This window comes from Fulvivirga sp., assembly GCF_040218215.1.
Classification (GTDB): domain Bacteria; phylum Bacteroidota; class Bacteroidia; order Cytophagales; family Cyclobacteriaceae; genus Fulvivirga.
Map to the genome: position 1 here is coordinate 1 of NZ_JAVJQL010000003.1, position 57671 is coordinate 57671.

The following is a 57671-nucleotide window of genomic DNA, read 5'->3' on the forward strand; positions in this document are numbered from 1 at the left end:
ATTGTGAACCACTATGAAAATAAACTTTATTATCAGAGGACTGATATACAACCATACCCGCCTCAGGATTGGACACTTGATTAACCGCATCTACTATAGGTATGATAAATGCCTGGGAGCCATTCCCCTTCAAATACAGTATCGCACTGGACTTTAACTCATCTGTTCCTATGGAAACTGTATTCTGAGCATATAGTTCTGATGAAATAAACAGAACAAATAAAATAATTAAGTGTCTTATTTTAAAGACTGATTGAGCATGCATAACCTTAAATTAAAGTGTAGTCCCACTTAATAATTTATGTATGCACCATGTAAGTTTTGATGGAATAATTGTTAAATAAACATCAAAGAGGCGGCCAAGTACAGACAATAAATTATTATAATCCATTAAATAACAACCTTCTCTGTTAATTTCCTAGTATTTTTTATTGCCAATAACATTATTTCAGTGTGGAAATGAATACTTTTCCTTTTAGTCTCGAGTATTTAATGGCATAACAGCAAATGGAGTATTTTAAGTGGATTACATGCGTAAGAAAATGCAGCAATTTGTTTTTTTTCTCACCTTTCTTGTTGCACTTGAGCATTCAAATTAACTGACTCCACACACTGGTATTTTGGGAATCATATTATTAAAATTGTCAGCTATTATATTCTGATATTAATTTTTCTACTATTTCATTGACAGGCTGCACCTTCTTTACATACTCAATGGACGGTCCTGCACACCAGACAGTTTTATAAGTGGCACCAAAAGCTGCCTTCTCCAATGATTTCATGCCTTTATAAAAAGTGAGCATTTTAGCATACTTCTTTAATGTTTTGTTTTTATTCAACAATCTCTCAAGCCAGGTTTGCTTTGTCCCTATCTCCTGAACATATGGCGTATTGATAACAGTACATGGCGTTCCTGACAGCTTTGTGGTCATGACTATATCTTTAGCACCGTAGTCCACAATGGCCTGCTTATAATCATCAGAAACCCCTGCCTCATTAGTGGCAATAAACGGACTGCCCATAGAAATGCCACATGCACCTAGCTCCAGCTTTTCTTTTAACTGTTTGCCCGTACCTACACCACCAGCAGAAATTATAGGTATTAAACACTTTTCTACCAGCAAAGGGATCAACTCTTTATAAGACATTGGTCCAGCATGACCACCTGCCTCTGAGTTTACCGCAATAATAGCATCAGCTCCAAGTTCCTGAACTTTAATGGCATACTCAACATCTACAACATCACAAAAAACCTTAATTCCTTTGGGCTTACAGGCTTCTATAACCAACCTAGGGCTACCCAACGAGGTGATGATAAAATCAACACCCAACTCAACACAAGTATTGAGTTGCTCTTTCATTCTCACATTAGACTTATTTACAATCAAGTTGATCCCGAAAGGGCCTTTGGCTTTGTCCTTGATTTCCTTTATTGCTGCCCTTAGATCCTTATCAGTTCTGTAGTTTAAGGCAGGGATGGCTCCGGTAATACCTGATTTAATAGCCGCAATAGTCATGGCTGCATTCGACACCAAAAACATTGGAGCCATTATGATGGGATATTTTATCCCAAGTATCTTAGTTAATTCGGTTTCTATGGGTTGGCTCACTTTACTCCGTATTTATCCATCATATAAACTAAGGCTGTCATTCCTGCCGCTCCAAGATGAAGTTCTCTTTTATTTACCTTATCAAAGGTGTCATTATCTGTATGATGGTAATCAAAGTAACGCTGAGAATCGGGCATCAACCCTATAATTAATGTGCCCTGACTCTTATTAAGTGGGCCAATGTCAGCACCCCCTCCAGGTAAGCCAAACTCATAAATACCATAAGGCTCAAAAATTGGGCGCCATGATGACAAAAGTTTTATTGAGTTCTCATCACCAGTCATTCTAAAACCTCTTGGCGAAAAACCCCCACTGTCGGACTCAAGTGCAGAGATGTGATTCTCTCCCTTTTCCTTAGCTATTTCTGCATATATTGTACCACCTCTCAATCCATTCTCCTCATTCATAAACATTACTGCTCTCAATGTTCTTTTAGGCTTATATCCAATCTCCTTCAGTGTTCTCAAAACTTCAATCGACTGAACACAACCAGATCCATCGTCATGAGCACCAGTACCCAGATCCCAGGAGTCTAAATGACCTCCTACCACAATTATTTCGTCCGGTTTTTCTGTTCCAGTCATTTCTGCAATTACGTTGTATGAAAGGACATCTGGTAGCATCTCGCAATAGGTTTCAAAATAGAATTTCAATCCCGGGCTGCTTTTCAGGGCTTTAGCAAGCACATCTGCATCGTTAGTGCTAATGGCCACTGCAGGTATTTTTGGCAGATCATCCTTATACCTTAAAGAACCAGTATGAGGAAAATCATCTGAGACGGTAGCCACAGATCTAACTACAACACCAATTGCTCCATATTTAGCAGCTTCAGATGGACCACTTCCGCGCTGATCTACAGCGCCTCCGTATGCAGAAAATGTTGCTATTTGAGTCTGATCCATCGGACGATTAAAGAATACAATTTTGCCTTCAATATTTTTCTTTCCTAAATTTTCAAGCTCATCTAAGCCCATAACTTCTACAACCTCAGCTAAAACACCTTTAGACCCTGTACCAACACTGTTGCCTAATGCTCTGACATTGACTTCACGGGTTCCCAGTTTATCAGAATTCACGATACGGGCCTTTTCCCTTGTACCCCTTACCCAATGCGGCACCATTACTTCTTGCAGATAAACTTTGTCAAACCCGTAAGACTCCATCAGCTGCTTGCTCCACTCTACAGCAGCAGCAGCCTGAGGTGAACCACTTAATCGAGCTCCAATTTTATTGGTCAGATAATCCAAATTATCATAGGCCTGACCATCGGTAAGGGTCTTATCGAAAATGGCCTTTATCATTTTCTCATCTTCTGTCTGCGCAAGTGCCTGATAACTAAGAAGAAATAAAAACAGTACTGGGAGTGCGTTTTTCATAATCAAAATGCTAATATTTTGTTAACCTACGATTAAATAAATGTTCATTCTATGTGTCCTATTTTCACACATTAACCACGCTTATCAAAATGATAAAGCTTTTTTTGTAGTACAATGAAAGTTAAAATTAATTCAATAAAGAACAGAATTCTCTCTGGGTTTTTAATCATTATTTTAATCATGATATCAATCTGTTCTGTTTGCTTCTATTATTTAAAGAAAATTGAGTCTGTAAGAACATTAAATCAGAATATTTCGAACATTGAAGTTCTTACACTAAACCTAATAAAGGTAGACAATGACTTTCTGGATATTGAATCTGTCAATGCTAATTTTTTCATTACCGGACAAAGCAGTTTCATTCTCAAAAGAGATAGTATAAAATCTATTTTGGCCATTTATCAAGCTAACCTTCCAAAGTTAGTCTCTGACTATTATGATATTCAGCCAAACTTATCCAAAGTTTCAGACTTGTTGGAGAAGTATGACCATGCTTTTGAACAATTGAAAAGTAAGGTATATAAGAGGGGCTTTAAGGATTATGGATTTGAAGGAGAAATGAGGAAATATGCTCATGAGCTAGAGCATGAAATTGAGTTATCAAGTATATTGACGCTAAGAAGGCATGAAAAGGATTTCATTCTTAGAAGTGACCTCAAATACCTGGATGAACACAACATCGAAACCCAAAAAATCATTGATCACTTAAAATCAAATAATATTGATGAACAGGTAGTGAATAAGGTGCTTAAGTATTCTGCGTTATTTAATCAACTAACAGAGGTTGAAAAAGAAATAGGATTAACCAGCAATGAAGGGCTCAGGAATGATTTGAACAATCTGACTTTTAAAATAAATCAGGAATTCAAATTATTATCTAACAAGACTCAAACTCAAGGTGAAAAGTTGATTCACACGGCATTTACTTTTTTTACCATTATTGTAATTCTTTGCATCGGGCTTTCAATGGTGCTCAGCTATTTTTTATCTAAAAAGCTATCACGACCTGTAAAAAACTGTCGGCCTTGATGAATAAGTTTTTGGACGAAAAATCAAATTATGATTTAAAAGTTGATCTGATAAACCCAACCAGTGAAATTGAAAATTTGTCAAAGGCCTTTTTTTCTTTGATGAAACAAACAAAGCTTCAGCTAGAAGAAATTAAGTCACAGTCATCTGAGATGAAAAAAAACAATAAGGAGCTAAAGAAAGTAAATGAAGAACTAGACAAATTCATTTATAGTACTGCACATGATTTAAGATCTCCACTTACTTCAATTCTTGGACTAATTAACTTAGCTGATCGTGATCAGGATGAAGACCAAAGAAAAAACTATCTATCATTAATGAAAGCCAGTGTTTATAAAATGGAGGCCTTTATCAAAGAAATAGTGGACTATTCCAAAAACAAAAAACTTGAGGTAGATTTAGTTGAAATTGATTTGAAAGAATTGATTTATGATGTTTTTGAAGATCATAGATTCATTCCTGCTTGTGAGAAAATTGAACTAAGTGTTAGTTCTGAAGGAAGAGAAGTTATTTTTAGTGATGTCACAAGACTAAGGATAATACTTACCAACCTGATTTCTAACGCCATACGCTATTCTGATCCCGCTAAAGATCATCCGTTTATAAAGGTGCTCATTCAAAATAAAAAGAACCAGTTCATAATACAATTCTCTGACAATGGTCTGGGCATAGAAAAAAGTCATCTCAACAGTATTTTTGACATGTTCTACAGAGCTAACGAAGCAAGTGCTGGCTCGGGCCTTGGACTCTTTATTTTAAAAGAAACAATCGAAACACTTAAAGGGCATGTTGAAGTTACCTCTCAACTAGGTGTAGGAACAAGCTATATTATTTCAATGCCTAATAAAAAGAGTAATTATAATATCAAAGCTCAAAAATTGGTGTTTAGCGACTAACATCTACCGATCATTGCCTTATAATCATTGCCTATCTTCTTTTCTTTTTTGCATTCCTATTTGGTCTGCTTTGTTTATTTGATCGATATTTATTCGGTTTATCAACATCCTTTTTAAACACTCGTGCCTTTTTATCATGAAAAGCCCCTTTGAAATCTGGATTTTCCTTTCTTTTAAAGGCATCAATGTCCATCTCCATCTGCTGACCCTCTTCAAAACCTGTCTTTTCTATGTTCACCTCCTGGGGCAGCTTCTTTCTAGGTATAGGTTGATTGATCAGTTTTTCAATTTTACTTATATGCAATAGCTCTGCTTTATTAGCAAAAGTGATTGCTATTCCTGCATTATTAGCTCTACCAGTCCTCCCTATTCTATGTACATAGTCCTCATAAATAATGGGGACATCAAAATTGACCACATGCGAAACCATACTTACATCTATACCCCTTGCAGAAATATCCGTTGAAACAAGGATTCTAAGATCACCCTCTTTAAATTCATTCATGGCATTGATTCTGCTATTCTGCCCTTTATTAGAATGAATTACTCTCACTGAGCCCAGCTTTCTCCTTTCTAAATATTTCGAGATATTATCCGCAGTGATTTTGGTTTTTGCAAAGACTATGACTCTTGACATAGACTCATCTTGCAATAAATGCTCTAAAAAGTTAATCTTAGTTTTAAGGTTAGGCACCTCATATAACACCTGATCTATAGTATCTATGGTCGGTTTTTCTGGCGCCACTTCAATAATCTCTGGAAACTCCAAAAACTCCTCGCTTAACTTCTTAACAAATGGAGACATGGTAGCACTGAACAGTAGGTTTTGTCTCTTGACAGGGATAACCTCCAAAATACGTTTAAGCTGGGGCATAAAGCCCATGTCCATCATCTTATCCGCTTCATCAATAATCAGCGTTTTGATCATTTTTGTCACAAGCTCTCCCTTAAGATAGATGTCAAGAAACCTGCCTGGAGTAGCTATTATAATATCAGTTCCATTCTGGACATTCTCAATTTGGGTTTTAGGACCAATACCTCCATAAAGGGATACAAATCTTAAATCTGTATATACCGAAAGGCCTTTAATGTTTTCTTCTATTTGAAGAATAAGTTCTCTGGTAGGAGCAAGAATTAATGCCCGCGGATGTTCGCCCTGAGAATACTTAATTTTCATTAATAGTGGCAGTAGATATGCCGCGGTTTTGCCCGTTCCTGTCTGTGCGATGCCTATCACATCATGACCAGCACTAGCCAACGGAATAGCCTTTATTTGTATTGGTGTAGGCTCCTTAAAACCAAGCTCATCAACTGCATTTAGAAGCTGCTTATTGAGTTTAAAATCATCAAAAGATGAAATGTTGTTTGCCATAATTAAAAAATCCTTTGCACCTCGCTGGCTTTGCCTGTAAATTGCGTTGAAATATAGTTAAAACCAAAATTATTGGATAATGGCATCAATTTTAATCACCAACGCAAGAGTAGTAAATGAAGGCAAAATAAGGGAAGTTGACGTATTGGTCAAAAACGAATTTATCGCTAAAATAGATGCCGTAATTTCTGGTAATGATGTCGATAAAATTATTGATGCCAAAGGCCAATACTTATTGCCAGGCTTGATTGATGACCAGGTACATTTTCGTGAGCCAGGACTAACACACAAGGCAGAAATTTACACCGAGGCAAGAGCCGCTGTTGCTGGTGGTGTAACCAGTTTTATGGAAATGCCCAATACAGTTCCTAACACGCTATCTCAGGAATTGCTGCAAGATAAATATGACATAGCAGCGCATCGCTCATTGGCTAACTACTCCTTTTTCATGGGAGCAGGTAACGATAACATAGAAGAGGTTTTGAAAACAGATCCCAAATCTGTTTGTGGTATAAAAGTGTTTATGGGCTCCTCCACCGGAAATATGTTGGTTGATAATCCTGATACACTGGAAAACCTTTTTAGCAAGGCACCTTTACTTATAGCAACGCACTGCGAAGATGAGGCGACTATCAGACACAACACGGAAATCTATAAGGAAAAGTATGGTGAAGATGTGCCTATAGAATGCCACCCTTTAATTAGGAGTGAAGAAGCATGCTACACATCGTCTTCCATGGCCGTTGCGCTTGCGAAAAAACACGGTACACGGCTTCATATCCTTCATATTTCAACGGCAAAGGAACTTGAACTATTTGATAATTCGATTCCATTAAGCCAGAAAAAAATTACCGCTGAAGCTTGTATTCATCATCTATGGTTTAATGATGCCGATTATAAGTCAAAAGGCAGTTTTATTAAATGGAATCCTGCAGTAAAAACCAAAAATGATCAGGAGGCCATTTTGAAAGCTGTTTTGGACAATACAATAGATGTTATTGCTACAGATCATGCGCCACATACTTTAGAAGAAAAGAGCAATTCCTACTTTAATGCCCCATCAGGTGGCCCCCTGGTACAGCATAGTTTGGTTGCTTTACTTCAAATGCATCATCAAGGAAAAATTTCTTTAGAGCAAATAGTTGATAAGGCCAGTCATTGCCCTGCCATTCTCTTTGAAATTGAAAAAAGAGGCTATATCCGAGAAGGTTATTTTGCTGATTTAGTATTGGTGGATACCAATGACCCATGGACGGTCGACAAGACAAACATTCTTTCCAAATGTAAATGGTCGCCTTTTGAAGGAACTACTTTTAAATCTAAAGTTACTCACACCTTAGTTTCAGGGCACCTGGCCTATGAAAATGGCATCTTAAATGAATCTCAACAAGGTAAGCGCCTTACTTTCAACAGACCCTAATATAAAATCTATTTGTAAGTATTTGTAATATCATTTGTAGTATCTACATTTGCAGTCCCTTACGGGTAAATGGTGATTGTAGTTCAGTTGGTTAGAACGCCTGATTGTGGTTCAGGAGGTCGCGGGTTCGAGTCCCGTCTTTCACCCTTATAAAGCTCATCCGATTAGATGAGCTTTTTTTAATTATGTACTTTGTCTACATACTATATTCTCCTAAACTAAGGAAGTTTTATAAAGGCCAAACTTCCAACCTTGAATCAAGGTTGGAAAGGCACAATAGTGGTTATGAAAAATATACTTCCAATGGTGTGCCTTGGTTGCTCCTATGGAGTACAGTCAAAGAGACCCGTAGTCAAGCTACTATACTTGAATCCAAACTTAAAAACCTATATAAAGAAAGGCTCATCAAGTTCATGATTAAATATGAAAAAGAAATAGTTGAAAAAAACTTAGCCTATTTTAAAAGGTTGAGTCGTGACGCTAAAGGTCACGATGTTGACAATCAGACATAGTCTGATTCGTCATACATCCCGTCTTTCACCCTTATAAAGCTCATCCGATTAGATGAGCTTTTTCTTTTCACACCCATAGATTTTAATTCATCAAATTAATTCTTAAGTTGAGAATATGATCTGGAAAGACTTTAAACAACTTAATATTAAAGATAAGATAAGTGTGCTCTATGAGTCTGGCACTTTCATAGTCGCCATAAGGTACTATAAGTACAAGGTGAACCTTTATCTAATGGACAATTATTTTGTTGAGGTATTCTTCAATCATAAACTTGATATGATTGAAAAGATCGAGATAATGGATCGCAACACCACTCGATTAAAATTTTACACAGATCAAATAAAACTGACAAGCTTATAAAAAAATAAGGGTTCCTGAATCAGGAACCCTTATTTTTTAAAATTTGTATAGGAATTAAGCGGTAGCGCCTTCTTCAGCTGCTACATCGCGAAGCATTGCAATCTTAAAGTTCTTTTTAGACTTGTGACCACAATATCCACACTCAAAATGCTTCAATAGTTCACCTTCTTCAGTATGTGACGGAGATTTCATAATCTCTTCCTTAGTCACTCTGAAAGTCTGATAATTACACTCAGGACACTGCAATGCATGTAAGTGACCAGAATATTTTTCGATTTTAGTGTAACCTGTTTCTTCATCTACCCAAACATCATAGTCAATAGAAAAGATATCTTCTTCAGCCTGCATACCTTCATCAAGGTAAACATCTTCTTCCTCCTCACTAAGTAATTTCATTGCTTTACCAGTTTTCGGAGAAATTCTCGGCTTGTATCTAAGCTTCTTAAGTCTCTTTTCAATGTAGAATGGGTAATAAAATTTAAGTAGGTTTTGAACAATTACTCCGATAATTAGCCCCATTGATACAGTAACGAATAATCGTACAAACAACCATAAAATGCTAAGTTCTGCTATATACGAATTAGCATAGAATCCGCCTCCAACGATAAGGAGCACACTGCATGTCATGAGTATGTTTATCTCAGCGCGATTAATGTAATCGTATTTAGTCTTTGAGTCACTTGTAGCTCCCAGTTTTAAAATGTGACCCAATAAAATGAGCACAGATAATCCTGCAAGACCGTAGGCAATATACTGTGCCCACATGTTCCAAGCTTCAAAGGATTGTGTCGAGGTTTCTTCCATGGCCTAAAGTTTGTTTATGTAAGTTTTGATGGACAAATAAAGTTATTTGAAGACCAATTTAAAAATAAGTCGTCAATTTTAATATTGTTTTGATAAAAATTAAAAAAGTAATATACAATACTAAGTGATAATGTTACAAATTTTTGCATCACATTTTCGCTTAATTCGGTAAAATAATATAATGAAAACTTATTATTATCTAATTATCAAAAAAAAAGGGAGCTAAAAGCTCCCTTTTTATCATTTCTATAAACTTCTAAAGTGTACGTTTTCTTTCGCGCTCTTCGTAACTCTCCACCACGTCACCAACTTTTATATCATTAAAGTTTTTGATACTCAATCCGCATTCGTAGCCATTTTTAACCTCAGCAACATCGTCTTTGAACCTCTTCAACTGACCCATTTCACCAGAATAGATAACTATACCTTCTCTAATTAAACGGATAGGGTTATTTCTCTTAACATATCCCTCAGTTACCATACAACCTGCTACTGTTCCTACCTTAGTGATCTTAAATACATCTCTAACTTCAACATTACCAACTATTACCTCTTCAACTTCTGGATCAAGCATACCTTCCATGGCATCTTTAACATCATTGATGGCATCGTAAATAATGGAGTAAAGTCTAATTTCAATCTCTTCGTTCTCTGCAATCTTCTTAGCTGATCCTGATGGCCTTACCTGAAAACCAACTATCACGGCATCTGAAGCAGACGCTAGCAAGACATCAGACTCAGAAATCTGTCCCACACCTTTGTGTATGATATTAACCTGTACTTCTTCTGTACTTAATTTCAATAATGAATCAGAAAGAGCTTCTATTGAACCATCTACGTCACCTTTAATGATAACATTAAGTTCTTTAAATGAACCAATGGCCAATCTACGTCCAATCTCGTCAAGCGTAATGTGCTTCTTAGTTCTGATGCTTTGCTCACGCAGGATCTGCTCCCTCTTGGTTGCAATTTCCCTGGCTTCGCGATCAGAGTCCATAACGTTGAACTTATCACCAGCCTGAGGGGCTCCATCCAAACCTAAAACAAGGACTGGTGTTGATGGTTCAACATCCTTTTTAGGTTTACCTATATGGTCGAACATAGCTTTCACCCTACCATGATAAGCACCAGCCAAAATAATGTCTCCTACTTTAAGTGTTCCGCTCTGAACAAGTAGTGTAGCTACATATCCACGGCCTTTATCCAGAGAGGCCTCCACTACAGTTCCCGAAGCTTTCTTATTATAGTTGGCTTTCAATTCTAAAAGCTCTGCCTCTAGTAATACCTTCTCCAACAGCTCATCAATACCCTCACCTGTCTTAGCAGAAACTGCCTGACATTGGTATTTACCGCCCCAGTCCTCAACCAAGATATTAATAGCTGAAAGTGACTCTTTCACCTTATCTGGGTTAGCACCTGGTTTGTCAATTTTATTAATTGCTATTACAATAGGCACACCAGCTACTTGGGCGTGATTAATAGCCTCCTTGGTTTGTGGCATAACATCGTCATCTGCTGCTACCACAATAATCACAATATCCGTAACCTTAGCTCCACGAGCACGCATCGCTGTAAAGGCTTCGTGACCCGGTGTATCCAAAAATGCTACCTTCTGACCGCTTTCAGTCATTACATCATAGGCACCAATGTGCTGTGTAATACCTCCAGCCTCTCCAGCGGTCACTTTAGAATTTCTAATGTAATCGAGCAAAGATGTTTTACCATGGTCAACGTGACCCATGATAGTAACAATTGGAGCTCTGTCTTTTAAGTTTTCTGCTGTATCCTCTTCTTCAACTACATCCGTTTCATCATCTGCCGTTGTAAACTCGACATTATAATCAAATTCATCGGCTATAACGGTAATGGATTCTGCATCAAGTCTCTGATTGATTGAAACAAACATGCCAAGACTTAAACATGTTGAGATTACCTCATTTACAGACACATTCATTAGCGAGGCTAAATCATTGGCAGAAATAAATTCTGTTACTTTCAGGGTTTTAGAATCCTCCGCCTCCTGAAGCATTTGCTCCTCTTTAGCATCAGCTATTGCAGATCGTTTTTCACGTCTATATTTTGCACCGCCTTTTTTCTTGTTGCCGCTTAATTTGGCAAGGGTAGCTTTAATTTGATCCTGAATTTCCTTTTCAGAAGGTTCTTCCTTTTCAACACGCTTTCTGGTATCCTGAGGTTTTCTTCTGTCAGCTCCTCCCTGATTTCTTGAATCTGGTCTAGAAGTCTGAACTCTTTTACGAGGTCTTTTTTTCTTCTCAGCCTTTCTGTCATCAGAGGATGCTACAGGCTTGCTCCTTTTGTCCCTTTCTTTTGGCAGCTCAATTTTACCTACCACTTTTAGACCTTGAAGTTTATCAGCTCTTGCCTCAATAACTTTTCCTGCCTCTTCCTTAACCTCTGGGGGTTCAACTTTAGGCGGAGCAACAGGAGCTGGAGGAGTTGCTTTCGGTTCTTCCTTCTTTTCTACTTTCTCGTCCGTCTTTACTTCAGATTTAGGAGCTACTGGCTCCTCTTTTTTCTTTTCCTCAGCTTTGGGGGCTACTGGCTCTTCCTTCTTTTCTTCAGCTTTAGGGGCTACAGGTTCTTCTTTCTTTTCTGGTTTTTTACCCAAATCAATTTTACCAAGAACCTTAATTCCCTGAAGTTTTGGTTTCTCACTTTCAACCCGTTCAGGTTTCTGTTCAGCCTTTTCTTCAGTCTTAACTTTATCGGCAGATAAATTTTTAATTAAAACTTCCTCATCTTCTTCCTTCTTAGGTGTTTTGGCAGGCTCAGGTTCTTGTGTAGCCTCAACATGCTTAATACCTATAGAAAGACCAGAAGCTTCTTTTTTCTCTGAAGCAGAGTCAGCAAACTCCTTGGAGAGCATACTAAACTGTTCTCCGGTAATTTTACCGTTAGGACTGCTCTCAACTTCAAAGCCTTTTTCGGCTAAAAAATCAACAATAGTAGATAGACCAACATTGAGTTTTCTTGCCACCTGGCTAAGCCTCATGGTTTTTTCATCTGCCATATTCAAATATCTCGTTTTTTTGTTAGTTTAAAAAATAAGCCTATTCGAACTCCTGTTTCAATATTCTTAAAACATTATCGATAGTCTCTTCTTCTAAATCTGTTCTTCTTTCTAATTCTTCTTTTGTAAGTGCCAATACACTCTTAGCGGTATCAAGACCAATTCTCTTCAATTCGTCTATCACCCAGCTTTCAATTTCGTCTCCAAACTCGTCAAGATCCACATCCTCCTCGTCATATTCTCCAAGCTCTCTGAACACGTCAATCTCTTTACCAACCAATCTGCTTGCAAGTTTGATATTCTGACCTCCTTTACCAATAGCAAGCGACACCTGATCAGGCTTTAAGAAAACAGAAACTCTGTCTTCATCCTCAGCAATTTTAATGCTGCTGATCTTAGCAGGGCTCAATGCTCTGGTAATATATAAGTCCATGTTATCAGTAAAGTTGATAACATCTATGTTCTCATTTTGAAGCTCACGTACGATACTGTGGATTCTAGACCCTTTCATACCAACACATGCACCTACAGGATCAATTCTATCATCGTAAGATTCAACAGCTACTTTTGCTCTTTCGCCAGGCTCTCTTACTACCTTTTTAATTGTGATTAAACCGTCATAAACTTCCGGAACTTCACTTTCAAAAAGTCGCTCCAAGAATATAGGGCTGGTTCTTGAAAGGATGATCTTCGGGCTACCATTGTACATGTCAACACGGTCAACAATCGCTCTTACCTGATCGCCCTTTCTGAATCTATCCTTATGGATTTGCTCATTTTTAGGAATTGAAATTTCATTTCCTTCAGCATCGATCAAAAGAACCTCTCTGCTCAATATCTGATAAACTTCGCCTGTGATAATTTCACCAACCAAATCCTTATATTTTTCGAATAAAATATCTTTTTCAAGATCCTTTACTCTTTGAATCAACGTCTGACGGGCCGTCATAACAGCTCTTCTTCCAAAATCTTCTAAAGTAATCTCTTCAGCAACCTCTTCACCAATTTCAAAATCTGGTTCAATTTTCTGTGCTTCAGAAAGGCTTATCTTGTCATGATCCCATATATCTTCAGAATTGTCATCAACAATTTCCCTAAACCTCCAAATCTCAAGGTCACCCTTATCGGCATTGATAATGATGTCGAAATTCTCATCAGTCTCAAACTTTCTCTTGATCATTGTTCTGAAAACATCTTCCAGAATTCTGATCATCGTTGGTCTGTCAATGTTTTTCTGTTTCGCAAAATCTGCAAAAGACTCGATTAATACAGAAGCATTCATTTTATATTTATTAGTTAATTATTTAAATGAAACCTGAACAATAGTTTTTTTAACATCCTCTAAAGACAGCTCCATTGGCTCAAAAGTGATCTTTTTACCTTTCTTCACCTCTTTATCCAACAAAAGCATCGTCTCAGATATTTCTTTGAGCACTCCTTTAATTTCCTCTCCTTCATTGGTATAAACCTTAACACTTCTTCCAATATTTTTTAGGTATTGTCGGTGTGATGAAAGTGGAAAATCGACCCCTGGAGAAGAAACCTCAAGAGTATATTTATCCTCCATTATTTCATTTTCTTCCAGTTCATGACCTATGGCTCTGCTCAAAGACACGCAATCATCAATGGTTACACCATTGTCCCCGTCAAGCAATACCAAAATTTTTGAAGGCCCTTTTTCTGAAGATATTATCACATCAACAATAAAGTGTTCACTGTTAGTGAGAAAGCCCTCCGCCATTTGCCTTATGCCTGACTGTAAATTTTTCAAATTCTTAATATAAAAAGAGGGGACTCGGTGTCCCCTCAGAAACTTATTATATTTACGGTGCAAATCTAAATCAATTTTATTTGCTTTACAAACAATGTATTACGATAACATGGCCTAGAGCCGCAAAATCACAACTTTTAACACCAAAAGATGACCAAACAACTAATAATAGGGTTAACTGTCTTATCTATTTTAGCTATATCATGCGATAGTAGTAAGAAAACTACAACAGAAGATAAAGTATCTAAAAATGTAAAGATTGTAAAAGCGCCAAGCTTTAATGCTGATTCGGCCTATTCATTTGTAAAAAAGCAGGTTGATTTTGGCCCCAGGGTGCCAAGTACCAGACCGCACATAGAGGCAGGAGATTATCTTGTTGCAAAGCTCAAGTCTTACCATTGGGAAGTGACAGAACAAACATTTGATGCAACATCATTTGACTACAAGCCCATGGCGCTAAGAAATATTATTGCAAGTTATAATCCAGAAATCAAGACAAAGCGGATATTGCTGGCTGCCCACTGGGACAGCCGCCCGTTTGCTGACAAGGACACAGAAAGAAAAGATGAAGCTATACTTGGGGCCAATGATGGAGCAAGTGGAGTTGGTGTATTATTAGAAATAGCCAGACTTCTTTCTCAAAGTGATTCATTAGCAATTGGAGTAGACATTATATTTTTTGATGGTGAAGATTGGGGCAACGACAGCTCACATCAAAGGTACACACCTGTAAGGGATGGATGGGAGGACTGGTGGTGCCTGGGCTCTCAATATTGGTCAAAAAACAAGCATAAAAGGGGCTATTCTGCCTATTATGGAATTCTGCTGGATATGGTAGGAGGTAAAAATGCTAAATTCTATGTTGAAGGCCATTCTAATTTTTATGCCCCATCCATTGTAGATAAGGTTTGGGGACAAGCTTCTAAATTGGGCTATGACAGATACTTTATTAGAAAAGAAGGAGGCGCCATAACTGACGACCATTATTTTGTCAACGAATATGCCAAGATTCCAATGATTGATATTATTCCTACCGACCCTGTCAGCAATTCATTTGGTGACTTTCATCATACCCACAAAGACAATATGGATATTATAAGCAAAGAAACACTACAAGCTGTTGGGCAGACAGTAATTACAGTACTTTATAATGAATAATTATATTATTCTGTAATGCAGAGGCAACAAGTTCACGAAATTTCAAACTTCTGACACAACCGCTGCTCAAAGGCATTAAAAAAGGGAGTCTCAATTGAGACTCCCTTTTGTTTATTTTGGACGGGTCAATTGTTTGCAGGATCTACTGCTTTACAATTTTATTAATCACTTTATTCTGCTCATCATAAACTTCAATATAATAGAACCCAGCTTTTAGAGCACTAATATTAATGGAGTTTTGATTTCCTGAAAAAGCTCCTTCTTGCCACACCTGTCCGGTAGCACTGATAATTTGGTATTTAGAGGCTCCCATTTTTCCAGTGAAAATGTTTAGTATATCGGTTGATGGGTTTGGATAAACACTAAAGCCATCAGGTCTAATACCTTCCTGAATTGATGTACCAAGGGTTGCATAGCCACTAAATGATGATGCTCCAAGGCAAAAATTGGTGCTTTCACTGCTCGCAAATGAACCTCCAGAGGCTAATACAGTGCTTCCCGCTGATAACGAGTAAGAACCATTGCCATATGAACAACATATACCATCGCCATAAGCATCTGATATTATGAAATCGTAACAGCCATCTGGTAAAGTAACATCTACATTTAAAGTTGAGCCATCTGCCTGTGATCCATAGGTTCCTCCAGATGCAACAACTGTACTTCCACTTCTAATCTGCCAGCTTGTTTCTTCAGGATAGTTATCAAAGACTAATGTTAATGCAACATCAGTTGAGCCTGTTCCTCCAACACTCATAGCTAGATCGTCAATTGCCATATCTCCTGTGTAGTTTGTGCCCGTTGTTGCTACGAATCTCAACTTTACAATATCCCCTGAATAAGAAGACATATCTACATCCGCTGTCAACCAGGAGTTACCCTGATTACCTGACCTGCTCCAAACACTTGTCCAGTTACTGTCGTCAGTACTAGCCTGCAAATTCAAAGAGCCCATAGCTGCACCATACATATGATACTTAAAACCAAAATTCACTGTTGATTCTCCCGAAAGGTCAAAACAAGGACTTTCTATAATTGTAGTTTTGCTTGGGTAGTTTGGTGATGACGCTTCTACGTATAAGTAAAATGATCCTTCTGAAGCAGATGATGGCCCTGTGCTTCCAGATGGCGTAGATCCGCTTCTTCTGGCCCAATCAAAGTCATCACTACCAGCTTGTGTCCAACTACCAAAGCCGGATTCGAAACCTTGAGCATAAGGCAAATTGACGGTTGAAGAACAAGTAATGCCTGTACTTTGAGTTGTAACATTTACTGAAGCAGCAGATGATTGGTTTCCAGCAGCATCCTTAGCTCTTACATTAAATGTATAACTCGTTCCTGCAGTTAGCCCGGTTATATTAGAACTGGTACCAGCTACTGATCCTAAAAGTGTCGCACCATTATAAACATCATAACCAGTCACACCAACATTATCAGTTGAAGTATTCCAAGACAACGTTAAGGTGGTTTCCTGCACATTAGAAGCTGTTAAGTTGCCAGGTGTGGTTGGAGCCTCTGTATCCGGTGGACTTTGAGTAGTCACGTTAACAGTTGCTGCCGTGGACTGATTTCCCGCTGCGTCTTTAGCTCTCACACTAAAAGTATAGGCCGTTGATGCTGTCAGTCCAGTAATGTTGGCTGTTGTTGCTGTTACATTTCCCAGCAAACTAGCACCCTGATAAACATCGTAGCCTGTTACACCAACATTGTCTGTAGAAGCATTCCATGTTAATGTTAGCGTTGTTTGTTGCACATTTGAAGTTGCAAGTGAGGTTGGTACAGTGGGTGCCTCAGTATCAGCCGTTGATCCACCGATGTTTACCGTATAGTCTTCCACCTCTCCATAATTAAATGATCCACAAGAAGTAGGAGCAGCATTATATCTCATAATCACTCGCATTCTAGTGCTACCTTCACCAGCACCCGTTGGTATTGTAAAGCTGCCAGTTACAGGTGAGCTTTGTGTAGGAGCTTGTGACCATACTTGTTCTCCCGCATCTCCAAAATCACCATCCTTATTGTAATCTATCCAGACTGCGTAAGCTTCATTGTATTGAGAACCTGTCCATGTTGGAGTAACTGTCACCGTATATGACTGCCCCTTTTCAACAGTTGTTGAAACTGATGTAAAATCCTGATATCCTCCAGAACCTGCTCCTGAGGAATTATTTATCGTGCCTATTTGAACTCGACTTATATATTCATCAGCAACACTATTACCATTAGCAGTACAGTAATTCAGCTGTATTTCTGTAGTTGTAAAATTGAATATTGATGAATAGGAAGAGGTGGTACCGTCAGAACACCTACTTCTTACCTGAACATCATATTGTGTTTGTGGCGATAATCCGGAAAAATTATAGCTTGCCACTGCTGAAGCTATTGTTGTCCATGTTGATGTGCCATTTACTCTATACCTCAAGTCATATGAAGCACCAGCTACAGCGCCCCAATTGGCCGCGGCTGTTGAAGACCCCACATTGGTTACATCCAGACCTATAGGTGTAGTAGCGTTACACACTACAGGTGCTCCTGTTATTCCTGTTACAATTAAAGTATAATCCTGACTTCCACCAGCAAGTGAACCTTTGTGAGTAACAGTAATTGTATAGGTTCCTGTAGCGCCATTCACATCTACCCTTTCATACGGATCTACATTGTTATCCGATTTTGAATTAGTAGTAGCCCCTGTTAGTTTGTAAGGGAAATAAGTTGTACCTGATTTTGATACCCTGATATCCAAATCATTTACCAAAACAGGAGTAGTAAGATTGACTGTGCCTGAATTAGCAGTACCAGGAAGGTCAGTCCATGAAATAGAGGCCAATAGTGGGCTTATTCCATCAGCCTCAACAGTAATAGTGTATGACTGCCCTGAGGAAAGTGATAATTCTTCAACTCTGGCACTGTTTCCTGCTTCTGTTATGGTTTCTGCTGCTCTTTTTGCATTAAGCAACCCCCAGCCAAAAACAGCATCCGGCCCCGATACTCCGGCATCGTCTGCGGTGTGCATTGCTAGACCTTTTAATGTAGCAGATCTCATATAAGTGCCGTTCACGTTATTGTAATGCTGCTGAAGTAAAAGCAAAGTTCCTGCTACGTTTGGCGAGGCCATTGATGTTCCTGTTATAGAATTATAGGCTGAGTTACTGCTTTCATATGAAGAGTAAACGCCTGTGCCATTTCCAGTAATGTCCGGTTTAATTCTAAAGTCATCGGTTGGCCCTTCACTACTACTGCTGTTGATGGCTACAGAAATTAAATTACCATTAGTGTCAACATTAGCATCCTGTGCATTAGCAACAACAAGATTGTTCTTAGCAGTAGAATGTCCTGTTAATTTATCAAAACCTGAGCCACCTGTTGGGTTGGTGTTAGCAGTATTATCGTTTCCATCATTACCAGCAGCCACAACCATCAAATAATACGGTGCATCATATAAAATTTGATCCCAATCTCTTGACTCATCTATATATCCACCAAAGAAATACTGTGGAAGCTGTACCTGTCCATTTTGATTTCTAGTTGCATAACCATAGGAGTGGTTTGATACTAGCATACCAGCTGCCGATGCTGTTGTAGCTTCGGCTTTATCGCTATTCCAATCGTAACCAACAGCGTATGCATGTGGTGCCATGCCCTTAGCTGCAGGTTGAAAACCTGAGGCCATAATGGTACCAGTAACATGTGCGGAATGATAGTTTAAAGTGGTTGATCCATCGCCAATTGAAAAACGATTAGTGCCTCCAGCACCATCATACTCTTGATGAGAACTCCTGGCCAATCCACCATCCCATACGTGGGCTGTCATGTTTTGGCCCATTAGTGAAAGTCCCAAGGAACCACCAATATTTAGGTGATTTGTTCTTGTAGAGAGGGCTGCATCAACATTAAATGTTGTAAAGTAGATAGGTTGTCCATCAACAACTCTCTGAATTTCAATTAATCGGCCATCAGGTAAAGTTCTCCGAGTGGGCCAACCATTCTGCTCTGCTTTTTGAATTGCAGCTCGTTTCTCATTTTCAGCTTTTTGCCTCAATTGATCTTCAAGCTGATTCAATTTTGAAAGATTGTATTTTTTTTTGATTTGCTCCTTTTGAGCTGGGGTTTGTGCCATGAGACCCATGGACACAAAAAGTAAGGGCAATAGAATGCCCGAACGAGTAAAACGTTTCATAATATTTGGTTTAAGTTGAAGGACGCAATTAAACCTTATATTATTTGGCAAACAAGTTATTTAACCCACCAAAAAGTACATGCATTTATTTTGAGTCAAAATATATTACTGATTATTGGAATCATTCTATTAGACTCTACAAAATCATCTGTTTGAAAATACCAACAAAAAAGGCCGCTCAAGAGCGGCCTTTTTTGTTGGTATTTTCAAATCACTTAGGCCTCTATCGGCTCTGTGTCTTGAGTATACTCTTCCATGGGTAAACAGCTACAAACCAAGTTTCTGTCACCATAAGCACTATCAATTCTTCCTACAGTAGGCCAGAACTTGTTAGAAGCTATATATGACAATGGGTAAGCTGCCTTTTCTCTGCTGTAAGGCTTGTTCCACTCAGTAGCAGTAATAACAGCTGCTGTATGTGGAGCATTTTTTAATACATTGTTTTCCTTATCAGCTAATCCTGATTCCACTTCTTTGATCTCATTTCTGATCTCAATCATGGCAGAACAGAATCTATCCAGTTCGTGAATATTTTCACTCTCCGTAGGCTCTATCATCATGGTGCCAGCTACAGGAAATGATACAGTTGGAGCATGGAAGCCATAGTCCATTAACCTCTTAGCTATATCCTCCACTTCAACACCAAACTTCTTATACTCACGGCAATCAATAATCATTTCGTGTGCGGCACGTCCGTTTTTACCAGTGTAAAGCACATCATAATGCCCAGACAATTTCTCTTTGATGTAGTTGGCGTTAAGAATTGCCAACTGTGTAGCCTTCTTCAACCCGTTTCTACCCATCATTGCGATATAAGCATAAGATATTGTTAAAATGCTGGCGCTTCCATAAGGTGCCGCGGAGATAGCCGTAATTGCTTTTTCTCCACCGGCTTTAACCAATGGGTTACCTGGCAAGAAGGGAGCTAACTGTTTGGCTACACCAATAGGTCCCATTCCAGGTCCACCACCACCATGAGGAATACAGAAAGTCTTGTGAAGGTTAAGGTGACATACGTCTGCACCAATATTAGCAGGACTAGTCAACCCAACTTGTGCATTCATATTTGCCCCATCCATATAAACCTGACCTCCACAGTCATGGATAATTTGACACATCTCTTTAATACTCTCCTCAAAAACACCGTGAGTAGAAGGATATGTAACCATAAATGCACTTAGATTGTCTTTATGCTCAGCAGCTCTGGCCTTAAGATCATCGAGATCAATATTCCCTTTTTCATCACATTTAACTATAACCACCTGCATACCCGCCATAACAGCACTAGCAGGATTAGTTCCATGTGCTGATGAGGGGATTAAAGTGATATTTCTATGGGTATCACCTCTACTCTCATGATATGCTCTTATTACCATCAGGCCAGCATACTCACCTTGGGCGCCACTATTTGGCTGCAATGACATGGCATGGAAACCCGTAATCTCACATAACCATGCTTCAAGGTCTTTGAATAGTTCATTATATCCTTCAACCTGGCTTTGTGGAGCAAATGGGTGAAGTCTGCCAAATTCTGGCCACGTGACTGGAATCATTTCAGCAGTAGCATTTAACTTCATTGTACATGACCCTAATGAAATCATACTGTGTACCAATGAAAGGTCTTTATTTTCAAGTCTTTTTATATAACGAAGCATCTCATGCTCTGCATGGAATTGATTGAATACTTCGTGCTCTAAATACCGAGATTTCCTAACCAGCTCTGACGGCCAGTTGATAGACAAATCTTCAGAGGCTTTTCCAAAGTCAAATCCGGTACCACCAAGAATATTGACAATCGCTTGGATGTCTTCAATTCTTGTGGTTTCATCCAAGGCAATACCAATATGACTAGTCTCGAAATATCTGAAATTTATTCCTTGAGCCTCAGCCTTTGTTTTGATGGCTTCTTTATTGGCTACTGCCACCTTTAGTGTATCAAAGAAATTGTTATTTTCCTGTTTCAATCCAGCAGCTTCCAGAGCCTTGTTTAGTAATTGAGTTAGTCCATGGATGCGGGAAGCAATTTTTTTCAATCCTTTTGGTCCGTGATAAACAGCATACATACCCGCCATAACAGCCAATAACACTTGAGCAGTACAAATATTTGAGGTAGCTTTTTCCCTTCTGATATGCTGCTCTCTAGTTTGCAATGCCATTCGGTAGGCATTATTACCCTGAGCATCTAAAGACGCACCGATAATTCTCCCCGGAATCTGCCTTTTAAACTCATCTTTTGTTGCAAAAAAAGCGGCATGTGGACCTCCATATCCCATAGGAACACCAAATCTCTGGCTGGTACCAACAACAACATCAGCACCCATTTCTCCTGGAGACTTTAACAACAATAAGCTCATCAAATCAGTAGCCACTGAAACAAACACATTGTTTTCTTTAGCTGAAGCAATAAAATCAGAGTGATTAATTACAGCTCCATCATTGTTAGGGTATTGACAAAGCACTCCGTATAGATTCTCATCAGTTAGGTCTAAAGTTGCTAAGTCACCAATAACTAAGTCTATTCCAACAGGGATAGCTCTGGTTTTAAGTATATCTAAAGTCTGAGGAAATGTATTCTGATCAACAAAGAATTTATTAGCATTCTTCTTGGCTCCTTTTCTTGCACCTGCAAGCATAGTCATGGCCTCAGCGGCAGCTGTTCCTTCATCAAGTAATGATGCATTGGCAATCTCCATTCCAGTAAGGTCTATAACCATTGTCTGGAAGTTGATTAAGGCCTCTAATCTACCCTGAGCTATTTCAGCCTGGTAAGGAGTGTAAGCAGTATACCATCCTGGATTCTCAAGTATATTTCTAAGGATAACCCCCGGTGTTACTGTGTCATAATAACCGGTGCCTATATATGATTTAAATATTTTGTTTTTAGAAGCTAAAGCTTTAAAATCATTTAAAAACTGATATTCACTTTTAGCCAAAGGCAAATCCATTTCCTTCTCTAATTGAATAGACTGGGGTATAGTCTCATCAATAAGATGGTCGAGCGAATCGGCTTTAATAAATTTTAACATATCAGCCACCTGATTGTCATCAGGGCCATTATGCCTGGTATCGAACCTTTCTTTGTAAGTGATATCTAGTTTCATATAGCTTAAATTAAGAGCACCTTTTTGGGACTGCAAAGTTATAATTTATTTGCCATAAAAATTGTTCAGGATTCTAATAAAAAACCAATATCTACCTGTCTGTCTCAAATACTGCCGCTTGTAAAATTCTTAAGCAGTTTTGAGCATCACAAAACCAATATTCCATAATTTTGAACGATATGACTAAACCAAATAATATGAAAAAGATACTAATATCTTGCTCTTTAATACTGGCCTTTTCTGTTAGTGTTTTTGCTCAGGATGAACAGGAAGCAAAAGAATATGCAAGCACGATTACAAATGATGATCTATATGCACATTTATCAGTTTTAGCATCCGATGCGATGCAGGGACGTGAAACTGCTAAAGCAGGACAGAAAATGGCTGCAGCTTATATTGCTGCCCAATTCCAAAAGTTAGGATTAAATGGCCCTGTTAAAGGTGGTGATAATAAAGGTTTTCTCCAGGAAGTCGTGTTGTACACCTCTAAACCAGGAGAGATTTATATCAAAAATGGAAAAGACAAAATAAGCAATGACTACGCAAGCCTTGTATATTATGGCAACGGACAAACCTCTGGTGAAGTGAATGAAGAAATTGTATTTGCAGGAGCAGGTACCGAAGAATCATTTTCAGGCCTTGATGTAAAAGGAAAAGGTGTTTTAGTTGTTGTAGATAATACAAGAGCATGGAGAGGGCCGGCTCAAATTGCTAAAGAAAAAGGCGCAACTAACCTTTATGCAATAAATACAGGTTCTGATGAAGCTTTTAGTAGTTATGGTTCCCAAATGGAACACTACCTGAGTGGGGGTAGGCTTTCAGTTAAAAAACCTGAAGCAGGTACAGATGGCGTTTTCTTCCTTAAGCCTTCTGTTGCGGCAAGCTTGATGGGTTCTGACATTGAAACGATCAGGTCTGCAGCAAAAGGCGAATCGAAGAAGAAAATCAAAAATGCCAAAGTAAGTATTAAAGTAGGTTTTGATGTTGAGACAGTTAGCTCTGAAAATGTACTTGGATACTTAGAAGGAACTGATAAAAAAGATGAATTGGTAGTATTAACTGCTCATTACGATCACGTAGGAATGAGCGATGGTCAGATTTATAATGGTGCAGATGATGATGGTTCTGGAACAGTTGCTGTTCTTGAACTGGCTGAAGCTTTTGTAAAAGCTAAGGCTGATGGTAAAGGTCCAAGAAGAAGTATGTTATTTATGACAGTGACTGGTGAAGAAAAAGGTCTTTTAGGCTCTGAATATTATGCTGCCAACCCTGTGTTCCCACTAGAAAACACTATCGTTGATTTAAATATTGACATGATTGGAAGAGTTGACCCTGAACATAAGGATAATCCTGAGTATGTTTATTTAGTAGGCTCAGACCGTCTATCAACTGAACTGCACGAAATCAGTGAAAAAGTAAATAGCACATTTTCAAACCTTGACCTCGACTATACTTACAATGATGAGAGTCATCCAGACAGAATCTATTACAGATCAGACCACTGGAATTTTGCCAAAAACAATGTGCCTATAATTTTCTATTTTAATGGTGTGCATGAGGATTATCATCAGCCAACAGATACTGTTGACAAAATCAATTTTGAAATGCTAAGAAAAAGAGCTGAGTTGGTATTCTACACAGCTTGGGTTTTAGCAAACCGCGATCAAAGAATTGTAGTTGATAAACTACAAGATCAAACGGTTGGCAATAACTAAATACTAAAGAAACATTATGCGAACCCATTGGTGCATGCCAATGGGTTTTTTTATCTTCAAAATATGAATATAGTTATCCTCGATGGCCACACACTAAACCCTAACGATTTATCATGGGAACCTTTTAAAACTTTTGGGCACGTTACTGTGTATGACAGAACACCTACAGAAGAACTGATAGAGAGATCAAAAGATGCTGAGGTATTACTTATTAATAAGATAAAGCTTGGTAAAGCTGAATTGGATCAACTTCCCAATCTCAAATACATTGGCTTGTGTGCTACAGGTACAGACAATGTTGATCTTGCAGAAGCCAAAAAAAGAAATATTGCCGTAACCAATATTCCGGCTTATGGAACCCCTTCTGTAGCTCAACATACTTTTGCATTGTTGTTAGAGCTTACCAATAGAGTTGGTATTCATAATAAAAGTGTTCAGGAATTGGAATGGGTACGCAGCAAAGATTTTAGTTATTTTAAAAAGCCATTGGTTGAGCTCCACGAAAAGACAATTGGTTTGATTGGCTATGGTGCAATTGGAAAAGAAGTTGCCAAAATAGCTGCCGCCTTTGGCATGAATATTTTGATCTATTCGCGACATGCCAATTCAGTTGAATACGGAAGACTGGTAGACTTGCAAGAGCTTTTTAAGACCTCTGACATTGTTTCAATTCACACATCATTGACTACGGATACTAAAGGACTCGTCAATAAAGAGTTATTAGATAAAATGAAAAGATCAGCATTCCTTATCAATACAAGCCGAGGGGCTATTATCAATGAAGCTGATTTAGCTGATTGCTTAAATAAGGAAAGAATAGCTGGAGCGGCTTTAGATGTACTGTCCGTAGAACCTCCATTGGCCGACAACCCCATGCTCTCGGCCAAAAATTGTATCATTACCCCTCATATCTCATGGATTAGTAAAGAAGCAAGGCAGCGATTAATTGATATTGCTTACAATAACCTTAAAGGGTATTTAAATCAGAAACCAATAAATCAGGTTTAGAGCCTGAACTCAAATAGGCACGTTCACATGTCGCTCTGCATGATATGAAGAACGAACCAATGGCCCTGACTCTACATACTTTAAGCCTCTCTTAAGGCCTTCTTCCTTATAAGCCTCAAATTGATCTGGATGGATAAACTCAGCTACTTCAAGGTGCATTTTGGTTGGCTGAAGGTACTGACCAAGAGTTAAGATATCTAATCCATTAGCTGCCAAGTCATCCATTGCTTTATGCACCTCATCAGGCGTTTCACCAACACCCAGCATTATACCAGATTTGGTTCTTTTATTAGCTTCCTTGGTTTTCTTGATTTGCTCAAGGCTTCTATCATATTTGGCTTGAGGCCTAACCCTTCTATAAAGTCTTTCGACAGTTTCCATGTTATGAGACACTACTTCCTGACCTCCTTCAATCATTCTATATAAAGCATCCCAATTGCCTTTAACATCAGGAATTAATGTTTCTATAGTGGTCTCGGGGCATAATTCTTTAGTCTGAACAACCGTTTGATACCAGATTTCAGCTCCTCTGTCTTTAAGCTCATCGCGATTTACAGAAGTAATTACGGCATGTTTAACGCCCATAAGCTTGATAGCCTCTGCAACTCTGGCGGGCTCTTCAGCATCATACTCTGGCGGCCTGCCCGTGGCAACCGCACAAAATGTGCAGCTTCGTGTGCACACATTACCTAAAATCATAAAAGTAGCGGTACCAGCTCCCCAGCACTCACCCATGTTTGGGCAATTACCACTTTCACAAATGGTATGTAATTTATAATTATCTACCAATTTCCTGACCTTGGCGTACTCTTTACCAATAGGCAATTTAACCCTTAGCCAGTCTGGCTTTCTCTTCTTTTCTTCCTTTGAAACTACAGGTAGCTCTATCATTATCTGATCTCCTTATTGATAAGCAAAATTAAGAATATAGACTTGGAAATGTACAAGAGGTGATGGATTATCTCCTCGTACCATAAAAAATTGTGATATAAGCTGTTGGGTAAATAGCTCTGTTTTCGGCACCGGCAAGTAGCTTAATGTCTTCAGTATAAGCATCTACCAGTGCTCCAAGTTCAAACCCAGTCACATTACTTTTAATTGTTCCTAACTCAAAACTTAAACCAGCCTTTAAATTGGCTCCAATTTTTAAGTTAGACTCATAAACCCCTTGAAATAAGTATCCCGTACCTAATATTTTATTAATTGTATGATCCGGATTCCTTGGATTATACTGCTCTCTTCTCGTATTGTTTAATGAAGCTCCAGCATCCGGGCTTATTTCAACATAATATGGGGCATGTAGCCCTAATGTGGGGCCTATTGCTGCCAATGCCTTTATTTCAACTCCCTGCTGTGGTGCCTTTCTAAATAAAATTAACTCCCTGCCATATTGGAACCTAAAAGCATATAGGTAATTGGTCTTTCCGAAAATGTAAGTACTTCCCGTTCCTGATCTCAATTGAGTTTCCTGAGAATGCTTCAGATTGACTATCTCGAGGCCAAGGCTCTGAAACATATTGTCCGAAATCTTTCTGGACTTTCTAAACATAAAACCTCCAATGAGTCCTCCAGATGTGTTTTTATTGATCCCCCACACAAATTCAGACTGATAGTCATCCAAATCACTTTGGGCAAAAAGCAAAGTGGGGGCAAGCAATAAAACCAATATTATCCTTCTGACTTCCATTTAGAAACTTGTAGGTTATATAAATTTAGCAAAATAATTAACGCAAACCATCTACAGATAGTTTATAAAATTCAAAAGTCTGGCTCTAGAATTTTATAATTGACTGAAGAACAACCTTAACCTTTATTTTTTGCTGCATTAATCACGGCTTGATAAGAAATTCCCATATGAGACATATCATATACCGGGTGCCCATCCCTTAAAACAATTACTTGTGGAGACTGGTGTGTTACTCCGAATTTATCTGCTATTTGATTGGAAATATCCCGGTACTTAATCAAATCCAGATAGTAGGGCTTAATATTTGCATCATTCTCCCAAGACCTTTGAAGCCTATCAAATGCCATACTACTAATATTGCATCTTGTGCTGTGCTTAAAAATAACCACCGGCTGCTCCTTTGATTCATTTACAGCAATATCTAACTGCTCCAAACTGGTTAATTCATTCCAACTCATGCTATTCGTACCAAATATCTCTTTCTTTCTTATCGAATCTAGGTCGTCTTTCCTTTTGCTTTATATTATCTGGTTGACCTTCATTCTTCTTAAACCACTTAGCAAACAACATTTTGAAGCTAAAAAGTTTCTGCTTTTCTACTGTTGAGCTGTTATTATTTCTTGAATACCTGTAACTAGGATGCCTATCAGCCAAGCTTTTCTTGCTCATCTTTATGTTGCCCTGATAATCTGCAGCCTTGATAGCCGCCCTTGACGGTCCAACACCTTTTAGTGCGTCTTTGACAGCATGAGGTTTACGTGCATAACTTCCTTTAATTTTATACCTCCCCTCAAATGTGGTCCCTTTGGCTGTTTCTTTCGAAGGAGCTATGTTCCTAAGGGATTCTTTAGCAGAATTTGGGTTTTGTTTAATTGACCATGTCACTTTAGTTTTACCCCCAAAATCTCCTCCTTTAAAATAGTTTTTATTCGGCTTCCTTACTTTTAAAGCATCATCAGCAGAATTAGGGTTCTTTTTATAGTTACTGTTCCCTTTAACAAAACCAGTATATTTGGCAGATTGCCTATCATTCTTCATCGCCTCCTTCACCTTTAAAGACTCTTTGGCTGCATTTGGGTTTTTCTTATACTTAGACTTTCTTTTGATGTCTCCTTTATAGAAACCAGCTAAGGCATCGTACTTGCCTCCTTTAAACGGCTTAGACCTACCCTGGAATTCGCTTTGGTCAGACTTATTTTTAATTTGCCGTACTTTTAGTGACTTTTTGTTTGAGCTCGGATTTTTTTCATAGCCAAACTTTCTTTTAGTATCGCCCTTATAAAAACCAGAAAGGGCATCATATCTACCCCCTTTAAAAGGTTTATAATTGCCAGTAAAACTTGAGGCTTTTCTGCCCTCTGATGATAGCTCAGGCCTGGTAACAGATTGGCCCCTGTTATTCCAATTATTTCGGGCTATAGAACCTCCTCCTTTCAAAGGCTTACCAGTCTTAATATTACCCTGGAATGATCTGGCTCTTTGGTTTTGTTCACTATTAATAATTTTAGTAGTTGATTTCCCCTTATTATTCCAATTATTTCTTGCCACTGAACCACCTCCTTTTAATGGTTTACCCGTCTTAACGTTCCCTTGAAACGCCTTTATTTTTTTGTCCTGCTTGTTATTAGAAACTTTGGTTATGGATTTACCGAAATTGTTCCAATTATTTCTTGCAACAGAGCCCCCTCCCTTTTTAGGCTTTGTAAATTTTATGCCTCCCTGAAATTTCGCAGATTTAATATCCTGGCCTGTTGTGCCCCTGCCCTGAATTGCTCTGCCATTATTGTTTCTAAGTTTTGCACTTATGCTGCCACCTCCTTTTTGAGGTTTTTTGGTTTTTATATTTCCCTGAAACTTAAACCCCTTTGCCGTGCCTGGACCAGGAGGATTGCTGCCTTGCGTCTTTTTACCAGCAATTTCTTTTCTATTAGATATTGATTTATAGCCTCCTCCTTTAATTTTTCCCTTAAAAGCCCTATCGCCCTTTCTGTTCTTTTTTTGCGGATATGTTGAAAATTGAGATCCACTAAAATCAGGCCCTTTCGAGGTTCTAATCCTAAGTTTATTGCCCGAAATATCTTTCTTCCATGCGCGTTCAGGTTTTCTCGTTGCTGATTTAAAACCCCCTCCGAAACCTCCTGAGTACGGCCTGTCTCCCTTCCTGCCTCTACTTGAATATTTTGGTTGTGGCGGTTTCTTTACTCCTGGACGTCCTTCTGTTCTCTTTGTTCTGAATGTTCTCCCTGTAATATCTCCTTGAAAAGCCTTCTCCCATGACTTTTGCTTTCTGAAAGCATTGTAGGGCGTTTTTCGTTTTCTAACATTATAATTACCAGAAGCTGATCTTGGAGCTACCCGGGTGGATTTTATTTTTCTTTCTGACGGCCTGCTGGCAGATTGAAACCTGCCTCCCTGATATGATTTATTGCCTGTGAAAGTTATTCTTTTTGATCGTGTATTTATTGCCCTACCAGATGAGTTTCCCTTCCAAGCCCTTTCACGAGGTTTATTAGAAAATCTTGGGTTAATGCTTACTCTTTTAGCTTTTTCGGAAGACCTGGATGTATACCTTGGCGGTGATAAAACCTTTCTTGCCACACTTGACTCCGTCTTTCTTTTCCTTCCTGCATAAGGATTTGGCTTGGCATAACTTGCATTTGACTTCAGCCTGGATGATTTAATACGTTTAACCCTTCGGCCTGTTATATCTCCTTTATATGATTTTTCGCCTTGCCTGGTTCTGGATTTAAACTTGGCTGCCCTGAGCTTCCTTTTGTTGGATCTGCCTTTGTCCCCCCTTCTTTTTAATCTTCTATTTGCTTTGTTCTTACGCTCATTCTGCTTTTCATATTTGGTTTTTTCCTGAGCATAGGTTGTTCCACCTTGCCCAAGAGACAAAAACATCAGCATAAGAACTGATGCAAAAGTCACTTTCAACAAGAAAGAAATGGTAGTTCTATTTTTTCGTTGGAAAAACCTCAAAACATTTTTGCGCAAAAAAATTAGGTAAAGAACCTATTAACGCCTCAAGATAATTAAAATTCAACTAAATCTTTAATTTTTTGCTTCAGACGACCTTTTGGTAAAAAATTCTGCTCTAAAGGAGGAGCAAAAGGAACGGCTGTATCTAAACTTGCCTCGCGAAAGACCGGAGCATCCAGATGTTTAAAATAATGCTCGCCAATCCAAGCAGCTATTTCACCACCAATACCCCCAGTCATACAATCCTCATGAAGTACTAATACACGACCTGTCTTTTTAACTGTTGCTGCAACTGCTTCCTTATCCCAAGGAAGCAATGACCTAAGATCAAGGATGTCGGCAGATATGCCCATCTCTCCGGTAACTTCTTTGGCCCAATGAACACCCATGCCGTAGGTGATAATAGACAACTCAGATCCTTCTGCAATAAGCTTGGCTTTACCGATTTCAACAGTATAATAATCATCAGACACGTCATCTGTTAATGACCTGTAAAGGAACTTATGCTCAAAATAAATTACTGGATTGGGATCCTCAATAGCTGCACAAAGTAAGCCCTTTGCATCAACGGGATTAGAAGGATACACTATTTTCAACCCAGGAGTGTGAAAAAACCAAGCCTCATTTGATTGACTATGAAAAGGGCCGGCAGCAACACCTGCACCTGTTGGCATTCTAACCACAACATCTGCATTTTGACCCCATCTGTAATGAGACTTTGCAAGATTATTGACTATCTGGTTGAAACCACAAGTCACAAAATCAGCAAACTGCATCTCAATAACAGATTTTTGTTTCTTTATTGACATGCCTAGCCCAATACCGATTATAGCTGATTCACAAAGTGGCGTATTTCTAATTCGGTCTTTTCCAAATGTCTCCAAAAAGCCTTCAGTTATTTTAAATACACCTCCATAATCAGCCACATCCTGACCCATTATTACCAGTTCAGGGTATTTCTCTAAGCTTTGCTTCAGTCCATCAGAAATGGCATCAACATATCTTTTTGGAGAGGTTTGCACTGATGGTTCCACCACCTTTTGAGTAAAAGGAGCATGCATATCTGCCATTTCCTTTTCAGTAGATGGTGTTGGCAAATTTTCAGCATAAGCCTCCTCTAATCCTGAATCAATATCAGCCTGAATCTTGGCTCTCAGCTTTTTGATGGCAGCCTGAGTTAAAACTTTTTCTTTGAGCAAATAAGACTCATAATTTTCCAACGGGTCTTTCTTTGCCCATTTCTCCATTAGCTCTTTGGGCACGTATTTGGTGCCTGATGCCTCCTCATGGCCACGCATTCTGAAAGTCATGGCTTCGACCAAAACAGGTCTTGGCTTCTTTCTAATATTTACAGCTAACTGTGAAATTGTATTATAAACCTCTAAAATATTATTGCCATCAATTTTGACGGCATCAATTCCATAACCAGGTCCCTTATCTATAAAATTTTCAAATTTAAACTGCTGATTACTAGGTGTAGACAAGCCATAGCCATTGTTTTCAACAATAAAAATCACAGGCAAATCCCATACTGCGGCAACATTCAGTGCCTCATGAAAATCCCCCTCACTCGCTCCGCCATCACCAGTAAAAACCAGTGTTGCTTTTTTATCTCCTGTGATCTGATTGGCCAGTGCTATACCATCAGCCACAGCCAATTGTGGCCCAAGGTGCGAGATCATCCCTACCAAATGGTAGTCATTAGTTCCAAAGTGGAAAGACCTGTCCCTACCGTTAGAAAATCCTGATAGTTTACCCTGAAACTGTGCAAACAATCTTTTATAAGGCACATTCCTTGAAGTAAAAACGCCCAGATTTCTGTGCATGGGCAATATATACTCATCAGCTTCCAAAGCATGAGTAGCACCTACAGATATCGCCTCCTGCCCGATTCCTGAGAACCATTTACTGATTCTTCCTTGCCTTAAAAGAATGAGCATTTTCTCTTCAATCATTCTAGGCCTTAACAAGCCTTCATATAACTGAATAAGTACTTCTTTGGAATGTTTCTTTCGGTCGAACTGCATGATAAAAAATTTGGAGGCAAAATTACTGCATTGAGGGTATCAGCAAAGTGATGGGATATATTTATTTTTGGAACATAAATGATAGAATTTCAGGAATTTACTCTCGATAATGGTCTGCATGTTATTGTTCATGAAGACCCAACAGTACAAATAGCAGTTTTAAATATTCTTTACAAAGTTGGCTCACGTGATGAGGATCCAAACAGGACGGGTTTTGCTCATTTATTTGAACACCTTATGTTCGGAGGCTCCATTAATGTTGAGAACTTCGATGAAGCCCTTCAGGCAGTTGGTGGTGAAAACAATGCATTCACCAGTCCGGATATTACCAACTACTATATGACCTTGCCATACCAAAATATTGAGGCGGCTTTTTGGCTTGAGTCTGACAGGATGCTTGGCCTTCCTTTCAGCACCAATGTTTTGGAAGTGCAACGGAGCGTGGTTATTGAAGAATTTAAACAGCGATATCTAAATCAACCATATGGAGATCTTTGGCTTAAATTAAGACCATTGGCTTATGACAAACATTCTTACCAATGGGCAACTATAGGTAAGGAAATTAGCCATATAGAAGAGGCTACCATGGAAGATGTAAAAGCATTTTATAAAAAATACTACACCCCTAACAATGCTGTTTTAGTGCTTTCGGGCAATGTTAAAGTTGATGAAGTTAAATCATTGACAGAAAAATGGTTTGGGCCAATACCTGCTGGAGCATCATTTGACAGAAAAATACCTGTTGAACCTAAACAGGTAAAAAAGAAATTTGAAATGATAGAAGCTGATGTTCCATCGGACATGCTTTATATGGCCTTCCACATGCCAGCTAAATTTGATGAAGACTACCATACCTGTGATCTGATGAGTGATATTCTTGGTAGAGAAAAGTCTTCAAGGCTATATGTTGCTTTGGTAAGGGAGCAAAAATTATTTAGCTCTATAAATGCTTATGTTACAGGCTCCATTGACCCTGGGTTACTTATCGTCAGCGGAAAAATGTCAGATGGGTGCTCGCTTGAAGATGCAGAAAAAGCTGTTTGGGAGGTGATTAATAACTTTATTGATAATGGAACAAGCGAAGAAGAATTGAACAAAGTCAAAAATCAAGCCGAATCAACTCATGTCTTTTCAGAAATAGAAGTGCTTAACCGAGCTATGAACCTGGCTTTCTCAGCGCTTTCGGGAGACACTTCCAACATCAACAAAGAGTCAGAAAAAATTCAGAGTGTAACCATTGAAGACATTCATAAATTGAGCAAGGAAATATTAACTGAAAGTAATTGCTCTGTTATCCATTATAAATCTAAAGTACTGCATGAAAATTAGAACAGGTTTTGGCTATGATGTGCACAGGTTGGAAGAAGGTCATGATTTTTGGCTAGGGGGAATAAAAGTACCCCACACTAAAGGAGCAGTGGGACATTCCGATGCTGATGTTTTAATTCATGTAATTTGTGATGCGCTATTGGGGGCTGCCAATATGCGTGATATAGGCTTTCATTTTGCAGACACTGATCCAAAATTCAAAGGCATTGATAGTAAGATTTTACTTAGAGATGTTATCAAACTCCTAACTGATAAGGGTTGGTCAATTGGGAATATAGATAGCACGATTTGTCTTCAGCAGCCAAAAGTCAATCCTCATATTCCGGCAATGAAAAACTGTCTTGCAGAAGTGATGCAAATTGATGAAGAAGACATATCAATAAAAGCCACCACCACAGAAAAACTTGGTTTTGTAGGCACTGAAGAAGGTGTAGCGGCCTATGCTGTGGTATTAATTCAAAAAGGTTAAAAAGTAATGCCCGAAGATAATATCAAAATTATCACAACTGAAGATGGTTCTCATTCCTTGTACAATGCAACACTGAATGAAACCTATCATTCATTTCATGGGGCGATTCAAGAGTCAAGGCATGTATTTGTAAAAAATGGCTTGGATTACCACAATAGAATTAAAAAGAATATTGATGTTTTTGAAGTTGGTTTTGGTACAGGGTTAAATGCTTTACTTGCTGCAGAATGGGCACAACAAAATGAGATTTATATTACTTATGATACTATAGAAGCCTTCCCTGTAAGTATGGAACAGGTGAGTCAATTAAATTATACCGCTTTAATAAACACTGATAACACTTCGGAATGGTTTAATACACTTCATGAAGTACCTTGGAACGAATTGCATAAGGTTACTAATTTCTTTTCTTTTAAGAAGCTTAATGAATCTATATTAGAACACCCCTTGCCTATTGATAAGTATGATGTAATCTTCTTTGATGCCTTCGCCCCCAATAAACAATCAGAAATGTGGGAGATGGATGTTCTTTCCAAAATATATCAAAGCATGAAGCCAAATGGAGCCTTTGTTACTTACTGCGCGCAGGGACAATTAAAAAGGAATTTAAAATCCCTTGGTCTGGTTGTTGAAACTTTGCCCGGCCCTCCAGGCAAGAAAGAAATGGTGCGAGGAGTTAAGAAAACATAATTTATATTCAAGAAAACCAAATTTATCCCCCATAATACGGTATTTTAAAACAAAAATATTTTACAAGTTTTGTTTCTGTGAGGCATTTCATAATAACGCTCATCCTGACTTTACCATTCACTTCGGTTTTGAGCCAAAATATTGACTTCAAAGTACCCGAACATAAAATAGGCATATCACTCACTCAACTTATCACACAAATTGAAGAACAAGGTGAGGTAAAAATCTTCTATCTGCCTGAATGGACTGATGAGATTATTGTCAACGGCTCCTACACAGGACAAAATATTAAGTCTGCTCTTGAGAACATACTGATAGGAAGGAATTTTCAAATTCAGTCCATTTATAACTATGGGTTTGTCTTGCTGAGAGACCCAAAAATAGACGAAATACGGTCGGAGATTATTAGTAATGCTGAAGATGAAATTCCTATATATAATTTTGGTGATGCAAAAAATGCCAAATGGGGAGGAGAGGTAACATTAAATGGGACCATATTTAGCGGAGCTACCTCAGAACCACTAATTGGCGCCACCATATATGCTAATGAAATTGACAAGGGTGTAGCCAGTGACGCCAGTGGCAAATACAATATTATACTTCCGCTAGGTGAGCACTTAATGACAATACAAGGTCTAAATTTTGAGGCTCAGACATTCTTTGTAAGAATCTATGAGTCAGCAAAATTGGATATCACGCTTGAGGAAAACCCCTTTACCTTAGAAGAAATAGTGGTTGAAGATAATGCTATCAATGAAAGCTTTCAGAATGTAACAGCAGGAACAACACGCATCTCTTTAGAGGAAATTCAAAAAGTGCCGTCTATGATGGGTGAAGCTGATGTTATAAAAAGTGTTCAGTTACTACCCGGTGTTAATTCTGTAGGTGAGGCCAGTGCTGGCTTTAATGTGCGTGGTGGTACTGCTGATCAAAACCTTATTCTTCTGGATAACGGGATAATATTTAACCCAAATCACCTATTCGGTTTCTTTTCAGCATTTCATCCTGATGCAGTTAAAGATGTCACCTTTTACAAAGGTTCTATCCCTATTCAGTATGGAGGCAAAATTTCCTCGGTACTGGATGTAAGACAAAAAGATGGCAATTCAAAAAGATTGAAAGGCACAGGAGGCATAGGCTTAATAACCAGCAGGCTTATGCTTGAGGGGCCGCTAGTTAAAAACAAAGTCAGCTTTATGGTTGCAGGAAGGTCCAGCTACTCCGACTGGCTGCTGAAAAGAGCTGAAGATGAAGATTTGAGGCAAAGTTCAACCTTTTTTTATGATTTTACAGGAAAGATAAGTGCGCTGGTCAATAAAAAGCATAAACTGACGGCATCATTTTACAATAGCAACGACAAGTTTAAACTCTCAAACGACACTTTATACTCATGGCAGAATTCAAGTGTTGCGGTCAATTTTGACAGAACAATAAAAGAAGGCCTATATCATATTAGCAGTCTATCGGCAGGCAATTATTCTTATACTATTGAAGACGAAGATCCACTTGACTCATTCGACTGGAAATATGGTATCAATAATTTTCAGGCCAAAAGCTACCTGCTTTGGAGAAAGAAAAATCACTTATTCACAGCAGGACTTGATGTCACAGGATATGAGATAAAAAGAGGTATGTTAAAACCAAAGTCAACCGTATCTACCATTGAAGAAGTTAAATTGGATAATGAGTACTCTGTAATTACAGGAGTATTTATTAGTGATGAAATTCAACTTGGGAAATTTGCAGTAATACCAGGTTTAAGGCTTTCAAATTTTGCACTATTCGGTCCTTTTGAACAGCCCCAATATGACCCGAATGAGCCAGTAAATGATTACTCCATTACTGGAACAAAGTCTTACGATAAAAATGAAATTGCAAAAACTTACTTTGGACTAGAACCCCGTGTAGCTGCAAAGTACAACCTGAACCTAAGAAGCAATATTAAAGCGAGTGTGAGCCGAAATTTTCAATATCTACACTTAATATCCAATACCACAGCAATATCACCGATAGATTCTTGGGTATCGAGTAATGAATATATTAAACCACAAATAGGCTATCAATATTCTCTTGGCTATTTCTATCAAACTGACAAAACCAATATCTCAACATCAGTAGAAGTGTTCTATAAAAACATTGACAATGTTCCCGAATATAGAAATGGTGCCAACCTATCGCTCAAACAAAACATAGAAACAGAGCTGATTAATAGCAAAGCAGACATCAGAGGTGCGGAATTTTCATTGATCAAGGAAGGAAGATTATCCGGTCAATTGAGTTATACATATTCGTCATCAAGAAGGAGGACAACCACTTCCAATGAAGCTTTACAAATCAATGACAATTCATTTTTCCCTTCTAACTATGACCAGCCGCACAACGTAAAAATGAATGCCAACTATGATATTTCCAAGCGACATGTTTTTTCAGTGAATTTTAATGCAGCCACAGGCAGGCCTATCTCTGCACCTTCAGAAAGGTTTTTGATCAATAATGTTATTGTTACCAATTACCCTGAAAGGAACAATTACCGAATCCCAACATACCATAGGTTAGACCTTTCACTACTGATACGTACAAACCATAAAAAGGACAAAAAATGGGAAGGTAGTTGGACACTGACTGTATATAACGTCTATAACAGGAAAAATGCCTTCTCAGTCTTTTTTGAAGAGAGTAAGGAAAGGGGCTATACATATCCTAAAGCTTATAAATTGTCAATCTTAGGTTCAGTATTCCCATCCGTCACATATAATTTTATTATAAAATGATGAGACGGTTCCTCTTATTTTTATCATTATCATCCTTGATCCTCTTCATCAATGCATGTATAGACGAAATAAAAATTGGTATCCCCAGCAATGCCGATCACCTTGTTGTTGATGGACTGATTACTGACCTGCCCGGCCCATATACTGTTACCCTCTCCTATTCTAACGGTTATTTTGAGCCCTTTAATCCTACTATAGCTGATTTCAATATCAAGGATCTTGTTCAAAAAGCCAAAGTTTCAGTTATTGATAACATGGGAAATGAAGAGACTTTTGAAGAAATATCCCCTGGGGTATATCAGTCCTCCGCTGATGGTATCAGAGGTCAGGTTGGCACATCATATATTCTGAAAATTGAGTTAGAGAATGGTAAGAAATATGAATCAGAAGCCGAAATAATGCCTGCCAATGTAGGTATAAAAGATTATTTTATAGATTACACAAGTAAGAAGTTTTTGGATGACAATCTTGAAAAAACAAAAGACGGGCTCAATATTTCTGTGGTTCCTAATGAATTTGACGGAACATACGAGTTCTACAGATGGAGATGGGAAGGAACATATGAAATCCTCACTTTTCCGGAATTAAAAAAAGACTATATTCCTCCCTGTACGTACGAAACAATCCCAGATAATGTGTTTGATGTAAGGTGCAAATGTTGTATTTGTTGGATAACTGAACCATCTACCTCATCGATAGTCTCCTCCAAATTATTAAGCGATTCAAAAACATTTCTACATTTTCTTGAAAATTCCGAGGGGCGTTTGTTTGGAAAATATCATTTCTATATTCAACAAATGTCTATGACCAAAGAGGCGCATGAATTTTGGAATATTATAAAACAACAAGAGGATGGTAGCTCTCCATTTTCAATAACCAATACTGAAATCCCAACCAATATATATGCCATTGAGAATAAAGGTGAAATCGCAATGGGATACTTCAGTGCCGCCTCGGTAAAGGACATTGCATTTTATATAGACAGGTCGTACTTAGAAACCCAGCCCGTTTTTATGGATACTGTAAAAAATGATTGTAGAGTATTGAAATACGCTACAAATGTTAAACCTATATTCTGGTAGTTATGAAAATGAGAACTACTCTATTTGCAATTTTAATTTCTTTCGTTTTTTTGTTTATCAACGGATGCGTAGACGAAATAAAAATTGGTATCCCAAGCAATGCCGATCACCTTGTTGTTGATGGACTGATTACTGATCTTCCCGGTCCATATACTGTCACCCTCTCCTATTCTAATGACTATTTTGAACCCTTTAGTCCAAATGCCAGTAATTACAACATTAGGGATTTGGTACAAGAAGCTAAGGTTTCGGTTATTGATGGTCAGGGAAATGAAGAAATATTTGAAGAAAAATCGCCAGGGGTATATCAGTCTTCTGCTGATGGTATGAGAGGTGAGGTTGGCAAATCTTACATACTGAAAATTGAATTAGAGAATGGCAAGAAATATGAATCAGAAGCCGAAATAATGCCTGCTAATGTAGGCATAAAAGACTATTTCATAGATTACACGAGTAAGAAGTACCTGGATGATGGTCTGGAAAAAACAAAAGACGGGCTCAACATTTCGGTGATTCCTAATGAATTTGATGGAATATACGAGTTCTACAGGTGGAGGTGGGAAGGAACATATGAAATCCTCACCTTCCCTGAATTAAAAATAAAATATGTAATGGGCGAGCCTGTACCTGACCCTCCTCCTTGTACATTTGAATATATTCCTGATAGCGAAAATGATGTTCGATGTAAGTGCTGCATTTGTTGGGTTACTGAACCTTCAACATCATCAATAGTCTCTTCCAAAACACTTGGTGATTCAAAAACCCTTCTCCGTTTTCTGGAAAATTCTCAAGGACGTTTATTAGGAAAATATCATTTCTATATTCAACAATTATCAATAACAAAAGAGGCCTATGAGTTTTGGAATATTATAAAACAACAAGAGGATAGCGGATCTCCTTTCTCCATAACAAATACTGAGGTTCCTTCTAATATTATATCAGTTGAAGACAAAAATGAAAAGGTAATGGGCTTCTTCAGTGCCGCTTCGGTAAGGGATATTGCTTTTTATGTTGACAGATCTTATCTAGAAACGCGGCCTGAGCTTATGGATACAGTCAAGAATGATTGTCGTGTCTTAAAGTATTCTACCAATGTTAAACCTATATTTTGGTAAACATGAAAGTAAAATCCAAAGCTTTATTTTCTATCATTCTGTTTATGGGGCTCAATTTTTCCATGGCTCAGAATTTAATCCACTTAGCTGTGGATCAGCCTTTTTATTTTTCTGGCCAGGAAATGCGACTTTCTTTTTTGCTAGTTGACGTCATTACAAAAGTTAAGTCTGAAAGTAATGAAATTGTTTATATAGTATTAAAGAATAATGCTCAGGGCAACATCATCGAAAAAAAGGTCTTTGCAAAAAAAGGTATTGGTGAATTGTCTGTTCAGATTCCAGGAGATACAAAATCAGGATTCTACGAATTAATTGCCTACACCAATCATCTTAAAAACTTTGGCCCAGAAAGTTACTACAGAAAAAAAGTAGCCATATACAGCCCAGATTATAATGCTGAATTAAAATCCAATCAACTGGTGTCAGAAATTACATTTTCTCCTGAAGGTGGGCGTTTGTTGGCAAATGAGGCTTGCCGAGTGGCATATGAGCATAATAAGGAATGTTCGAACCTAAATGCAGTGTTGGTAGAAGATCAGCAGAAAGAGATTCTATCCGTTGAATTGTCAAATGAAGGAATAGGAAGTATAGTGTTCAAGCCTAAAGCAACACATACCTACCACCTAAAGCACACATGTATTGAAGGTGCAGAAAGACTATTCCCTTTGCCCCAAGTAGAAAATGAAGGGTATTCTTTGAGTGTACTTCAAAGAGGACAAAAAACACAATTTATTGTAAGAAGCTCCAATAATTCCCATAAAAACGATTCAATAAAAATAATTGGATATCAAAGGAATTATAAAGTATTTGAGGTAAAAGGGAAGATCAAAAAAGATTTCTTCCTGGTAGAAATAAATAATCAACACCTCCCGTCAGGGGTTATAAACTTTATTCTGTTAAATGAAAGTGACGAAGTAGAAGGAAACCGAATGGTGTTCAATGCCTCAGCCCTTAGAGAATCGTTAAACTTTAACATAGAGACTGAAGCTTTATCAACACGACAGGCTACCAAAGTAGAAATTGAAAATTACAATGAAAATGCCCTTTTATCAGCTTATGTTTTAAGTAAGGAATCTTATGAGGGTTTTAATAAATTATCTGATGGGCTACTTACTTTTTCAGATCACTATTTTGACTTCACCCCGCTAAAGCTTGATCAAATAAGGGATATGGATAGCAGAATGATCATGGAATCGAAGAAATATAAAAAGCTTCCTGATACATTTATTCCTACTCGTTACTTCCCCAAAGAAAAATACTTTTTAATGCGCGGTAATTTATTAGATGATAAGCCGCTACCTGATACTACAACGTCCTTTTTCTTTGTGCCTGAAATCAATACAATTTATCAATTAAAAATTGACGATACAGGATTCTTTGAAGAAGCCATACTTTTTGAATACTATGGAAAACAAGAAATACCATTCCTTTTAATGGCAAATGATCATCAATTCAAAAATCCAAGAATTGTCTCAAACGACTTTGAAGTACAAACCAAATATAATTTAGCACAGGAATTGCCATGGTCAGACTACCATAAAACTGCTCAAGTCGAGTTTAACGCAAAACAGCAAATTGATGGCGTTTATAATTATTACAATGACTCAAAGGAAGGTAAAAACAAGGATGCTTCTACCTTTGATATAAGTCAAATGCTGCCTGGGCCCGATGCCACTTTCAAACTAGATGAGTATGTGGCTTTTGGAACTATGGAAGAAACAATTAAAGAAATTATCATTGGTTTATCTGTAAGAAAAAAGAAAGGCGAGAAGATAGTAAGAATATTTGAAGAGAACTGGTTGAAATTCTATGATCTGGATAAAGAATATGCCTTTGATTCAAACCCCCTTATTTTAATTAATGGAAGACCCTCAAATCCAGATCAGCTACTTTCTTTGAACCCGGCAGATGTTGAAGAAATTAAACTGATTTCTGACTTTGAAAAGTTACTGAAAAACCGACCCTTTGGAGTTGGTGGAATTGTTTTGGTGAAAATGAAAGAAAATGTTGAGCTACCTGATGTTAATAATTTTGAATTTTTCAAAACTACCGGAGTAACGGAATCACAAGAGAAAAAGAATGTTAAGCTGCCTTCCAATATACCTGATATGAGAAGCACACTGCTTTGGCAGCCCTATCAAAAAGTTTCAGCGACTTCAGCTCCGGCCTTTGAATTTACAACATCAGACAGGCCTGGTGAGTATGTTATACTCATTGAGCAAATTGATGAAAATGGTCATATTAGTTATGCCACTAAAAATATTAAAGTATCATTCACGGGGTTGATCAAAAATGATAAACCTGATTAGGGGTTATACAAGCATCAAGCTTGATGTCAGTTGGCTCAATAAATTCAATCTTATCCAAATTGGGCAATAAAGAAAGCCCTACCTTTTTTGCTTTTGGAACCGTTTCTAAAAATCTGTCATAAAACCCCTTACCGTACCCAATTCTGTCACCATGTTTATCAGATATAATAAGTGGTACAAGCACTAAATCTATGAGGCCATCATCGGCTAAATCACCGTCCACAGGCTCAGGAATTCCCCACTTATTCTCCTCAACGATGCAATTGTCGTTCAGTATATAACTCTTTAAATGACCTGTCTTTAATGTCTTGGGCACAACAATGTCAATTTCAGAGTTGAACTTCCTTATTAAATCAATAATCCTATGAGTGTCAACTTCTTTTTTGGCAACAATTGATAGAAAAACATGAACTGTATTGACATGGTCAAGGTCTATGGATGACATAAAATGCTCAGCAATCTTCTGATTACGAAACTCATACTCATCATCACTCAAGAATTGCCTTTTAGACAGGTAGACCTCTCTAAGTATTTGTTTACTGGCCATTGTCAAAAATATGAAACCTGTAATCAAAAGGATCAAGTTGATCAGTTAGGTTTTTGACAAACTGGGGGTTTGCTAAATAGAAATTCAGAAAATTATCAGTACGTTCCTGTAAGCCTCCATTCGGAAAAAGGTAGGATAAAACGGATTCAATTTGGTTAATCTTATCAGAATGCTTTCTCTTCTCCGCTCTAATGAACTTCTTTTCAATAACCTCAAGTTTATGTTGCGTTCTTACACTTTGAGCTTCTACATGAGCCTTTAATGTTGGATCTATCGACTCAGCCTGAGCTTTAATCTTTTCAAAAAGATCAACTAACTCATTCATCTGACCATTCAGCAACACTTTGTTATCGGTATTTTCTATGGCTATATGTTTAAAAATTTCATTTTTATCCTTAAACATCTCCTCCCATGAAAGTCCTGTCTTTTCTATTTTATTAGAAACATGTTTTGGTACTATCATGGCAAAATTCCTTGGCATTAAAGCTGGAAATGGAATTTTATAATGATCAAAAATTGGTTTCAACTGAAACCAGTATGCTACTTCTGAAGGACCACCAACATATGCCAGATTAGGCAATATCGCCTCCTGATACACCGGCCTCAAAATAACATTCGGGCTAAACCTCTCTGGTTCTTCTTGTATAAGTTTTTCTAAAGTTTCCCGATCAAAGGAAATATCAGTGTCTAAGACTTTATACAAACCGTCTTGATATTCAATTCTGCTTCTTAATTGGTCATCTAGATAGAAGAAGTTAATTTCCCTAGGAAAAACCTGCGTTTTATAGCCTATGCCCTCCAATTTATCAGTGCAGTCGCCTACTACCTTTTTTGCAGAATGGTTAAATATATCATCCTCAATAACAGTAGCAAATAACCTTTTTAAATCTGTATCATCAGCATCAACCACAACCAACCCTTCCTCACCAAATAACTCATTTACATAGAGTTGAACCGCTTCAGCCAGATTTTTGCCCTGCTTGTATGCAGTTTTAAAGAAATCTGGAATGCCGGGTATCTCTTGTGCCAGTTTAGAAAGTTCTTTAGTATCAAATCTGCCTACAGCGCCATTTTGACCTGTTTCCCAGACATGCTTCTTTCCATCTAATCTGAAATATTTTATTTCATCATAATCATGATCTTCAGAAGCCATCCAATATACTGGCACAAAATTATAATCAGGATATTTATGCTTTAGCGCCTTACTGGTGTTAATAACAGTGATAATCTTATAAATGAAATAAAGGGGGCCGGTAAAAATATTGAGTTGGTGGCCAGTTGTAATTGTGAAGGTATTTGGCTGAGCCAATTGGGTCAGGCTTAGTTCCAGGCTGGTTGACTTTGAAATGTTTGCATATTGCTTATCCAAAGTCTGACAGAGAATTTTTCTGTTTTCTGCGCTGAATTTGCGTTCCTTAATGAGTTGCTCAAAATTCTCAATTCGAGGAAAAACGTTATAAAAATCCTTTAGAGAGTCGCTCTCTTGTATGTAGTCAATAAATAATTTAGAAAATTTATTGGTGACTTCCAGATCAAGAGACGCTAGCTTCATAAAGAATTCTTATCTATCATTTTAAATTTATTTCACCACATCGCCATACAAATCAAACTCCGTGGCATCGTTAATTTTCACATTAACAAAATCTCCCAACCTAAGATAATTATCTTCTGATTCGATGATTACCTCATTATCAACCTCTGGTGAATCAAATTCCGTTCTACCTATAAAAGTTCCGCTTTCAGCTCTATCTATTAAAGTTTTGAAAGTCTTGCCAATTTTTGCTTCGTTGATTTCCAGGGAAATTTTTTCCTGTAAGTCCATAACGGCATTGGCCCTTTCTTGTTTCACAGAATCAGGCACATCATCTGTAAAATTATATGCATGGGTATTTTCTTCATGTGAGTAGTTAAAAATCCCCAGTCTTTCGAATCTGGATCGCTCCACAAAGTCATACATCTCCTGAAAGTCCTGCTCTGTCTCTCCCGGGTAACCAGAGATAAGTGTTGTTCGCAGCGCAATACCCGGCACCTTTTCTCTAATAGTTTGAATTAACTCTTCCTGCTTTTCTCTGGTTGTACCTCTGCGCATGGCTTTTAGCATATTAGTTGACCCGTGCTGTAGCGGCATATCCAGATAGTTGCATATGTTATCCCGCTCGGCCATAACATCTAAAATATCAAGAGGAAAGCCCGTAGGAAAGGCATAATGAAGTCTTATCCACTCGATACCTTCAACATCAGAAAGTTTTGCCAATAACTCTGCCAGGTTTCTTTTTTTATAGATATCAAGTCCATAGTATGTGGAGTCCTGAGCTATTAAAAGAAGTTCCTTGGTTCCATTTTTAGCTAAATTTTTAGCTTCTAAAACCAACGCTTCTATGGGTTTTGAAATGTGCTTGCCCCTCATAATTGGAATAGCACAGAAAGAGCAGGGACGGTCGCAGCCTTCGGCTATTTTAAGATAAGCATAATGGTTTGATGTTGTCAGTATCCTTTCCCCAACCAATTCCTTCTTGTAATCGGCCTTAAATTTCTTGAGCAACAAAGGCAAATCCCTAGTCCCAAAAAATGAGTCTACTTGCGGTATTTCCCTTTCTAGGTCATCTTTATATCGCTGTGACAAACAACCAGTTACGTACAATTTGTCGATGAGCCCTTCAGTCTTGGCATCTGCATATCTGAGGATGGTGTCAATAGACTCTTGTTTGGCATTATCAATAAAACCGCAGGTATTGACAATAACAATATTAGCGTCATCCTTGGTCGATTCATGAGTGGTATCAATTTTGTTACCACGCAGTTGCGTCAACATTACTTCTGAATCAACAATATTTTTAGAACAACCTAACGTTACAATATTTACCTTGTCCTTTTTTCTTCCCTTGGTTTTCAAAATCAGTGGTGTTTAAGGGGCAAAATTAAGAAAAATAAAATTGCTTCTTGGTTGACCGAGGGATAGTTATATTTGCAGCCGATTAATGAGAAAATTAGCAGGAATAATGTTTTTAGCCTATCTTTTTTTGGTAGGATGTAATGAGCCAGATTGTATTCGCCTGGCGAGCACTACAATGGGAATTGGGTTTTATGATATAAATACTGGTGACGCATTGGCCATTAGAGTAAATAGGCTGCAAGTGGTAGGTTCTGATAGTGTTCTTATGGAGAATGTGACATCAACAAGATCCGTCCTATTACCATTAAATCCATCTGACACCTCAGTAACTGCAGTTTTTGATACTGAATTTGGAATTGATACTTTAATACTGAGCTACAACACCGTAACGAGGCTGATTTCTGAGGAATGTGGAGCTGAAATTATGATTGAAAACTTAAGAAGGGCAAGAAACGACTTCGATTCGATTAGGTTTGTTAATAGGTCTTTACAAATAACATTAGGTGAGTCTAACATAGTAACAGAAAATGTTCAGATTTTTAATTAGTATTTTATTTGTTCAGGCTTCACTGATATCTTTTGGTCAACAAACCGAAAGTCAACCTGATAGCGCTACCATAGCTAAACCCGCTCTGAAAGATTCAATACAGAAGGCGCCTTCTAAATTTAAACCTACTGGTTTAAGGGTAGGCCTTGACCTTGTAAGTTTTGGTCAAGGTGTGCAAAAGAATGGCATTAGAGCATTTACTCAAGGTGATGTCAGACAATGGAAGTTTAGTGCAGATATTGACATCTACAGATATTTTTTAAACTTTGAATACGGCAAATTTGAAAGGTATTGGATTGCACCTGCATCCAATTATTATAATGAGGGCACCTTTATAAAAGTAGGCCCGGATATAAATTTTTTCCATAAAGATCCAAAGCAGAACGCACTGTTTATAGGTTTAAGATATGCCCGATCAAAATATCAGGATTATATTATTTATGATTATCAGAATCAGGTTTATGGAGATAATACCAAAAGAGTGTCAAACGGTGAACTTAAAAGTAATTGGTTTGAAATCACCACTGGGTTAAAGGTGCGCTTGACGAGATACGTGTGGTCAGGATATACAGCGCGTTTTAAGTTCAGGGTAAATGACAACTATGAGAACAACGCATTGGCCCCGCACTGGATTCCTGGTTATGGTGCTGCCACTCGCGAGTCTGCCTGGGGGCTTGAGTATTGGTTGATCTTTAGAGTTCCTTTCAAGAAGGATAAAATAGAAGAAATAAAATAGGGAGCTGAGCCTCGACACTTAACTCCCTAAACCAACACCTGTGAATTTTATCTTTCTAAGATTGCATTTGCCGCTCTACTACCACCGCTGAAAAATTAGACTATCAGCAAGATGATCGTCATGATTAAGATAAATAGCTCGAACCGATTGATTGACACATTCATATTATTGAATATGCAATGTCATAATTATTAAAATTTTAGGAAATACCTAGTAGTGGGTATTTTGAAGTAACCTTAGACAAAACTCATATCCTGCCCCATTAAAGGACTTCTAGCTATGTATTAACAAATGAAATCGATACCCCCCACTTATCTTTCAATTACAATTCGATAAGTACTTTTAACATTGCCATCATTTGACTCTAAGCTAACAATATAGGTTCCAGCTTTCAGATTACTGACATCCAGTTGAGCTTGATCTTTAGAAATGATTTGGCCAGAAATCTTCTCTCCAACCTCATTATAAATAAGCACTTGAACCTCTGCATCTTCAGCGTCCCATTGGATGTGTATCTTGTCTGTTGCAGGATTAGGGTAAGGTAAAAACACAAGATTACTGGCTTCATCCAGTCCTAAAATTGATTCAACCATTACCTTCTTAGTGGCAGAAGTTAGTGTTAAACCTGGGACGCTGGCATTCGTAGCTTCAGCATAATACTCTCCTCCATTGGTTTCATCTATACTATTAAAATAAAGTTCACTTCTTGTACTATCGGTAAGAATTGCATTACTCTCAAACCATCGATACTCATTACCTGACCCTTCGACATTAAAAGATATAGAGAGGGCACTCCCTTCATTAACTATTGTATCTACAGGTGTGTCTAGCGTGAATTGATTGCTGTATGTTATACCGGTCATAGTTGCAATACCTTCCAAATCAGCAAAGTCCAAATAGTTACTATCGAGTTTAATGGAACTCAATTTCAATAGACCTGTAACATTTGGAACACCTGTTATTTTATTATCAGAAAAATCCACCTGCTCAAGTTCTGTCATATTTAAAAATTCTTCAGAGATATCACCATCAAGATTGTTCTTTGGCAAATTCAGGGTTCTAACATGGCCATCTTTAATAGCAACTCCTTCCCACGAAGAAACCGGATTCAATAACCAATTATTATTCTTATTCCAGTTCACTCCATTAGTAGAATTGTATAATGCAACTAAAGCTAAAGAGTCCATTTCCACATCATAATTTATCATTAGCTTTCTTATTGCTGATTTGATAACTAAATCCGGAACTTTGGCACTATTAACTGCAGCATAATATTCACCTTCATTACCCGTTCCTACGCTGTTAAAATAGATTTCATTTCTGATGCTATCAGCAAGTATCACATTATCTTTATACCATTGATACTGATTACTTGAGCCTCCAATCATAAAAGATAAAGAAAGACTGTTTCCCTCATCAATTAATGTATCTAATGGAGAGTCAAAGCTGAATTGATTGTTGTATGTCAGGCCAGTCATTGATACTAATGCCTCCAAATCTGCAAAATCTAAATAATTACTATCAAGTCTGATTGAAGTGAGTCTTAAGAGACGTGTTAAATCTGGGACTTCGGTTATTTTATTATCTGCGAAATTTACAGTTTCCAACTCAGTTATATTTATAACGTCCTCGGGAATTTCTCCATCAAGATTATTGCTTGGCAGAATTATGCCTCTTACACTTCCATTTTCGAGAGAAATACCCTCCCAAGAAGCTACCGGTGCTTCCAGCCAGTTATCATTTCTGTTCCAGTTATTTCCAGCGGTAGCATTGTAAAGAGCTACCAATGCCAAAGAGTCTGTTTCAAAACTATGCTCCTTAATAGTCCATCTCTTATTTATCTCCAGTTCTGTAAGTTTTTGTTTTATACCAGAAGGCCAGCTGATAACTACAGAATCAATAGCTATATTGGTACCCAGACCAACTTGTGCGGTCAAAGAATTTTGATTCGCAAACCCATTGGTAGTCAATATTTGCTGGTGGTTTCTTTTCCCATCTGGAGTGTAGACATCAACCTTTGCCCCTACACCACCTCTATTAGAAACAGTGCCTTCTAGTTTTAGCTGAAGCCAATTGTTTGAATTACCTCTGTTATGATATAAACCATTGAAGTCCCTGCCATAGGCAGTCGTAACTATATCCAGGAACCCATCATTATCATAGTCCGCCATTGAGGCACCTACTAAAATATAAGACTCCCCGAAAGATGAATTTACTTGCCTACTAAATGTAAGGTCACCATTATTTTTATACAAAACCCACTCTGTACTGCTTGCTCCCCACCTCCCGAGGAACAAATCTACCAAGCCATCATTATCATAATCTCCAAAAGCACTTGCTCGACTGCCTTTAACAACCTCTCCAAGAACTTCTACTGTTGGAAGTACTGAAAAATTACCTTTGCCATCATTAATATAGAATCGACTTTCAGCTTGCGGAACCAAAACCGAAGTTGCCAAGTAAGCATCATAATCACCATCATTATCAATGTCTGCAAAGGAAATGCCCTTGTTATATTGACTGGTATCTCCAGCCACAATTGTTTCATCAAGCACAAATGTGCCATCTCCATTGTTCAGATAAGGTAACCGAATTTTAAAAACACCATCTTTATACCCATCTAAAATAAACACATCTTGAGCACCATCATTATTAATATCTACTGCGACTGGCGTCCATTGAGCCCCCAGTGGAAAAGTATTTGTATCCTTTTTAAAAGTATCATCTCCCTCATTGATGTACAAATAGCCTCCTTCACTCGATAACGCCAGCAAATCCAAATCACCATCATTCTCTATATCTAGCCAGGTACCAGACCTGAATTCAACATCATCTTGTAGATAAATTGGGGAAAAAGTACCATCTCCATTATTTTTCTGAATTGAAGCATGCTTGAGGCTATCTTCAGTTGTTATTTGAGATCCGAAGAAAGAGTTAGGAGAAAAATAGTCAGCAAAACCATCATTATTATAATCCCCGAAGACTGAGCTCCTTCCAGAAGCAATTCCATAGTCATTCGAGTTCACCTTAGAAAATTTTCCACTACCTTCATTTCTAAATAAATAAGACCTTACAGGGTATTGATAATCATTAGGTAAGCTAGTCACCAGTACATCTTCAAAACCATCATTATCAATATCTGCCCATTGACCACCATAAGTAAGTTGAAGCAGCTTTCCATACTGAGTAAGATCTCCACCATCTACTCTATCAAAAAGTTCTCCTTCTATAGGTAGGTGGGGTAAAATAAATGTAAGCGCTGGCGCACTTTTTAGGACAAGATCTGGGACCAATGAATTAGTCACTGTTAGCTGGTAGTCTCCTTCATCATTAACTGTTGCCGATTCAATGGAGTACTCTGGGTTTGGAATATCTTCTCCTCTTATTCTGTAACTGTTCGCTGAGCCTGGCACATCAAAACTAAAGGAGAAAGAATCACCAACATGTACATATCTCTCCTGAAGAGAACCAAATTCCTTTTGAGGTGCATACACGAAGTCAATAATGCCTTCAGGTGTACCTTGCTCGAGATCACCAAACCCTAAATAGTTAAGATCAATAATGAGGCTTTCTATTGCTGAACCCGATAAATCCGGAATATCATAGAACCTATTATCACCAATATCTAGTGACTTTAAAGATGGAGGCAATGAAGGCAAGCTATCCAATTTACTGCTTCTAAATACAAGTTCTTCCACAGTAGTTAGTGCTGTCAAATCTATTCCCCAATTGGGATTATATGATATATCCAGGGTAGTGAGATTTAAGTTCTTTAGACTTTCAGGCAATGGCATATCAATTTTAAGACTCTTTAGATTAGTTAAATTTTCAATACTAGAAGCTAACTGTCCCTGAAAATTATTGAAATACATACTTAGTGCTTCCAGATTTACAAGGGATGTTACTACCTCCGGAAATGGTGAGCTTCCGTTGTCATCCCTAATACCAGAAAGATGCAAATCCTTTAAATTCACCAAGTTTCCAAATTCACCCGGTAGTGGAAGATCTATTTTATTATCAGTGCTGTATACAATGCTATTGGATAACCCATCACCTAAATTGAGATATTCTAACTTTGTTAAACTCCCCAATTCACCGGGCAATGAACCTCTAAGCTGGATTTTACTAAGATTTAAATGTTTTAAATTAGATAACATACCAATATCTGAGGGTATTGTAATATAATCTCCTCCTTCGTTAAAAAGGTTATTCTTAGAGACATCCAATAACTCTAGTGCTGTCAACTGCCAAAAATCTTCAGGCAGATATCCATATAGACCATTATCAGAAAGGGCAATTTCTGATATTCTACCTCCTTTTAACTTAATTCCATACCATGTATTTACTGGTTCATTAAGCCAATTGTCGTCATTGTCCCAATATTGCCCCTGTGTTGCATTGTAAAGGCTAACCAATGCCAAAGAATCTGCTTCTAACAAGGGCAGCGATAAGGTTATCGGATTGCTCTTTAGCACTATTGAAGGAAAATCAGAATTGGTAACTTTTAAAATATAAACACCCTCATCTGAGTTTGACAAACTTGGAATATTATAGGTAGGATCATTTGCAGCATCAATATTCTCAGAGTTCTTCTCCCATTGTAGTACATTGTTCAAAGATGCATCTGCCCATCCAGGATTCAATGTAATATTATCACCCAAGTTTAAAGTCCTGAAACCTATTTCGCCAAAGGGCTTCTGAGAAGTATTTGATGTAATCTTTCCTGCATTTATTTCAAAATCTTCAAATGTTAAATAATTATCGGATATGCTAAATTTAGAAAGGGCCGGTAAGGAAGTAAGGTCTGATAGCCCTACTAGCTCATTACCATCAACTACAAGACTTTGTAGTGTAGAAATATTAGCCAACTCTGGAGGCAATGCTCCAGACAAGCCATTGTCTTCTAAGTTTATCTCAGTCACTCCGCCATCCTCAGCAGTAATACCATACCAATAAGAGACAGGTGAAGTTAGCCAGTTGGTCCTTTTATTCCAGCTTGAACCATTTGTACTGTTATAAAGAGCGACTAAAGCCAATGAATCCGTTTCGGGGACTATTGAATATGGCTTCTGATACATTTGAAATTCAAATGGAGTACTTTCCCATGTGTCAAGCCATTCAATCTTAATCGTTTGGCCTAAGGATAATTCAATAGTTAATTCAGATTGATAGATTCCTGCCCCAATATCTATATCATCATTTTCAGCAATTAGATTTCCCCCACATTCATCATATACATTAAGATCTGTATCACGGCCTGTTCCTGCAGTGGATATTGTTAGGGCCTCCCTTTGACTAGCAGTATACGTAAAGTAAAAAGGAACAGCTGGAGTGTAATTCACACCTATAGATGCAGGAATTGCACTTTCACAATTGTTACTCTGAGTGTATCCATAATAAGATGACAATAGGGCTAAAATTAAAACTGCTAGCTTTCTCATAGCCTGCAAAGATAATTTTATCCTTAAATACTTAAAAAGTATAATGATTTTATTATTGGAAGAATATTACAAGAGGAGATTGAAATAAAATAAGTAGCTAAGAAGCTGTTAGTCAAAAGTTTAAAGGAATTCAGCTCCTTTTTGACGAATTATAATAACTACTTCTTAAACAAAGAATCCACAAACTCTCCTTTATTAAAGACTTGTAAGTCGTCTACTTTTTCACCTACACCAATGTAGCGAACCGGGATTTTGAAGGCATCGGATATGCCAATGACTACACCGCCCTTGGCTGTGCCGTCCAATTTGGTGATGGCCAATGAGGTAACCTCCGTAGCTTTTGTAAACTCCTTGGCCTGGATCATAGCATTTTGACCCGTGCTACCATCCAAAACGAGCATGACATCGTGAGGCGCAGCTTCCACAAACTTCTGCATCACTCGTTTAATCTTTGTCAACTCATTCATCAAGTTGACTTTATTATGCAATCTGCCCGCAGTGTCGATAATTACCACATCAGCATTATTCTTAATACCATATTCCACGGCTTCAAATGCGACAGCCGATGGATCAGTATTCATACCTTTGGAAATAACCGGAACACCAACTCTTTCTCCCCAAAGTATTAATTGATCCACAGCAGCTGCTCTAAAGGTATCAGCAGCACCTAAAACAACATTGTATCCGGCCTTTTTAAATTGTGCGGAAAGCTTCCCAATAGTAGTGGTTTTCCCAACTCCGTTGACACCAACCACCATGATTACATAGGGTTTGGCTCCAGTAGGAATAGAGAATTCTGCAAGGTCTTGTGTATTGTTCTCAGAAAGAAGAGCCGCTATTTCCTCTTTTAGGATTTTATCAAGCTCATCAACACCAAGATATTTATCCCGGGCAACACGCTCTTCAATTCTCTGAATTATTTTGATTGTTGTATCAACACCCACATCAGAAGTAATTAAGACCTCCTCAAGTTGATCAAGAACTTCATCATCTACCTTTGATTTGCCGACAACGGCTTTGCCGAGTTTGGTAAATAAACTTTCCTTAGTCTTCTCAAGACCTTTATCTAGAGACTCTTTTTTTTCCTTTGAAAATAAACCTCCGAATAATGCCATGAACGTAATTGAGTTGGGTGGATATTCAAATAAAACAAAAAAGTCCCACAAGGGACTTTTTTATAACACATATTTTAGAATGTATTACTTAGTTTTTTGCTAGTGTTTCCTGAATTTTATCAAGAGTCACCATTTCTTCCCTGAAAGTATAAGCGCCAGTCTTGTCAGACTTTATCGCTCTAATCACTTTCGCAAAATTTTTACCTTCACCTTTTTGGAGTGATGCTACTACTTTCTTTGCCATGATTATTTAATTTCTTTGTGAATAGTCATTTTCTTCATGATAGGATTGTATTTTTTCAATTCCAATCTATCAGTGGTATTTTTTCTGTTCTTTGTAGTAATGTACCTAGAAGTTCCTGGCAAGCCGCTGGCTTTGTGCTCAGTGCACTCCATAATTACTTGAATTCTATTACCTTTCTTAGCCATGATATATTATTTTATAAGCTATAAAGTTATACTAATGTATTACCGTTAGCTCTTGCCTTTTTCAATACAGCACTAATGCCATTTTTGTTGATAGTTCTCAACGCAGAAGTAGTTACTTTAAGCGTAACCCACTTATCCTCTTCAGGGATATAAAATCTCTTCTTCTGAAGATTTATATCAAACCTTCTTTTGGTTTTATTGTTTGCGTGAGAAACATTGTTTCCTACTTGAGGTTTCTTCCCTGTGATCTGGCAAACTCGTGACATCGTTATTAATATTAAATTAAATCCTCTTTTTATTTTGGGTCTGCAAATATCACAAAAAGTATTTTAATTGCCAAACATTGATTTTAAATATATTTACCCTTTTTAGACCTTAATTTAAATGGGCGGGTCCTTGCCTCTGCCCTTTGGTTTTAATTGGCACACATCCAGACTCTTTCCCAGTCTCGTTAGTGGGCTTTTATTGCATTCTTTTTGTTATATCAACAAACTCATTTTTTGATTGTATTTTCTTAATTTTGACAATCGGATGATTTCTCTCCCGCTTAATGAATGAGGAAAGGATGGCTACTCTCCGAGACGAGTAGTGATGTTCAATCTTTAATCCTTTTAAATTATGGAAGCTATCATTAATCAAAAATTCACATCTCAAGATGCCATCGCCTTAGAAGATAAGCATGGTGCTCACAACTACCATCCCCTACCAGTAGTTCTGGCAAAAGGTAAAGGCGTGTATGTTTGGGATGTTGAAGGAAAGAAGTATTTCGATTTCCTATCGGCTTATAGTGCTGTTAATCAAGGTCATTGTCACCCAAAAATTGTTGGGGCACTTAAAACCCAGGCTGAAACATTGACACTGACATCAAGGGCATTTTATAATGATGTTTTAGGCCCTTATGAAAAATATATCACTGAATATTTCAGGTTCGATAAGGTATTGCCGATGAATACGGGTGCTGAGGCAGTGGAAACTGCTATAAAGATTTGTAGAAAGTGGGCCTATGAGAAAAAGGGGATTCCTGAAAATGCGGCTAAGATTATAGTATGTGAAGGTAACTTCCACGGAAGAACAACAACTATCGTTTCATTTTCTAATGATGAAGATGCAAGAAAGAATTTTGGCCCCTACACTCCGGGCTTTATAAAGATTCCTTATAATGACCTGGCAGCTCTTGAGGCAGCCTTGAAAGAGGAAAATGTTGCAGGTTTACTAATCGAGCCTATTCAAGGTGAGGCTGGTGTCTTTGTTCCGGATGAAGGCTTCATAAAGAAGGCTGCTGCATTATGTAAAGATGCTAATGCTCTGTTCATTGCAGATGAAATACAAACAGGTATTGCAAGAACTGGTGGTTTATTACGGGTTTGTGGAGACTGTAGCTGCGAAAACAAGTGTGAACAGCAGGATTCATACACCAGACCTGACATGCTCATTTTAGGCAAAGCCATTTCTGGAGGTGTCTTTCCCGTTTCTGCTGTATTAGCTGATGATGAGATAATGAATGTTATCAAGCCCGGTCAGCACGGAAGCACATTTGGAGGAAATCCCCTGGGTGCTAAAGTTGCAATGGCAGCTCTTGATGTTATTTATGAAGAGAATCTTATTCAGAACGCTAGAAAGTTAGGCAACATTTTCAGAGCACGGATGGAGAAATTTATTGCTACAACAGATCTTATTTCATTAGTAAGGGGTAAAGGCTTACTTAATGCTATTGTTATTAACGACTCTCCTGGTAGCTCAACTGCGTGGGACCTTTGTGTAGCACTTAAGGAAAATGGCCTTCTTGCAAAACCAACACACGGAAATATTATCAGATTTGCACCTCCTTTGGTGATGACAGAGGAGCAACTGCATGAATGCTGCGATATAATTGAGAGAACAATTACGGATTTCTCCAAGTAATTATATATATTGTATCATAATTATGGATTACGCATTTAAAAATTCACCTAAAGACCATTTAACACAAATGGTTTTAGGTGAAAATGGTTTCAAAGTTGTACTAGACGGAGCTACTTATAATTATAAGTACAGTGACGTTACTCGTGTATGGTTAAACAATCCAGAAGGGTTTATTGCACCGGGTGAGTATTCATGTACTATCAACATCGTTGACAAGAAGCCTATATATATTACAAGCAAGAATTTTGATCAAAACGGATTGTTTATTGAGCAATCGCATCATTACAATACTTTTGTAAGGGTGCTGCACATGCACATAAAGTCAAACAAGGCCGCTGAATTTAAATTTGGGACTACTCCTGCCAAATACTTCAGGCGGGTAGCAATTATTGCGTTGATTTTAACCGCATGCGTTGCCAGTATCATAACTTTTAAATCAAATCCATTTTATTTCATTGTACCTTCAGTATTCGGGGTTTTTGTGACTATCTATGGATTACAGTTTTGTATTACAAGATTTCCTAAAGTATACAACCCTGATAATATTCCCTTAGAACTATTGCCAGCATAATTGCTTCTTTAAAAATTTAGAATATCAACTGAAGAGTAACTTGACGTAGAATGAGGGTTTCACTAATTCCTTCTTCAGGTCTACGTCATCTAACATTGAAGTCAGCAGCAATTTCACAGACTGATTCTTATTGGCCTTCCTAACCACAAAATTGAAAAGCCTCGGAAACTTTAAGAGCTTTTGAAGCCCTCTGCTTAGCCGAAGCTCATTCCACATCTTGTGATAAATAACCCTATCATAGCTAAGGTTGTAGTTGGCATCAAATCGTTTTGACTTAATGCAGTTGATAATATGCTCAGCTACAATTCTGCCACTTCTAATAGCATTGCCAATCCCTTCACCTGTAAAAGGATCTATCAAACTAGCCGCATCTCCTAACAGCAAAAATCGATCTCCAGATATGGGCCTTTTTTTTGAGCCTATTGGAAGTCCATAGCCCTTCACCGTTTCTAACGGTCTGGCATTTCTAAACCGCTCTTTAAGGACCGGATGCGTTTTGATTAATTCATCTAATTTTACTTTTAGATTCATCTTCCTTCTGCTAACCTCACTTGAAAGCATTCCCAAGCCAACATTGGCCTCACCATTTGGCAATGGAAACACCCACAAGTAGCCTGGCAATATATCTTTTATAAAGTGGAGCTCAATATGACCTTTTTGATGAAAACCCTCAACACCTGTAAAGTATTGCCTCAAACCCGCACAGTAATGATTCTTTTCTACCTTGATTTTGCCAAGAAACCTGTTCACAACTGAGTGCGCTCCATCAGCGCCTATTATAATAGGTGCATGTAATTCATCCGAACCAATAAATGCCTTTATCGTTTCATCATTTCTAATGATTTGATCTACCTTTTGACCAAGAAAGATTTCAACATTGTCTAAATCTTTGATTTGATTATAAAAGAAATTATCAAAATGCTCCCTTTTGGAAATATAGCCAGCCGCACCGCCATGTGTTTCATTGGAAAAATCAATGTCCAATCTATTTCCATTTGGGGCGAAAAACCGAACACCATGCGACTCTTGCTTTTCAAAAAACTTTGCAAATCTTTCACCAAGATCCTGATCCATCCTATACAGTTGATTAACCACATCTGCACTGAGGGCATCTCCACATATCTTATCTCTTGGAAATTGGTCTTTATCGATAAGTGCTATTTTCAAAGGCTCATGCCTCAAAGCATAAGCACAGGCACACCCCGCAGGACCTGCGCCAACTATTATAAGGTCAAAAGATTTTACAGACATGAGTCTCAAAAATATCAGTAAATTTGCTTTAAGGATTACAATTGATGAAAAATGAATATTAGACCCAGAAGAAACAGGAAATCGGAAGCGATAAGACAAATGGTTCAAGAAACCAGATTACACCAATCTAACCTCATGTATCCATTATTTCTGCTGGAGTCACCTAATAAAACATCAGAAGTACACTCCATGCCAGGCATCTATAGACTAGGTATTGATAAGATGCTTAAAGAGATAGAGGAGTGCATGAAACTTGGAATCAAAAGCTTTGACATTTTTCCGGTTGTTGAAGAGCATCACAAAGACAAAACAGCCACTAAAAGTTATAAGAATGACTTCTTTTATCAGGCTGCACTGAAAAGAGTAAAGCAAGAATTTCCTGAGGCTTGTGTAATGACTGATGTTGCCATGGATCCTTATAGTTCAGACGGTCATGA

44 protein-coding genes and 1 tRNA gene (1 of these 45 running past the window's edge) are annotated in these 57671 nt (G+C 37.9%); 21 read left to right on the forward strand and 24 right to left on the reverse strand.

What is annotated here, in order from left to right; genetic code table 11:
* The 3 genes from RIB54_RS00630 to RIB54_RS00640 form a co-directional block, all read right to left on the reverse strand.
* The coding region (locus RIB54_RS00630; RefSeq protein ID WP_350098784.1) for a phage tail-like protein at window positions 1-265 on the reverse strand (265 nt) is incomplete at its 3' end.
* Between the two features lie 379 nt (window positions 266-644).
* Window positions 645-1610: an NAD(P)H-dependent flavin oxidoreductase gene (locus tag RIB54_RS00635; protein WP_350098786.1), complete on the reverse strand. Its 966-nt coding sequence runs from the start codon at window positions 1608-1610 to the stop codon at window positions 645-647.
* Window positions 1607-2986, reverse strand: coding sequence for a M28 family peptidase (locus tag RIB54_RS00640; RefSeq protein ID WP_350098788.1), 1380 nt, complete (start codon window positions 2984-2986; stop codon window positions 1607-1609). The genes RIB54_RS00635 and RIB54_RS00640 overlap by 4 nt, the downstream gene beginning before the upstream one ends.
* A gap of 180 nt (window positions 2987-3166) precedes the next feature.
* On the opposite strand from RIB54_RS00640, the gene RIB54_RS00645 reads away from it, so the two are divergent.
* Complete coding sequence (locus RIB54_RS00645; protein WP_350098790.1) at window positions 3167-4015, forward strand: hypothetical protein; 849 nt, start codon at window positions 3167-3169, stop codon at window positions 4013-4015.
* Window positions 4015-4911: a sensor histidine kinase gene (locus RIB54_RS00650; RefSeq protein ID WP_350098792.1), complete on the forward strand. Its 897-nt coding sequence runs from the start codon at window positions 4015-4017 to the stop codon at window positions 4909-4911. The genes RIB54_RS00645 and RIB54_RS00650 overlap by 1 nt, the downstream gene beginning before the upstream one ends.
* Before the next feature lie 31 nt (window positions 4912-4942).
* On the opposite strand, the gene RIB54_RS00655 is transcribed toward RIB54_RS00650, so the two are convergent.
* Entirely contained in the window at window positions 4943-6283 is a 1341-nt protein-coding gene (locus RIB54_RS00655; RefSeq protein ID WP_350098794.1) for a DEAD/DEAH box helicase, read from the reverse strand.
* 79 nt (window positions 6284-6362) lie between these two features.
* On the opposite strand from RIB54_RS00655, the gene RIB54_RS00660 reads away from it, so the two are divergent.
* The 4 genes from RIB54_RS00660 (at window position 6363) to RIB54_RS00675 (ending at window position 8576) form a co-directional block, all read left to right on the forward strand.
* Entirely contained in the window at window positions 6363-7703 is a 1341-nt protein-coding gene (locus RIB54_RS00660; protein WP_350068341.1) for a dihydroorotase, read from the forward strand.
* 71 nt (window positions 7704-7774) lie between these two features.
* Window positions 7775-7850 (forward strand) — tRNA-His (locus tag RIB54_RS00665).
* A gap of 38 nt (window positions 7851-7888) precedes the next feature.
* Window positions 7889-8215, forward strand: coding sequence for a GIY-YIG nuclease family protein (locus RIB54_RS00670; protein ID WP_350098796.1), 327 nt, complete (start codon window positions 7889-7891; stop codon window positions 8213-8215).
* Between the two features lie 115 nt (window positions 8216-8330).
* Window positions 8331-8576 carry a hypothetical protein gene (locus tag RIB54_RS00675; protein WP_350068345.1) on the forward strand — a complete coding sequence of 82 codons (246 nt, stop codon included), beginning with the start codon at window positions 8331-8333 and terminating at the stop codon, window positions 8574-8576.
* A gap of 54 nt (window positions 8577-8630) precedes the next feature.
* Here the strand turns inward: RIB54_RS00675 and RIB54_RS00680 are convergent, their stop codons facing one another.
* The 4 genes from RIB54_RS00680 to rimP form a co-directional block, all read right to left on the reverse strand.
* Window positions 8631-9380 (reverse strand): hypothetical protein, encoded by a 750-nt coding sequence (locus RIB54_RS00680; RefSeq protein ID WP_350068347.1) that lies wholly within the window; start codon window positions 9378-9380, stop codon window positions 8631-8633.
* A 256-nt stretch (window positions 9381-9636) separates the two neighbouring features.
* The gene (gene infB / locus RIB54_RS00685) at window positions 9637-12411 is read right to left on the reverse strand and encodes a translation initiation factor IF-2 (RefSeq protein ID WP_350098798.1); all 2775 of its coding nucleotides are present in this window, start codon (window positions 12409-12411) and stop codon (window positions 9637-9639) included.
* 40 nt (window positions 12412-12451) lie between these two features.
* The gene (gene nusA / locus RIB54_RS00690) at window positions 12452-13693 is read right to left on the reverse strand and encodes a transcription termination factor NusA (RefSeq protein WP_350068351.1); all 1242 of its coding nucleotides are present in this window, start codon (window positions 13691-13693) and stop codon (window positions 12452-12454) included.
* An 18-nt stretch (window positions 13694-13711) separates the two neighbouring features.
* Window positions 13712-14182, reverse strand: coding sequence for a ribosome maturation factor RimP (gene rimP / locus RIB54_RS00695; RefSeq protein WP_350098800.1), 471 nt, complete (start codon window positions 14180-14182; stop codon window positions 13712-13714).
* A gap of 150 nt (window positions 14183-14332) precedes the next feature.
* Between rimP and RIB54_RS00700 the strand changes: the two genes are divergently transcribed.
* Window positions 14333-15340, forward strand: a complete 1008-nt coding sequence (locus RIB54_RS00700) for a M28 family peptidase (protein WP_350098802.1) — start codon at window positions 14333-14335, stop codon at window positions 15338-15340.
* Between the two features lie 142 nt (window positions 15341-15482).
* Here RIB54_RS00700 and RIB54_RS00705 read toward each other — a convergent pair whose 3' ends face one another.
* Both RIB54_RS00705 and gcvP read right to left on the reverse strand, forming a co-directional pair.
* Window positions 15483-19517 (reverse strand): fibronectin type III domain-containing protein, encoded by a 4035-nt coding sequence (locus tag RIB54_RS00705; protein WP_350098804.1) that lies wholly within the window; start codon window positions 19515-19517, stop codon window positions 15483-15485.
* 215 nt (window positions 19518-19732) lie between these two features.
* Entirely contained in the window at window positions 19733-22618 is a 2886-nt protein-coding gene (gcvP, locus tag RIB54_RS00710) for an aminomethyl-transferring glycine dehydrogenase (RefSeq protein WP_350098806.1), read from the reverse strand.
* 197 nt (window positions 22619-22815) lie between these two features.
* Between gcvP and RIB54_RS00715 the strand changes: the two genes are divergently transcribed.
* Window positions 22816-24333 carry a M28 family peptidase gene (locus RIB54_RS00715; protein WP_350098808.1) on the forward strand — a complete coding sequence of 506 codons (1518 nt, stop codon included), beginning with the start codon at window positions 22816-22818 and terminating at the stop codon, window positions 24331-24333.
* 63 nt (window positions 24334-24396) lie between these two features.
* Window positions 24397-25341, forward strand: a complete 945-nt coding sequence (locus RIB54_RS00720; protein ID WP_350098810.1) for a D-2-hydroxyacid dehydrogenase — start codon at window positions 24397-24399, stop codon at window positions 25339-25341.
* A 9-nt stretch (window positions 25342-25350) separates the two neighbouring features.
* On the opposite strand, the gene lipA is transcribed toward RIB54_RS00720, so the two are convergent.
* From lipA to RIB54_RS00745, 5 genes are all read right to left on the reverse strand, one after another.
* Complete coding sequence (gene lipA / locus RIB54_RS00725) at window positions 25351-26232, reverse strand: lipoyl synthase (RefSeq protein ID WP_350098812.1); 882 nt, start codon at window positions 26230-26232, stop codon at window positions 25351-25353.
* Between the two features lie 67 nt (window positions 26233-26299).
* Window positions 26300-27028, reverse strand: coding sequence for a hypothetical protein (locus tag RIB54_RS00730; protein ID WP_350063825.1), 729 nt, complete (start codon window positions 27026-27028; stop codon window positions 26300-26302).
* Window positions 27029-27144: 116 nt separating this feature from the next.
* Window positions 27145-27486 carry a bacillithiol system redox-active protein YtxJ gene (gene ytxJ / locus RIB54_RS00735; RefSeq protein WP_350063823.1) on the reverse strand — a complete coding sequence of 114 codons (342 nt, stop codon included), beginning with the start codon at window positions 27484-27486 and terminating at the stop codon, window positions 27145-27147.
* 1 nt (window position 27487) lies between these two features.
* The gene (locus tag RIB54_RS00740; RefSeq protein ID WP_350098814.1) at window positions 27488-29932 is read right to left on the reverse strand and encodes a hypothetical protein; all 2445 of its coding nucleotides are present in this window, start codon (window positions 29930-29932) and stop codon (window positions 27488-27490) included.
* A gap of 131 nt (window positions 29933-30063) precedes the next feature.
* Entirely contained in the window at window positions 30064-32037 is a 1974-nt protein-coding gene (locus RIB54_RS00745) for an alpha-ketoacid dehydrogenase subunit alpha/beta (RefSeq protein WP_350098816.1), read from the reverse strand.
* Between the two features lie 78 nt (window positions 32038-32115).
* Here RIB54_RS00745 and RIB54_RS00750 point away from each other — a divergent pair, with 78 nt between their 5' ends.
* From RIB54_RS00750 to RIB54_RS00780, 7 genes are all read left to right on the forward strand, one after another.
* Window positions 32116-33366, forward strand: a complete 1251-nt coding sequence (locus RIB54_RS00750) for a M16 family metallopeptidase (protein ID WP_350098818.1) — start codon at window positions 32116-32118, stop codon at window positions 33364-33366.
* Entirely contained in the window at window positions 33356-33835 is a 480-nt protein-coding gene (ispF, locus tag RIB54_RS00755) for a 2-C-methyl-D-erythritol 2,4-cyclodiphosphate synthase (protein WP_350098820.1), read from the forward strand. Before RIB54_RS00750 ends, ispF begins: the two co-directional genes overlap by 11 nt.
* Before the next feature lie 6 nt (window positions 33836-33841).
* Window positions 33842-34525 carry a tRNA (5-methylaminomethyl-2-thiouridine)(34)-methyltransferase MnmC2 gene (mnmC2, locus tag RIB54_RS00760; RefSeq protein WP_350098822.1) on the forward strand — a complete coding sequence of 228 codons (684 nt, stop codon included), beginning with the start codon at window positions 33842-33844 and terminating at the stop codon, window positions 34523-34525.
* Between the two features lie 77 nt (window positions 34526-34602).
* Window positions 34603-37296: a TonB-dependent receptor gene (locus tag RIB54_RS00765; protein WP_350098824.1), complete on the forward strand. Its 2694-nt coding sequence runs from the start codon at window positions 34603-34605 to the stop codon at window positions 37294-37296.
* A complete protein-coding gene (locus RIB54_RS00770; RefSeq protein ID WP_350098826.1) occupies window positions 37293-38378 on the forward strand; it encodes a DUF4249 domain-containing protein in 1086 nt (361 codons plus the stop codon). The genes RIB54_RS00765 and RIB54_RS00770 overlap by 4 nt, the downstream gene beginning before the upstream one ends.
* 2 nt (window positions 38379-38380) lie before the next feature.
* Window positions 38381-39493: a DUF4249 domain-containing protein gene (locus tag RIB54_RS00775; protein WP_350098828.1), complete on the forward strand. Its 1113-nt coding sequence runs from the start codon at window positions 38381-38383 to the stop codon at window positions 39491-39493.
* Window positions 39494-39495: 2 nt separating this feature from the next.
* Window positions 39496-41802, forward strand: coding sequence for a hypothetical protein (locus RIB54_RS00780; RefSeq protein ID WP_350098830.1), 2307 nt, complete (start codon window positions 39496-39498; stop codon window positions 41800-41802).
* Here the strand turns inward: RIB54_RS00780 and RIB54_RS00785 are convergent.
* Genes RIB54_RS00785 through rimO form a run of 3 tightly spaced genes read right to left on the reverse strand, consistent with a single transcriptional unit; the run spans window position 41780 to window position 45242 of the window.
* Complete coding sequence (locus RIB54_RS00785) at window positions 41780-42349, reverse strand: 5-formyltetrahydrofolate cyclo-ligase (RefSeq protein WP_350098832.1); 570 nt, start codon at window positions 42347-42349, stop codon at window positions 41780-41782. The genes RIB54_RS00780 and RIB54_RS00785 overlap by 23 nt on opposite strands.
* On the reverse strand, window positions 42339-43901 hold the full coding sequence (gene bshC, locus RIB54_RS00790) for a bacillithiol biosynthesis cysteine-adding enzyme BshC (protein ID WP_350098834.1): 1563 nt from the start codon (window positions 43899-43901) through the stop codon (window positions 42339-42341). Before bshC ends, RIB54_RS00785 begins: the two co-directional genes overlap by 11 nt.
* 27 nt (window positions 43902-43928) lie before the next feature.
* A complete protein-coding gene (rimO, locus tag RIB54_RS00795) occupies window positions 43929-45242 on the reverse strand; it encodes a 30S ribosomal protein S12 methylthiotransferase RimO (protein WP_350098836.1) in 1314 nt (437 codons plus the stop codon).
* Between the two features lie 85 nt (window positions 45243-45327).
* Here rimO and RIB54_RS00800 point away from each other — a divergent pair, with 85 nt between their 5' ends.
* Complete coding sequence (locus tag RIB54_RS00800; RefSeq protein ID WP_350098838.1) at window positions 45328-45789, forward strand: DUF6452 family protein; 462 nt, start codon at window positions 45328-45330, stop codon at window positions 45787-45789.
* Complete coding sequence (locus tag RIB54_RS00805) at window positions 45770-46525, forward strand: DUF6048 family protein (RefSeq protein WP_350098840.1); 756 nt, start codon at window positions 45770-45772, stop codon at window positions 46523-46525. The genes RIB54_RS00800 and RIB54_RS00805 overlap by 20 nt, the downstream gene beginning before the upstream one ends.
* A gap of 311 nt (window positions 46526-46836) precedes the next feature.
* Here RIB54_RS00805 and RIB54_RS00810 read toward each other — a convergent pair whose 3' ends face one another.
* The 5 genes from RIB54_RS00810 to rpmB form a co-directional block, all read right to left on the reverse strand.
* On the reverse strand, window positions 46837-51966 hold the full coding sequence (locus tag RIB54_RS00810; protein WP_350098842.1) for an FG-GAP-like repeat-containing protein: 5130 nt from the start codon (window positions 51964-51966) through the stop codon (window positions 46837-46839).
* 158 nt (window positions 51967-52124) lie between these two features.
* The gene (gene ftsY, locus RIB54_RS00815) at window positions 52125-53081 is read right to left on the reverse strand and encodes a signal recognition particle-docking protein FtsY (RefSeq protein WP_350098844.1); all 957 of its coding nucleotides are present in this window, start codon (window positions 53079-53081) and stop codon (window positions 52125-52127) included.
* Between the two features lie 88 nt (window positions 53082-53169).
* Window positions 53170-53325: a DUF4295 domain-containing protein gene (locus tag RIB54_RS00820; RefSeq protein WP_350071050.1), complete on the reverse strand. Its 156-nt coding sequence runs from the start codon at window positions 53323-53325 to the stop codon at window positions 53170-53172.
* Between the two features lie 2 nt (window positions 53326-53327).
* Window positions 53328-53510: a 50S ribosomal protein L33 gene (gene rpmG / locus RIB54_RS00825; protein ID WP_155188294.1), complete on the reverse strand. Its 183-nt coding sequence runs from the start codon at window positions 53508-53510 to the stop codon at window positions 53328-53330.
* A 26-nt stretch (window positions 53511-53536) separates the two neighbouring features.
* Window positions 53537-53776 carry a 50S ribosomal protein L28 gene (rpmB, locus tag RIB54_RS00830; RefSeq protein WP_155188292.1) on the reverse strand — a complete coding sequence of 80 codons (240 nt, stop codon included), beginning with the start codon at window positions 53774-53776 and terminating at the stop codon, window positions 53537-53539.
* Between the two features lie 352 nt (window positions 53777-54128).
* Between rpmB and rocD the strand changes: the two genes are divergently transcribed.
* Together rocD and RIB54_RS00840 are read left to right on the forward strand one after the other, a co-directional pair.
* Window positions 54129-55412 carry an ornithine--oxo-acid transaminase gene (rocD, locus tag RIB54_RS00835; protein ID WP_350098846.1) on the forward strand — a complete coding sequence of 428 codons (1284 nt, stop codon included), beginning with the start codon at window positions 54129-54131 and terminating at the stop codon, window positions 55410-55412.
* A 22-nt stretch (window positions 55413-55434) separates the two neighbouring features.
* On the forward strand, window positions 55435-55983 hold the full coding sequence (locus tag RIB54_RS00840) for a hypothetical protein (RefSeq protein ID WP_350071043.1): 549 nt from the start codon (window positions 55435-55437) through the stop codon (window positions 55981-55983).
* A 24-nt stretch (window positions 55984-56007) separates the two neighbouring features.
* Here RIB54_RS00840 and RIB54_RS00845 read toward each other — a convergent pair whose 3' ends face one another.
* Entirely contained in the window at window positions 56008-57234 is a 1227-nt protein-coding gene (locus RIB54_RS00845; protein WP_350098848.1) for an NAD(P)/FAD-dependent oxidoreductase, read from the reverse strand.
* A 51-nt stretch (window positions 57235-57285) separates the two neighbouring features.
* Here RIB54_RS00845 and hemB point away from each other — a divergent pair, with 51 nt between their 5' ends.
* Window positions 57286-57671, forward strand: partial view of a porphobilinogen synthase gene (gene hemB, locus RIB54_RS00850; protein ID WP_350071037.1) — the start only. It continues 583 nt past the right edge of the window; only the first 386 of its 969 coding nucleotides appear in the window; it begins with the start codon at window positions 57286-57288; its stop codon lies beyond the right edge, outside the window.

Coding starts and splice junctions, on each gene's coding strand:
- RIB54_RS00650 (WP_350098792.1), top strand. CDS start 4,015: ATGAATAAGTTTTTGGACGAAAAATCAAATTATGATTTAAAAGTTGAT.
- RIB54_RS00745 (WP_350098816.1), bottom strand. CDS start 32,037: ATGCAGTTCGACCGAAAGAAACATTCCAAAGAAGTACTTATTCAGTTA.
- RIB54_RS00700 (WP_350098802.1), top strand. CDS start 14,333: ATGACCAAACAACTAATAATAGGGTTAACTGTCTTATCTATTTTAGCT.
- rocD (WP_350098846.1), top strand. CDS start 54,129: ATGGAAGCTATCATTAATCAAAAATTCACATCTCAAGATGCCATCGCC.
- RIB54_RS00645 (WP_350098790.1), top strand. CDS start 3,167: ATGATATCAATCTGTTCTGTTTGCTTCTATTATTTAAAGAAAATTGAG.
- RIB54_RS00775 (WP_350098828.1), top strand. CDS start 38,381: ATGAAAATGAGAACTACTCTATTTGCAATTTTAATTTCTTTCGTTTTT.
- ytxJ (WP_350063823.1), bottom strand. CDS start 27,486: ATGAGTTGGAATGAATTAACCAGTTTGGAGCAGTTAGATATTGCTGTA.
- RIB54_RS00670 (WP_350098796.1), top strand. CDS start 7,889: ATGTACTTTGTCTACATACTATATTCTCCTAAACTAAGGAAGTTTTAT.
- RIB54_RS00780 (WP_350098830.1), top strand. CDS start 39,496: ATGAAAGTAAAATCCAAAGCTTTATTTTCTATCATTCTGTTTATGGGG.
- RIB54_RS00730 (WP_350063825.1), bottom strand. CDS start 27,028: ATGGAAGTCAGAAGGATAATATTGGTTTTATTGCTTGCCCCCACTTTG.
- ftsY (WP_350098844.1), bottom strand. CDS start 53,081: ATGGCATTATTCGGAGGTTTATTTTCAAAGGAAAAAAAAGAGTCTCTA.
- RIB54_RS00740 (WP_350098814.1), bottom strand. CDS start 29,932: ATGTTTTTGTCTCTTGGGCAAGGTGGAACAACCTATGCTCAGGAAAAA.
- RIB54_RS00805 (WP_350098840.1), top strand. CDS start 45,770: ATGTTCAGATTTTTAATTAGTATTTTATTTGTTCAGGCTTCACTGATA.
- RIB54_RS00840 (WP_350071043.1), top strand. CDS start 55,435: ATGGATTACGCATTTAAAAATTCACCTAAAGACCATTTAACACAAATG.
- RIB54_RS00770 (WP_350098826.1), top strand. CDS start 37,293: ATGATGAGACGGTTCCTCTTATTTTTATCATTATCATCCTTGATCCTC.
- RIB54_RS00785 (WP_350098832.1), bottom strand. CDS start 42,349: ATGGCCAGTAAACAAATACTTAGAGAGGTCTACCTGTCTAAAAGGCAA.
- RIB54_RS00810 (WP_350098842.1), bottom strand. CDS start 51,966: ATGAGAAAGCTAGCAGTTTTAATTTTAGCCCTATTGTCATCTTATTAT.
- mnmC2 (WP_350098822.1), top strand. CDS start 33,842: ATGCCCGAAGATAATATCAAAATTATCACAACTGAAGATGGTTCTCAT.
- RIB54_RS00750 (WP_350098818.1), top strand. CDS start 32,116: ATGATAGAATTTCAGGAATTTACTCTCGATAATGGTCTGCATGTTATT.
- RIB54_RS00705 (WP_350098804.1), bottom strand. CDS start 19,517: ATGAAACGTTTTACTCGTTCGGGCATTCTATTGCCCTTACTTTTTGTG.
- RIB54_RS00675 (WP_350068345.1), top strand. CDS start 8,331: ATGATCTGGAAAGACTTTAAACAACTTAATATTAAAGATAAGATAAGT.
- RIB54_RS00845 (WP_350098848.1), bottom strand. CDS start 57,234: ATGTCTGTAAAATCTTTTGACCTTATAATAGTTGGCGCAGGTCCTGCG.
- RIB54_RS00715 (WP_350098808.1), top strand. CDS start 22,816: ATGAAAAAGATACTAATATCTTGCTCTTTAATACTGGCCTTTTCTGTT.
- RIB54_RS00800 (WP_350098838.1), top strand. CDS start 45,328: ATGAGAAAATTAGCAGGAATAATGTTTTTAGCCTATCTTTTTTTGGTA.
- RIB54_RS00640 (WP_350098788.1), bottom strand. CDS start 2,986: ATGAAAAACGCACTCCCAGTACTGTTTTTATTTCTTCTTAGTTATCAG.
- rpmB (WP_155188292.1), bottom strand. CDS start 53,776: ATGTCACGAGTTTGCCAGATCACAGGGAAGAAACCTCAAGTAGGAAAC.
- RIB54_RS00820 (WP_350071050.1), bottom strand. CDS start 53,325: ATGGCAAAGAAAGTAGTAGCATCACTCCAAAAAGGTGAAGGTAAAAAT.
- RIB54_RS00660 (WP_350068341.1), top strand. CDS start 6,363: ATGGCATCAATTTTAATCACCAACGCAAGAGTAGTAAATGAAGGCAAA.
- nusA (WP_350068351.1), bottom strand. CDS start 13,693: ATGAATGCTTCTGTATTAATCGAGTCTTTTGCAGATTTTGCGAAACAG.
- rpmG (WP_155188294.1), bottom strand. CDS start 53,510: ATGGCTAAGAAAGGTAATAGAATTCAAGTAATTATGGAGTGCACTGAG.
- gcvP (WP_350098806.1), bottom strand. CDS start 22,618: ATGAAACTAGATATCACTTACAAAGAAAGGTTCGATACCAGGCATAAT.
- bshC (WP_350098834.1), bottom strand. CDS start 43,901: ATGAAGCTAGCGTCTCTTGATCTGGAAGTCACCAATAAATTTTCTAAA.
- infB (WP_350098798.1), bottom strand. CDS start 12,411: ATGGCAGATGAAAAAACCATGAGGCTTAGCCAGGTGGCAAGAAAACTC.
- RIB54_RS00720 (WP_350098810.1), top strand. CDS start 24,397: ATGAATATAGTTATCCTCGATGGCCACACACTAAACCCTAACGATTTA.
- lipA (WP_350098812.1), bottom strand. CDS start 26,232: ATGATAGAGCTACCTGTAGTTTCAAAGGAAGAAAAGAAGAGAAAGCCA.
- RIB54_RS00680 (WP_350068347.1), bottom strand. CDS start 9,380: ATGGAAGAAACCTCGACACAATCCTTTGAAGCTTGGAACATGTGGGCA.
- ispF (WP_350098820.1), top strand. CDS start 33,356: ATGAAAATTAGAACAGGTTTTGGCTATGATGTGCACAGGTTGGAAGAA.
- RIB54_RS00655 (WP_350098794.1), bottom strand. CDS start 6,283: ATGGCAAACAACATTTCATCTTTTGATGATTTTAAACTCAATAAGCAG.